We start from the raw sequence: 56174 nt of genomic DNA, 5'->3' as shown, positions 1-56174 counted from the left end.
GGCTGGGGTTGCTAAGGAAAATGAGGTGGTTTTAATCACTTCTTTATTTGAAAAGCGAAGTGCGGGACTTTACCATAATACGGCTATTGTGTTTGAAAAAAATGGAAGTATAGCTGGGAAATACCGCAAAATGCACATACCAGATGACCCTTGCTTTTATGAAAAATTTTATTTTACGCCTGGGGATTTGGGTTTTGAGCCTATTAATACAAGCGTAGGAAGACTTGGGGTGTTAATTTGCTGGGACCAGTGGTATCCTGAGGCGGCTAGGATTATGGCTTTAAAAGGAGCGGAAATTCTCATTTACCCTACGGCGATAGGGTGGTTTGATAAGGATACAAACGAGGAAAAAGAGAGACAACTTCACGCTTGGCTAGGAATTCAAAAAGCCCACGCCATAGCAAATGGACTTTATGTGGCGGCGATTAACCGCGTAGGTTTTGAAAAGGACAAAAGTGGAGTGCAAGATGGCATTAGATTTTGGGGGAATTCTTTTATTTATGGACCACAGGGCGAAGAAATTTTTAAAGCAGATAGTCAAAGTGAACTTTGTATTTGTGTGGAGTTAGATTTAAAAAGAAGCGAAAATGTGCGTAGGTGGTGGCCATTTTTAAGAGATAGAAGGATAGAATTTTTTGGCGATTTGCAAAAAAGATATATTGATTAGTTTAAGTTGGAACGATATTTGCTTATATTTTTAAAAATTGTAGAAAGGTGTAAAGATGATTAATCCATTTAAATCAAAAGAGCTTGTAACCAGTGCTTTAGCGGGTAGAAATTTGAGAAATCAGCTTATTAATTCAAACCTTGCAAATGTCGATACTCCTTTTTATAAAGCAAGAGATGTAGAATTTGAAACGGCTTTGGTGCGTAGAGCAAATGAGATTTTCAAAAAAGATAAAGGGCAAGAGCTTGAATTAGCCAAAACAAGTGATAATCATCAAGAGCCTTGGAAATTCCCAGATCCTAGTAAATCTACCATTTATCTAAGAGACGGACATTTGGCGAGAAATGATGCTAATACTGTGGATTTAGATGTCGAAACGACCGAAATGAGTAAAAATACGGTAATGATTACCGCTCTTGATGGGGTTTTAAGAAGACAAAGTAATATTTTTAGCTCCATTGTTGATGCGAGTTCTAAATTAAGTTAAAGGTAAATTATGGCATACTTGAGTGATTTTGATATTAGCGGTTATGGCTTAAGCGCTCAACGCTTTAGAATGAATGTTATAAGTTCAAACATTGCGAACGCTCAAACAACACGCACGGCAGAGGGTGGACCTTACCGCAGAAGAGAAGTTATTTTTAAAGCAAATGATTTTGATGCGCTTTTAAATAAGCAAATCAATGAAAATAACAATTTCTTAAAATATGAAAATCCTCTAAATGACCCAAGCTCACCTGAAGAAGCTAAGCCGGCAATTATGAGCGTGGTTGTAGATAAGGTTGTGCGTGATGATAAGGACTTTCGTATGAAATACGACCCAAGCCACCCTGATGCGAATGCTGAGGGTTATGTGGCTTTTCCAAATGTAAATCCTGTCATTGAAATGGCGGATTTGATAGAAGCTACGAGGGCTTATCAGGCAAATGTGAGTGCTTTTACGAGTGCTAAAACCATAGCGCAAAGTGCGATCGATATTTTAAAAGGATAATAAAAGATGAATAGTATAAACGAGCTTAGATTTAACACTTTAGCAGGAAATAAAACAAACAATACCCAAGATAAAGGCATAGGCGATGAATTTGCTAAAATGCTTAAAAATGAAATTGAGGATTTAAATACCGCTCAAGAAAAAGGCGAGGCAGCGATGACAGACATTGCCACAGGGCAGGTGAAAGACCTACACCAAGCTGCGATTGCCATTACTAAGGCGGAAAGTAGTATGAAATTTATGCTTGAAGTAAGAAATAAGGCTATTAGTGCTTATAAAGAAATTACAAGAACTCAAATTTGAGTCTTAATGCAAGAATATAAAAAAAATAGAGTTTCAAAAGTCGCCTTTGCTTATTGTATGGCACTTTTGTTTATGATTATTTTTTTAAGCTCGACCTTTTTTTTAACCTCTAAACGCTATATCCCCAATACAGAAAAAGATCAATACAGCCTCGCTTTGCGAGGCTCTATCATCACAAAAGATCATTTTACCATAGCAAGTTCGCGTGAGATTTATAGGGCGGAGATTGATTTAAGAAGTCTTAAGAAAGATAGAACCGGGCTTTTTTTAAAACTTTTTCAAATTTATAGCGGTTTTGATGATAAGCAAATTGCAGAGATTAAAAAGCGTATGCAAACACAAAAAAAACGAAATTACAATTTTGTCTTAGCTTCAAATTTGGATTCTAAACAGGCAAGTTATCTTAAAGATTTAGCTAAAAAGCTCTATATACAAGGTTTTTTTAAGGCTTTTACAAATAATAATGGGCGTGTGGAAACAAGGGGACTTAGTATTATTGAGCATAGAGAAGATAGAAATTATATATCTATCAATGCTCTAACTCCTGTTATAGGTTACACGCGCACACTTTTAGATAAGGAAAATAATATTTTAAAAAATGTGGGCATTAAGGGTTTGGAAAAATATTATGAGCGATGCTTAATGCCCTTGCAAGATGAGAAAATTCAGGGGCTTAAAGATGTGGGTGGAAATATTATTTTAAATTTAAATTCTATCCAGCAAAGAAAAATTAATGGTTGCGATTTGTATCTTAATGTTTCTTTAAAGCTTCAAAAAAATATAGAAAAAGCCATAGACCAAAGAAATGTTGACTTAAAGGCGAATGAAATTATAGTTGGGGTTATGGAGAGTAAAACGGGTAAAATTTTAGCTTTGGCTAGTTCAAGACGCTATGACCCGCAAAATAGAGGAAAGGATTTATCCGTGCTTAATGCAAGTGCCATTGAGTATGGGTATGAGGCTGGTTCTGTGATAAAGCCTTTTATTTTTGTAACGGCTTTAAGACTTGGCAAACTTAAAATTGATGAAATCATTAAAACCTACGGCGGACAATATAAACTTGGGCGTTTTACCATTAGCGATGACCATAAAAAAGATAAGATGAGTATGGAGGAGGTGATTACCCTTTCATCAAATGTTGGTATGATACAAATTGCTAAAAGAATGAGTAATTTGGAAATTATTACTGGGCTTAAAATCTTTAAATTTGGTGAGAAAAGCGGGATAGATTTGCCTTATGAGCAAAAGGGCGACCTGCCTAATCCTAATCGTTTGAGGGAGATAGAAAAGTCTGTTTTAAGCTATGGTTATGGGCTGAAAACGACCTTTATGCAGCTTCTTGCTGCTTATAATGTCTTTAATAATGATGGCATTTATATTACGCCGCGTTTAGCGGAAAAATTTTATCAAAACGCTAAATGGACTATGCTTGATGATGAGATTAAGCAGGAGAAAATTCTTTCAAGCAAAGCAGCAGCTGAAATGAAACAAATTCTCATTAATGTCATAGAAAAAGGCATAGGAAGAAGAGCGAGAACGGAGGGGATTATCATAGGGGGTAAAACGGGCACGGCGAGGATAGCTGAGCGTAAAGGCTACACGAGTAATCGTTACAATTCGTCATTTTTTGGCTTTGCAAATGATGCGACAAATTCCTATACCATAGGCGTTTTAGTGAGAAATCCAACTAAGCCTTATAGCTATTATGCTGCACAAAGTGCTTTGCCAATGTTTAAGGATATAGTAGATATTTTAATCAATGAAAATTTTTTAAGCCCTATGGAGATTAAAGAATGAATTTTAAAAATTTAAAAGAAGTGCCTTTTAGCCCTTCGATTTATATTAAACCTAAGCGTTTCACATATGAAAGTAGGGGTAAGAATTATACTTGGGATTTTATTGAGGCAAAAGATAGCGTTTCGGTGCTTTTGTATCATAAAAGTTTAGAGAGTTTTATTTTTGTAAGACAATTTAGAATCCCACTTTGGTATCATCAAAATAATGATGAAACTTATAAAGAAAATGCAAATATGGGCTATACCATAGAGCTTTGCTCTGGACTTGTGGATAAAAATTTAAGCCTAGAAGAAATAGCAAGAGAAGAATGCGTGGAGGAGCTTGGCTTTTTACCTAAAAGGCTTGAAAAAATAGGCGATTATTATACGGGTTTTGGCTCTGGGGTAAGTAAGCAAAGCTTTTATTATGCTGAGATTGATGAGGAGGATAAAATCGCACAGGGTGGGGGCGTTGATGGGGAGCAAATTGAAGCTGTTTATGTGAAAGTTTGTGAGTATGAAAGCTTTATAAAAGAGCAGATAAGAACGCCTTTGCTAGACTTTGCTTATCTTTGGTTTATGAAGCATCATTTTAAAATGCGTTGAAGTTCAAGCAAATTTGCGAGTAGAAATTCCTTTTTACTAAGCTTAGAATTTGTTTTGATTTCATATTCGCTTTTAAGAAGAAGGTTAAAAATGGCTTTATATTGTTTTAAATTGAGCTTAAAAGCTTGTTCGCTTAAAGCTTGTCCCACTTGAGGAGGAGGCGTGTAGCCTAAAAGGTCTTTAAAGTCTATTTTTCCATAAATTTTAGCGTAAATGGTTATTTTAAAAAGCCTATAAAAGGCACTTGAGAGTGAGTTAATGAGGGCGATTTCGTTAAAATTTTCTAAAATTTTTTCAAGCTCTTCTTTGATATTTCGCGTTTTTAAAAGCTTGTCAAAAAAATCATCAAATCCCACTAAAGCAAGGCTATAACAATACTGCTTAATAATATTTTCATCGACTTTTAAATTTACAAATTTGTTTAGCTCACTTGCCGCTAGGTAAAGGTTTTCATCAAAGCTGACAAAAAGCGTTATGAGGGCATTGTGCGTGATTTCTACATTTAATTCTTTAGCCTTCATAGCTAAAAGCTCTATGCCCTCTTTGGAATTGGAAATTTTAAAAAATCTTGCAAAATGATTTTCAAAAATTTTTTCCAATTCACTTTGCTTTGCATTTTCATCATAAAGCTCAAGCAAGAAAAAATTATCCGCATTATTTTTGCATAGAGAAATTAGGGCTTTTAAATCTTTACTGCTAGGCTTTTTTAAGCATTTTATCTCCAAGAGTTTTTTAGAGCTAAAAAGTGAGCCAAGTGCTAGAAAATCGCACGCCCTAGCAAAATCGTATTCTTCAAAATAAAGCTTTAAATTTTCTTCTGCGTTGTATTTTTGTTTAATAAAATTTCCATAAAGCTCGGTTTGAAAATTATCTGCACCATAAAGCAAGAAAAAATTAGAAAAGCTCTTATTTTCTAAAGCTTTTTGCAAGTCTCTTCTATACATCAAAGCTCCTCGACAACACGCCCAAAAATTTTCGCAGCGATGATGTCCGCTTCTACAATTTGCACTTTCACTTTTTGCAAAAGATTGCTTTTATTATGCTCTAAAATAATTTCTGCTCCTTTAATTTCATCATCAAGTTTGGCTATGCTAAGGGTATCATTTTCACTAATAAAGGCGTTAAAAACCCCGCCTATATTACGCTTTGCCCATCTTGCAAATTTTCTATCCATAAAGTCATAAGCGACCTTGTCCGCCTCTCTTTCTAAAAGGCTTAAATTTTCGCAAGTGCTTTGTATATTTAAAAGCAAATATTCATAAAGTTTCAAATCTCCTCTTTGTTTTGCCTTTAAAAGTCTGTGTAAAATCAAATCCGAATAGCGTCTAATCGGGCTTGTAAAATGCGTATATTTATCAAAACCAAGTCCAAAATGTCCCCCATTTTCACTTGCATAACAAGCCTTTTTTTGTGCTTTTATGATGAGTTTATCAACTTCAGCCCTTATGTCAAGCTCATCGGCTAAGGCTTGGACATCGCGTATAAGTTCGCTAAGATTATTTTTATAATTAACATCTATGCCAAGCATACCAAGCTCTTCTAAAAGTTTTGTAATTTTCTTATCATCGGCTGGGGCGTGATTTCTAAAAATGCCAATTTCACCTAGCATTTTAGCCGCTGCCTTATTTGCCAAAAGCATACAATCTTCAATCAAGCCGTGCGAAGGTGTATCTTTTTCATAAAAAGTGCTTTTAAGGCTTAAATTTTCATCTAAAAACATTCTTAATTCTTCCGTTTTAAATTCAAAAGCGTTTTTAAGACGAGCCTTTCTTAAAATTTGTGTTAAATTAAAAAGCTTATAAATCCAAGAAAGCTCACCTAAATTGCTTTTTTTCTCCAAAAGTTCATCGACTTCATCATAATGAAAACGCCTTTTAGAATTGATAATGGCTTCAAAAAGCTCTTCTTTGCAAATTTCATTATTTTGATTAAAAGTAATTTTAAAGCAGTAAGTAAGGCGATCTAAATTCGGCTTTAAAGAGCAGATATTTTCACTTAAAGGACGCGGTAACATAGGGATAGAAATGTGAGGAAAATAGATAGAAAAGCCCCTATGTCTCGCCTCTTTATCCGTAGCACAATAAGCAAAAACATACTCACTCACATCAGCAATTGCCACATAAAGTTCTTTCTTTTTTTCATCATAATAAATCGCATCATCAAAATCTTTCGCGTGAATAGGATCAATCGTGCAAAAGCTTAAATGCCTCAAATCTACGCGATTAGGATACATACTCGCATCGACATAATCACCATTAGCTAAGGCTTCTTCTATGCAGGTTTGGGAAAATTCGCTATTTTTATTAAAAAGAGCGAGTGAAATTTTTTCATCAACCGCTTCATCGTCAATATGCCCTAAAACTTCTAAAATTTCGTTATTTGAATTTTCTATTTTTAAGACACTTCCAAGCGGAAGAGCTTTTAAAGACTTTTGTGAGGCTTTAAGGGCGGTGGAAAGTCCTGTTTTAATATTAAGCCCTAGCACTGCTTCGCCGTATTTTTTTGTAACGACTATGGAAGTTTCATTTGCCTTTTTAAGCACTAAAATCACCTTAGCGCTCGCTCTTTTTTTCTTAAGTGGCAACAATTTAGCCGCAACGATATCTTTATAATTTGCCCCTTTTAAATGTTTATTTTCTATTAATAAATCTCTAGTAAAACTTTCATCATACACACTTAAAAAGCCTGTGCCTTTACTTGAGATGTCAAGCTCTCCAAAAACATAGCCATTGTTAAGATAATATTTATTTTTATATTCTTTTAAGACATTTGAGGCTAAAAGCTCTCTTAAAATTTGCTTAAATTCATTGCCGACTTGATTTTCCCTAACGCCATAACTTAAACTTTTTAAAAATTCTTTCACTTTACTTCACTTTATATGAATTTTTATACAATTTTACTTAAACTTTATAAATGCAAATTTAAGGCTCTTTTGCTATAATTTCGCTTTTGTAAAAAAGGGGGAGTAAATGGCTCTTAAGGTGTATTATGATAAAGATTGCGATCTTAATTTAATCCAGTCAAAAAAGGTCGCCATTATAGGCTTTGGCTCGCAAGGACACGCTCACGCACTGAATTTAAGAGATAGCGGCGTGGAAGTTTTTATCGGCTTAAGAAAGGGAAAAAGCTATGAAAAGGCACAAAATGAAGGCTTTGAAGTTTTAAGCGTAGCACAGGCTTGTAAGAAGGCAGATTTGATTATGATTTTAACGCCTGATGAAAGTCAAGCAGAAATTTATGAAGAAGATATTAAGCCTCATTTAAAACAGGGGCAAATTCTAGCTTTTGCACACGGCTTTAATATCCACTACGGACAAATTATACCGCCTGAATTTGTTGATGTGATTATGATAGCTCCAAAAGGACCAGGACATACTTTAAGAAATGAATTTGTGCAAGGTGGAGGCTTGGCTTGTCTTATTGCCATTTATCAAGAAGCAAGTGACGATGCTAAAAATTTGGCTCTTTCGTATGCAAGTGCGATAGGAGCTGGAAAGGTTGGCATTATGCAGACAAGCTTTAAGCACGAAACTGAAACGGACCTTTTTGGAGAACAAGCCGTGCTTTGCGGAGGACTTGTGAATTTGATAGAGGCTGGTTTTGAAACTTTAGTTGAGGCAGGGTATGAGCCTGAAATGGCGTATTTTGAGTGCTTACACGAGGTGAAGCTCATTGTCGATTTGTTATATCAAGGAGGCATTGGCGATATGCGTTATTCTATCTCAAACACAGCTGAATATGGAGGCTATGTGAGTGGGGCTAAGATTATCACGCCACATACGAAAAAAGCGATGAAAAATATCTTAAAAGATATACAAAATGGCGTTTTTGCAAGGGATTTTATCTTAGAAAAAAAGGCAGGTTTTGCCAAAATGCACGCTATGCGTCAAAATACTAAGCAATCTTTAATTGAAAAAACAGGGCAAAATTTACGCAAAATAATGCCTTGGATTAGCAAAAATAAGCTTGTAGATAAGGATAAAAATTAAATTGTCAAAAAAAAATATTAGTCTTATTCAAAAATTTTTAATTCTTATCATTTTAGTTTTAATTTGCGTGATTTTAATTTTATTGATTGTAGGTAAAACACAAACGAAAGAAGCAAAAAAGCCAAATTTAAACCCGTCAAATCATTTACTTAAAGAAAATTTTTTAGAAAATCAAGAGGCTGTTTTTAAGCCTTTTGAAGAGAATTTAAGTCAAGAAAGAGAAGATAAAGAAGAGCATTTTGAGGCAAATTTAAGTCAAAAAAATGCTTTGAATAATGAGAGTTTAGCGATAGATAAAAATTTAAGTGAAGATTTAAGGGAATTGAATTTCAGCAAAGAGCAAAATCAAAGTCTTAATTTGGAGCAAAATTTAAGTAAAAAGGAAGCAAAGCAAGAAAATTTAAAGCCGATTATAGGGCAAAAGCCAAAATTAGCCATTATTATCGATGATATGGCTAATGAGGAACAAACAAGAAGTCTTAAAGCTTTAAATTTGAAGCTTAATCCCTCATTTTTCCCCTCTCACGCTTTACATCCAAATACCCCTAAATTAGCTAAAGAATTTGAATTTTATATGGTGCATTTGCCTCTAAAGGCTCTTAGCTTTCAAAATAAAATGTCCGTTTTAAGCCCGGAGGATAGTGAAGAGGAGATTGAAAAAACGATTGCTAAGATTAAGGGTGAATTTAAAAATTTAAAATTTATCAATAATCACACAGGAAGCCTTTTTACAAGTGATGAAGAAGCGATGAGAAGGCTTTATAAAGTTTTAGATAAGTATCATTTAAGCTTTGTGGATTCTAAAACTATACACAATTCAAAAGCTCCTAAAATCGCTAAAGAAATGCAAAAAAATTACATTAAAAGAGATGTTTTTTTAGATAATGAAGATGATGTGATTTATGTTAAAAATCAGCTTTTAAGTGCGGTTAAACTCGCACAAAAAAAAGGTTATGCCATAGCCATAGGACATCCTAAAAAAAATACTTTTAAAGCCTTAAAAGAAAGCAAAGAATTATTAAAAAGTGTGGATCTTGTGTATTTGAGTGAGCTTTATGAGTAGCGAAGTTTTACCTAGCTCTTATTTGAGTCTTTTTGATGCTTTAAAAGATAAGCCTAAAAGCCTTTATTTTAAAGGGAATTTGGAGCTTTTATCTTATCCTAAGATCGCTATTATAGGCTCTAGAAAAATGAGTGTTTATACAAAAAATTGCGTTTTAGAATTAGCCACTACTCTTAAAAACGCTGGAGTTTGCGTGGTAAGTGGAGGAGCTTTGGGTGTGGATATTAATGCGGCTTTAGGCTCTTTACCCCTGCATATAGGCATTTTTGCAAATGGTTTAAGTCATATTTATCCACGCACAAATGAAAAAATCATCAAAGAAATTTACACCAAAGGCTTGGCTTTAAGTGAAAATGAGGACACTTATATGCCTCAGGGCTTTGATTTTCTGCTAAGAAACCGCCTTATTATCGCTTTAAGTGAGGCTGTTGTCATCGCACAAGCACATCTTCAAAGTGGCTCTATGCAAAGTGCTAGGCTTAGTTTGCAAATGCAAAAGCCACTTTTTGTTTTACCTCAAAGACTAGAGGAGAGTAGAGGGACAAATTTGCTTTTACAAGATAAAAAGGCAAATTTGATAGCGGACTTTAAAAGCTTTGCGGAGCGTTTTGGGACAAAAATTAAGCCAAGAGAGGAAGATGAGTTTTTGCTCTTTTGCAAACAAGGCGTAAGTGTTGAACAAGCCCTGCAAAAATACGGCGAAAAGGTTTATGAGTATGAGCTTGAGGGCAAAATCGCCATTGATGGCATTTGGATAAGGCTTTTATGATGAGGGCTTTAGCGTTAGATCTTGGCTTAAAACGCATAGGACTTGCTTTATATGTGGAAAATATCGCCGTGCCACTTAATGCCATTTTGAGAAAAAATCGCAATCAAGCTGCAAACGAAGTGCGAAAGCTTATCGAAGAACATCAAATTTCTAAGCTTATCGTAGGCTTACCAAAAGGTGGAGCAAGTGAAGTGGAAATGACTAAGAGAGTGCAGCATTTTATCTCCTTACTAGAATTTGATGGAGAGGTCATTTTTGTCGATGAGGCTTATACGAGTAAAGAGGCACAAGGCTTAGGTGTGGCGAATTCGCGTAAAAAAGATGGTAAATTAGACTCTTTGGCAGCTTTGATAATGTTAAGGGGATATTTTGGAGACTAAATTAGCGCAAATTTACACCCAAAATGAGCTTACAATTTTAAAAGAAAGCTTTAAAAGCCCTAAAAATATTTGTGTATTTTTAAATTTTTTAAAAACAAATGAAAATTTAATTAATGAATTTTTTAAGGATTTAGAATTTCAAAAGCTTAATTCTTTTTGCTATCTTTTCAAGGCAGAAGATAAAAGCATTTTAAGCAAGATGAAAGCCTTTAATGAGGGGCATTTTTATATACAAAATTATTCTTCTTATCTTTGTGCTAAAAATTTGGGCGTCAAGCCTAATGAAAATATTTTAGATATGTGTGCGGCTCCGGGTGGAAAGAGCATTAATTTAGCAAATTTTATGCAAAATAAAGCCTATTTAGCCTGTGTGGAGGCAAATAAAGAGAGGTTTTTTACCCTGCAAAAAAATTTGAAAAATTATGGGGTCAATGCTAAGATTTTTTTAAAAGATGCGAAAAATATAGGGCGTTTGTGTCCTTTGAAATTTGATAAAATTTTACTTGACGCACCTTGCTCTACCTTAGCTAAAATAGGCTTTGAAAATATAAAATCTCCAAAAGAAATCAAAGCCCTAGCTCTTTTACAAAAAAAGCTCCTTCACTCTGCTTTAAAAGCCTTAAAACACGGCGGTGAGTTAGTTTATAGCACTTGCACCTTTTTAAGAGAAGAAAATGAAGAGGTTTTAGAAAATGCTTTAAAAAGTGAATTCGAGCTTGAATTTTTAGAGCTTGATTTAGAGGGCGTGAGAGTAAGGGAGGCAAAGAGCGAATTTAAAGAGCTTAAAAAGGCTAGACGCATTATGCCTTGCGAAAATTATGATGGCTTTTTCATCGCTAAAATGCGTAAAATTTAGGACTAGCACAAAAATAAGCATTAGAAAATAAACAAGAATTCATTTTTGATAATTAATATTAATTTTATAATTTTGATATATAATATCATTATTGTTTTTAATAGGAGGATTTAAGATAATGAAAAAAATTGTATTTTTTGTGTTATTTTTATTTTTGTCTTATAGTGCATTAAAAGCGGCTGATGAGTGTAGCTACCAAGAAGATAGAGCCGTTCCCTTACTTTTAAATTATGCGATAAGATTGGGAGTAACGGGCGTTACAGTTGCAAATGCTCCTGAAGTAACTACAAAATGCCATTAGGGATTTAAGAGTGTTAGATTTTATTCTTATTCTTATTTTAGATTATACTCTTTATTTTAGTAAAGTTTTAGAGAAAGTCTTTTTAGGGCGTGTTATTTTTGTATTTCTTTTTGTTATTTTTTTCATTCTTTTTTGTGTGGAGGGCTTGTTATTTCACTTATTTTTGATTTTGGCATTATCCTTGCTTTTATATCTTTTTTTGTCAATTTTACTTATGAAATTTAGCTAAGTTACAAAGCTTTCAACTAGTCTTTGAACGAGTAAATTCCACCCATCAACTAGCACAAAAATGAGCAGTTTAAAAGGCAGAGAAATCATCACAGGTGGTAGCATCATCATACCCATAGCCATTAAAACAGAGCTTACAACCATATCAATGACTAAAAAAGGTAGGTAAATGAGAAAACCTATCTCAAAAGCCGTTTTAAGCTCTGAAATCATAAAAGCAGGCACCAAAACACTCAAAGGCACATCGTCTATGGTTTTTGGGTTAGGCAAATTTCTAATGCGGTAAAATAGGGCTAAATCCTTTTCGCGCGTGTTTTTAAGCATAAAATCTTTAAAGGGCTTCACACCCCTTACAAAGGCTTCTTCATAGCCTATTTTCTCCTCTAAGTAGGGCTTCACGCCCTCATTATAGGATTTTGTCGCCACAGGTTCCATTATGAAAAAGGTTAAAATTAAAGCTATAGTAACCAAAATGGTATTTGGAGGCATACTTTGCGTTCCCATAGCTTGTCTTAAAAAAGAAAAAACAATGATAAGCCTTAAAAAAGAAGTCATTATGAAAATAATGCTAGGGGCAAGGGCAAGTATGGTTAAAACGATGATGATATTTAGCGTTGTTACGAGCTGGTTGGGTGTGTCTGGTGCGCTAAGACTTAAATTTACGGTGGGTATGATCGCCTCCGCTCCAAAGACACTTAAAGCAAACAAAATGAGCAAAAAAACGCTTTTCAATCCAAAAATCCTAACTTAAAATAAAGGCTGAATTCTACCTTTAAGCACTTTAACTTTTGCTTTAATTTTAACTTTTTGTTGCTAAAATAAAGAAATAATTATAAAAAGGGAAATGATGAAAAGCTCTATTGTTATTTTAGCAGCAGGTCTTGGCACAAGAATGAAATCAAGCACGCCTAAAGTTTTGCAAAAAATTTGTGCTAAAAGTATGATTTTGCATATTTTAGAAAAGGCTTTTGCCTTAAGTGATGATGTGAGTGTTGTTTTATCACATCAAAAAGAAAGGGTGGAGAAAGAAATTTGTGAGTTTTTTCCACAAACTAAGTTTATAGAGCAAGATTTAGTCCGTTTCCCAGGCACCGCAGGGGCTTTAAAGGATTATAAGGCACAAAATGAAAGAGTTTTAATACTTTGCGGAGATATGCCCTTAATAGAGCTTCAAAGTCTCAAGGCTTTGCTTGAATTAAAAAGCGACCTAGCTTTAGCCGTTTTTGAAGCAAAAGATGCAAAAAGCTATGGTAGGGTCGTGCTTGAAAATAATGAAGTGCAAAAAATAGTCGAGCTAAAAGACGCAGATGAAAAAGAAAAGATGATTAAAACTTGTAATGCGGGCGTTTATATGGTAAATACGAAGCTTTTAAGTGAGCTTTTACCCCTAATCGACAATGAAAACAAGGCTAAGGAATATTATTTAACAGACATCATTAAACTTGCAAGAGCTAAAAACACGCACATTAAGCCACTTTTTGTGGGTGAAGAGGAATTTATGGGGGTTAATGATAAATTTGAACTTAGTGTAGCAGAAAATTTAATGCAAGATAAAATTAAAAAATTTTGGCAAAAAGAGGGTGTGATCTTACATAATCCAAGCTCCATTTTTATAGGCTTAGATGTCAAATTTATAGGCGAGTGTGAGCTGTATGAAAATGTAAGAATTGAGGGTAAAAGTGTGATAGAAAGCTCCATTATTAAAAGCTCAAGTGTGATAGAGGATAGTAAAATAAGCTTTTCAAGTATAGGACCTTTGGCACATTTGCGTCCTAAATGCGAGCTTAAAAATACGCATATAGGCAATTTTGTCGAGTGTAAAAATGCTAAATTAAACGGCGTGAAAGCGGGGCATTTAAGCTATTTGGGTGATTGTGAGATAGAAGAGGGGACTAATATAGGCTGCGGCACTATCACTTGTAATTATGACGGAGTTAAAAAACATAAAACCATTATCGGTAAAAATGTCTTTGTCGGCTCTGATACGCAGTTTATCGCACCTGTTTGCATAGAAGATGAGGTTATCATCGCAGCGGGAAGTTCTGTTAGTGAAAATGTCCCTAAAGGTTCGCTTTTTATTAATAGAGCGCAAAGCAAGATTTTAAAAGATTATTTTTATAAAAAATTTCAATGAAAACCATACTTTTAGCTGTAAGTGGCAGTATAGCGTTTTATAAGTCGTATGAGTTGATTTCTTTGTTTAAAAAAGAGGGCTTTAGAGTTAAGGTTTTATTAAGTAGGGGGCTTTTGAAATTTGCTTCTAGGCTTAGTTTTGAGGCTTTAGCGGACGAGCTTTTGTGTGAGGCAAATGAATCGTGGCAAAATTATAATAATCATATCGCCTTTAGCAAAGATGCGGACCTTGTGCTTTTTGCTCCAGCAAGTGCGAATTCTATCAATAAATTAGCAAATGGCATAGCAGATACGCTTTTTATCCAAACTTTAATGGCGACAAAAGCTCCCATTATCATCGCTCCAGCGGCAAATTCGGCGATGTATTTACATTTTAGCACGCAAAACTCTCTTCAAATTTTAAAGCAAAATGGAGCTAAAATCATTGAGCCTATTGTTAAAAAACTAGCTTGTAAAGATGAGGGAATCGGTGCTTTAGCGGAGCTTGAGGATATTTTTCATCTTTGTAAAAGAGAGCTTCTAAAAGAAAGCTTTTTTACCGGTAAAAGTGTGATTATAAGCGGAGGCGGCACAAGGGAAAAAATCGATGATGTGCGTTGCATTAGTAATTTTTCAAGCGGAAAAATGGCTAAAGAACTTGCCTTTGCCTTTTATTATTTGGGTGCTGATGTCGTGCTACTTAGTTCAGTGGAATTTAAAACGCCCTTTCAGCTTCTTACCTTTGAAAGCTCAAAGGATTTAAAGGCACTTTTAAAGCGTTTTGAGGGGGGCGATTTTTTGATAATGTGTGCGGCGGTGAGTGATTTTGTCCCCAATTATCAAAAAGGCAAGATTAAAAAGAGTGAGGCGGGACTAAATTTAAGCTTAAGTTTAAATGAAGATCTTCTTCAAATTTGCAAATTTGAGGGTAAAAAAATAGGCTTTAAAATGGAGCTTGACCCTCAAAACGCCCTCAAAAACGCACAAAATGCCCTTGAAAAAAAGGGGCTTGATATGATTTGCCTGAATATTTTAGGTAAGGAAAATCATTTTGGAGCAGATTTTAACGAGCTTATTTTCATCACGCAAAAAGAAAGCGTTAAAAGTGGCTTAAAAAGCAAAAAAGAGCTTGCATACGAGCTTGCCTTAAGGTGTCAAGATTTATGAATTTGATTAATTCTACTCTTCCCATAGCTATGAAAGTCCTAGCAAAATCAGGCTACGCACACTACACCCTAGAGCTTAATAAAAAGCAAATTCAAACAAAAAGTATGATTGAGCTTGAAGTAGGGGCGTATTATTTAGCGGAGCTTTATATGAGTGAGGGCGTGATACAATTTAGACATCTTTGCAAACGCCCAAATTTCACTCCTTACGAACAGGGAATTGAGCTGATTTTAAAATTGTTAGGAGAGGATTTTGATTTTAAGCATTTTATTATAGAGAATTTAAGCGTGGCTAAGGACGCACAAAGTTTTAGTGTGTTTAAAGAAATGCTTTTTGCTAGTTTTGAAAATGTTTATCATATCCCTTTCATTTTTGAAAATAAACCTTGCTTGTTTCAATTAAGAAAGAGGGGGGATACAATAGAGCTTTATTTATATTTTAGTGTTTTTGGAGCGTTGAAAATCGTTAAAGATGAAGTGGGAATTTCGATTTTCACTCCCTTTTTTAAGGTGCAAAAATTTCTAAACGAGCATTTAGAATATAGGGTTTTCCAAGATAAAAATTTAAAAGCCTTTTTTGAATATAAAAAATTGCTAGATTTTAAGGGATAATTTATGGAAAGAATAGACATTATAGAGCGTATCGGTAAAAAATATTTAGTTTCTAATATAGAAAATGGCGAGTATAGCTATATAAAAGTTTCTGGAAGCAAAGAAAATCTAGAAAAATCCCTAAACAAAAAAGTCGAGCATTTTAAGCTTGATATGCGTTTTTGTAAAGATGATGTTGTCATTTTAGTCGAAACCAAGCCAAAATTCACGCAAAAAGACGAAAAGCAACTTAAAGCCTATGTAGAAGCAGAAAAAGCAATGTATCATAGCCAAAAAATCATCGCCATACTAGCAAATACTACTGATGATAAAATCAAGGTTTGGAAAAATCATATAAACGACGAGTGCTTACTAAAAAATGAAGTCGTGCTTGATACTATGGAGCATTATATGTCTTTATTTGAGATAAATAAGCAAAACGATAGAGAAAAGGTTCTCAAAAACACCTATGATTTAAACGAGCTTTTGCATAAAAAAGACATCGATGAGAAGCTCCGCTCTCAATTTGTCGGCACGACTCTTTTATATATCAAAAATGAAGTGAAAAAACGAGGCGTTAATCACATCAATGATAAATTAGTTAAAGATTTAAAAGAATTTTGGGAAAATTCAAACGAAGACGCTATCCGCGTAAGCATAGAAAGAACCTTAAGCGATTTACTTGACGGCTCAAATAACAAAGCGAAAAAAATAGAACTTTTACAAAAAAATGTCCTAAACGATCAAAAAATTAAAAAGCTAAAATTAAAAGACTGGATAGAGATTTTAACAACTATCCTCGTAGATATTTATAAATACATCGATACCGAGAGCGAAGAGGGGCAAGACATCTTAAATCTTTTCTTCATCGCTTTTAATAAATACACAGGCAAAGCTGATAAAAACCAAGCTTTCACACCCGACCATATTACTGATTTTATGTGCCGCGTTGTGGGTGTGGATAGGACAAAAAGAGTGCTTGACATCACTTGCGGAAGCGGGTCATTTCTCGTTCAAGCTATGGTAAAAGAATTAAGTGATTGTAAAAGAGGCAAGAGCGAAAAAGAAGCTAAAGAGCTAATGGAAAAGGTCAAAAAAGAAAATATCTACGGCATAGAAGTGGAGGAAAAGGCTTACGGACTAGCCACGACAAATATGCTAATCCACGGCGATGGTAATAGCAATATAGAATTTGGTTCTTGCTTTGAAAAAAAAGAATTTATCAAAAAGGCAAAACCTGATATTATTTTAATGAATCCTCCCTATAACGCCAAGCCCATAAGCATACCTGAATATTACAAAAACAAATGGAGCAAAGGTGCGAAAGAGGGCAAGGAAGACCCCACAAAAGGGCTTGTGTTTATACAATATCTAAGCGATATTATCAAAGAGATAAATGAAGAAAGAGAGAGCAAAAACGAGGCGAGAAAGGAAGTAAAATTAGCCGTCTTACTACCTATGAGTGCTGCCATAGGCTCTAAAAGCGATATTAAAAATATCAAAGAAGCTATGCTAGAAAATAACACCCTAGAAGCTGTTTTCACACTCCCAGCCGAAGTGTTTTACCCGGGGGCTTCAGTGAGTGCTTGTTGTATGGTCTTTACCTTAGGTAAGCCCCATACAAACGCCGATGGCACGGTAAATGAAACATTTTTTGGTTATTTTAAAGAAGACGGCTTTAAGAAAAAGAAAAATTTAGGCAGAGTGGAGCAGTTTGACGAGGGGGGCGAGTCCAAATGGAAAAAGATAGAGGAGCAATGGCTAGATGTCTTTAGAAATAAAAAGGTCGTTGATGGTTTAAGTGCTATGGCAAAGGTAAGCGGCGAAGATGAGTGGCTATGCGAAGCCTATATGAAAACGGATTATTCTAAACTTTCACAGGCGGATTTTCAACAAACATTAAATAATTTTTTAGCTCATCTTGTTCAAAAAGGCGATATTTATGAATCTTGATGTGGAAAATTGGAAAAGATTTAAATTGAAATATCTTTTTGATATTAAAAAGGGCAAGAGATTAACCGCAGATGAGCAGACAGAGGGCAATAATATTTATATTGGGGCGATTGATGCAAATAATGGAATAGCAAATTTTATAGGACAAGCACCTATCCACAAAGGCAACACAATATCATTAAGCTATAACGGCTCTGTGGGCGAAGCTTTTTACCAAGAAAATGATTATTGGGCTACTGATGATGTTAATGCCTTATATTCTCGCTATGATGATTTTAATAAATATATTGGCTTTTTTATCGTATCTATGTTGAGACAAGAAAAATACAAATTTTCTTATGGTAGAAAATGGAAATTAGAAAGTATGAAAGATACTGAAATTTCATTACCTATAAAACATAATCCCAACGGCTCAATTTTTAGAGATAAAAGCAAAACATATTCTAAATGTGGCTATGTCCCCGATTTTGAATTTATGGAAAATTATATTAAATCCCTGCACTACAAGCCTTTAACGACTAAAAATCGCCCTGAAAATGCCCTACCATTAAATATTGAAAAATGGGGCGAGTTTTCTTTAAATTCTTTATTTGAAGTTGTGTTATCAAAAGGCGATATAAAAATAGATGAAGTTGAAAGTGGGTTGATACCCCTTGTCTCATCGGGCGAAACAAATAATGGCGTGGTTGGTTACATAGATAGTCGTGGGGACGGAAAGGCTGAAATTTTTAAGGGTAACACAATAACGATTGATATGTTTTGTAACGCTTTTTATCAAAAAGATGATTTTTATGCAGTAAGTCACGGCAGAGTTAATATCTTAAAGCCGAAATTTATATTAAATCAATACATAGCTATTTTTATCATAACCTTAATACATCAAAATAAATACAGATATTCTTATGGTAGAGCCTTATATAGTGATGAAGCTAAAAAAATGACTATCAAACTCCCCATAAATCACAAGGGCGAACTAGATTTTGACTTTATGGAAAATTACATCAAATCCCTGCCTTATGGAGATAGAGTATAATGAATGAATTAAAACATTTAGCCGTGGTAATGGACGGAAATAGGCGTTGGGCGAAAGCTAAGGGCTTTTTAGCGAAATTTGGCTATACAAGAGGAGTAAAAACTCTACAAAAACTTATGAGCGTATGTATAGAGGAGCAAATTTCTCAACTTACACTTTTTGCCTTTAGCACGGAAAATTGGAATCGTCCAGCTGATGAAGTGGAATTTATCTTTAAACTTTTGGAGCGTTGTTTAGATGATGCCTTAAAAGAATTTGAAAAAAATGGTGTGCGTTTAAAGGCGATAGGAGATTTATCGCGTTTAGATGAAAAACTAAAAGAAAAAATAGCTTTAGTTGAGGAAAAAACGAAGCATTGTGAGCGTTTGTGTGTCAATTTAGCTATTAGCTATGGCTCAAGAGATGAGATAGTAAGAGCGGCTAAAAGAGTGGTAGAAAAGGGCTTAGAGCTTAGTGAGGAAAATTTAAGTGCGAATTTAGACCTGCCTTTAGATGTGGATTTAATGCTTCGCGTGGGAAATGCTAAAAGACTTTCAAATTTTTTACTTTGGCAAAGCTCTTATGCTGAAATTTGCTTTAGTGAGACCTTATTTCCGTCCTTAACTATAAGGGAATTTAAAAAAATTATTAAAGAATATAGAAAAAGAGAACGCACCTTTGGAAAATAATGCTTTATTTTGGGGAATTTTGGGGGCGGTTTTGGGCTCATTTTGTGCGAGTTTTGTAAGCCGAATTTGTGAAAAAAAGCCCCTTTTTGCTATGCGTTCTTTTTGCTTTTCTTGTGAAAAAAAGCTTACGATTTTAGAACTTGTGCCTATTTTTTCTTATCTTTTTTTAAAGGGGCGTTGTAAAAATTGCGGTGTAAAAATTCCTCTTATGTGCTTTTTAAGTGAAATTTTTGGCATTTTTTTGGTTTATCTTGCCTCATTTTGTGCGAAATCTTTTAAAGAATTTCTTGCTTTAACGCTTTTTCTTTTTGTGTGCTTTAGCCTTTCTTTGATTGATTTAAGATTAAAAGCTGTGCCAAATTTTTTACTTTGGATCGGCTTTTTTAGTGCTTGTTTGCTAAAAATTTTAGAAAGTCATCTCAATGCTTTTGATATGAATATTTTTCATTTTTTTATAGACGCTTTTATGTTTGCTGGTTTTATTTTTTTACTTAAAAGTTTTATTTCTTTTATAAAAAATTTTAAAAATAAAGAAGTTGAAGAGAGCTTAGGCGATGCGGACATTATATTATTAGCGGCTTTTGCTGGGTTGTTTGGCTTTATGGGGGCGTTTTATATCCTTTTCATCGCTGCGTTTTTATCCTTGCCCTTTTTTTATTTTGCTTTTAAAAAGGGAGAAAAAGAACTTGCTTTTTTGCCTTTTATAAGTCTTGCTATGTGTGTATATTTAGTCGTTGGGAGAGTATTTTGAAGCTTATATTTAAGTATATTTTAAATCAATTTTTAGGGACACATCTTTCTATTTTCTTGGTGCTTTTTGGCATTGTTTCTATGGTATTTTTTATCCAAATTGCGAATCTTACCTCAAGCATTGAGATTAGTTTTTTAGACCTTTTTAAGCTTTACGGCTTTATGCTGCCACGCATTTTGATTTTTACCTTGCCACTTGCCTTTTTTGTGGCACTGACCTTAGCTCTTTATAGGCTTTCTAAAGAAAATGAAAGCGTTGTCTTTTTCACACTTGGTTTTACGCCTTTAAAAATGGCACAATTTTTCCTTAAAATCGCCACATTTTTAAGTGTTTTAATGCTAGGAGTAGCTTTAGTGATGATACCTATTGTATATCAATTACAAAAAAATTTTGTTGATTATAAAAAAACGCAAATTAAATTTAATTATAAAACAGGTGAATTTGGGCAAAAATTTTTAGACTGGATGATTTTCATACAAGATGAAAAGGAGGGGGGGTATGAAAATATCATTATGTATCATCCAAAAAGCAATGATAATTTAAAAGAGCAACTCATCATCGCTAAGGAGGCGAATTTAGAGCGTTCAAACGAGGGCTTTGCTTTTAGATTAAATGAAGGTAAAATGTATAATTTTGACGGTGGGGAGGCTCTATTTATCGGTGAGTTTGAAAATTTGGTTGTTAATACAAAATTTAATGATAATTTAGGGCAAACTAAGGCATTTTACGAATACTGGGACGACATTAACACAAATGCCGATAAGGCTAGGGAATTTGTAATGTATGTTTGCATAAGCTTATTTCCTTTAGCTAGCACACTTTTTGCCCTTAGTTTTGGAATTGTAACTTACCGCTATGAAAAAGGTTTTATTTATCTTGGTATGTTTGGGGTGATCGCCGTTTATTTTGGGCTTTTATCGAGTTTATACAAGCCTCCTTTATTGATGAGCTTTTTGATTTTTAGCTTTGCTTTTGCGGCTTCTATTATATGCTTTAAAAAGATGATAATGAGTCGTTATTAATGCGTCTTAAGCTCGTTTTCTCCTATGATGGCTCGGCTTTTTTAGGCTCTGCTTGTCAGCCTCATTTAAATTCCGTCCAAGATGCCTTAGCGGCGGCTCTTGCTCATCTTGGCATTTTTTCTCCTGTGCTATTTGCTTCACGCACAGATAAGGGTGTGCATGCCCTTCGTGCGGTAGCTTGTGTGGAGTGTGGGGAGCATTTTAAAGACTTAGTCTATCTTAAAAGGCAAATTAACCGCTTTGCTCACCCTTTCATACACATTAAAAGCTTAGAGAGGGTGAGCGAAAATTATGCTGTGCGTTTTGATGTGAGGGCTAGGGAGTATCGCTACATCTTTCATCACGGAGAATTTAACCCCTTTTTAAGCCCTTATGTGTGCTTTAGTGAGCGTTTTGACATCAAAAGAGCAAATGAGCTTTTAGGACATTTTGTAGGAGAAAAGGACTTTAAATTTTTTCAAAAAGCAGGTGGAAGTGCGAAAACTAGCGTTAGGACTATGTTTATGGCTAAGGCTTACACGCATAAAAATTTAAGCGTATTTCAATTTAGGGCTAATGGCTTTTTAAGAGCGCAAATAAGACTAAGTGTGGCTAGCGTTATGGCGGTGCTAAGGGGAGAATTAAGCGAAGATAAATTAAAAGAGCAAATCGAAGCTAAAAAATGCCATTACCGCCTTTTAGCCCCAGCAAATGGGCTTTATTTAAGCCGTATTATTTATTAAAAATTTCACATAAAAAACCCTCTTTTGTATCTTTAAAGCGGTAAATTTTTTCCTTACAAGGATAGCTTATCTCATTATATGAGGGAATTTCTTGTGTTTGATTTTGCATTTTTTCTAAAATAATGGGCAATTCTTTTTTAACCATCGCCTTATCGCTCATTCTTAAGCCGTGATCTAGGCTTTTAAGAAGTCGTCCGTCAAGCTCACTTTCATCTTTTATCAAATGCAAAGTCGCATCAAATCCTAAATGTTTGTAAATTTCGTAAAGATTTTGCTTGTCTTTGGAGGGATTAAGCTCATCAATAAGACTATGATAACTTACAAAAATGGTGCGAGGATTTGCCCTTTTTTGAATTTCTAAATGCGTAGGATTTAAAATAGACCTTATAAGATAGCAATCATCGCTAAAATAGTATTTTGAGTTAAGGTTTCTCGTCCAAAGAGTTTTGGTGTAGTATTGATTTTGATTATGTGGGTAGCTATCTATGGCATCGCAGGTTTTGCTTTCGCGTCCTAGTATGAATTTAACCTGCGGTAAAGCCGAGCCTGAATTATCCAAGACAGCATCAACATACCAAGGAGCAATTTTGCTAATGAGTAGAGCCAAATAGCCTCCATAACTTCCCCCAGCGTAAATTTTAGGCAGCTTTAAAATGCTACCCCCCCCCCCCCCCCCGATAATTTGGTCTAAATGCTTAAGAGCATTGATATAATCAATAGCCGACATTATCCCTGCATTTTCATACTCATCTCGTGCTGGCACAGTGCCTAGTGTAAATTCTAGTTGAAAATCTTTTGCCATTATGCCTTGACTTTTAAGCTCTGCTACCCTTTGGATTAATTTTTGTGCGGCAAAGGGTGCGTTTTGCTCATTAATATTTTTTGAGTCCCAAGCTATACTTTCAAAATAGCTCTTAATCCTCTCTACATCTTCTTTTTCAAACACATTTTTAGCACTATATTTAGATTCTGTGGATATTCTTCTATGTATGGCGTGATGATAGACTTGTACGCAGATGACATTGAAATTTTTGGCTATATTTTCTCTTTCAAAATCATAAAATTTGATATTTTTAGTCGCTCCCCAGCCTCCCACCATAAAAACAAGGGCTTTGGGGCTTTTGCTTGTATCGTAACTTATGCGGTATTCAAGTTTGGCTTTTCTTTTAAGATCTAATTCTACATCATCACAAGAGTGGATTAAAAATTTTTGACTTTTTAGCATTATAAGCCTTTCTAAATTTTAGTTAAATAAACGCCACTTTCTAAATGAGGCGTGAGAGCAAACTGATCAAAAAGGGCGAAATTTGTAATAGTGTGCGTTTTTGTGAGTTTGATTAAATTTTCTTTAAGGCTTACAGGATTACAAGAAATGTAAATGATGTGATGATAATTTTGAGCTAATTTTATCACGCTTTCTTCAAGTCCAGCCCTTGGAGGGTCAAGGAGAATATGGGAAAAATGAAAGCTATCTAAATCAATGTCCTTAAGTCTAAAAAACTCCCTCTCTTTTTTTAAAGCTTTGCTTAATTCCTCACTCGAAAGCCTTGCAAAATGGATATTTGTAGCATTATTTAAAGTGCAGTTTTTAAGGGCGTAGGCTATGTTTTTTTTGCTAAGTTCTGTGGCTAAAATTTGCTTAAAAGAAGAGGCTAGGGCGAGGGTAAAATTTCCATACCCGCAATAAAGCTCCAAAAGGTCGTTTTTTTCCTCAGTTGAAATTTGCTTTAAAACCCACTCTATCATCTTTTCATTAATGTAAGTATTAGGCTGTATGAAGCAGTCATTGTCAAATTCATAATGAATCGCCCCTCCTTTAATGTCTAAAATCTGCCTTAAGTTTTCTTTACCAAAAACAAGCTTTTTATCTTTGCTTCTTGCGATGAGATTAAGATTTAAATTTCGAGCTAAATTCGCTAAATTTTCTTTAAGGGTGCTAATGTCTTTATGGTAAAGTAAGGTTACACTAAGTTCTTTTTTACTCGCTAAAAATTCCACTCCAAAAAGCTTATTTTTAAGCGTATTATCATCATTTAGTGCTTTTAAGAGCTTTGGCATTAAAAGACAAATTTTTTCATCAACAAAGTCTAAATTTTCTACGATGTATTTTTTTCTTCCATTAAACATCGCATAAAAAATCACACCATTTTCATCGTGAAAAAAGCTTAATTCAACTCTCGTTCTAAAATGAGAAGTAGGGGAACTAAAAAGCTCAAATTCCCCCTTATAAAAGGGAGCAAAAAATTCTCTTGCAAAATGAGCTTTTTCTTTAAAATTTGTGGGAAAATTCATCAAGTCTTTTTACCGAAAATACGCAATAAAATAAAAATAAGAATTAAGTCCAAAGGTAAAACTATCCATACACTCAAACCCAAAGTTACCGGTAAATAACCCGCAAATAAAGATATAAAACATATGAAAATGGCATAAGGCATTTGCGTTTTAACATGGGCTAAAAGCTCACATTTGCTTGCCATAGATGAAAGTATCGTGGTATCCGAAATGGGTGAGCAGTGATCTCCAAAAATAGCTCCTGTTAATACAGCAGAAATATTGATAACCATATAATGATGTAGTTGAGCATCCATCAATTCATTATGCACCCCCAAGCCTATGGCAAGTGGCACGGTAAGTGGCATTAAAATACCCATTGTTCCATAACTAGTGCCTGTTGATAGAGATACAACGGAAGAAAGTAAAAATACAATCAAAGGCAAAAGATAAAGCGGCAAAGTGTCAGAAAGTAAATCAACTAGATAAATAGAAGTGCCTAAATCTTTAATGACGGAAGATAGGGGCCAAGCACACATTAAAATAATGACCGTAATAATCATCATTCTCCAGCCATAAGTCCAAGTCATTATTCCCTCTTTTAGTGTGAAAATTTTTCTATAAACCCCCATAATGATAGCGACAATACTTGCAAGAAATGCTGCTTGAAATAAGGCTGTAGCTGTATCTGCCGATGAAAAAGTCTCTCTTAAAGCAAGGAGGCTTAGAGGTGCAAGTTCGATTTGAGCTTTTAAATTAGTATCTTCAATATTAGCATAACCGCTAAAATAAAAGCCTACAAAGGAAAAAACGATTAAAATACCAAGAGGAATCGTAGCGTTTGAAGCTTTTAAATCAATGCCTTCTTTAGGTTCTAAAAGCTTGTCTTCAAGATTTTCACTCGCATTTTGTATCGTGCTAAAATCGATGTTTTTAGCGTGTCTTTGAGCTTGTAGCATAGGACCAAATTCTCTTTCTTGTAGTATGGTAAAAAGTACAAAAGCAAGCATAAGAATATTATAAAAGCGATAAGGTAAAGTTTGTATAAAAACTTCAAAGGCGTTAATTTGCTCTCTACTTTGATTAAGAGCGAGAAAGAGCTTATCGTCTATCAAATCATAGCCTTGCTTAATGACAGAAAGTTCAAAGCCTATCCAAGTGGAGATAATGGCAAGCCCAGCAATGGGTGCTGCCGTAGAATCCATAATGAAAGCAAGTTTTTCGCGAGAAATTTTAAATTTATCCGTTAATGGACGCATAATAGGACCAACAATAAAAGAATTAGCATAATCATCAAAAAAGATAAAGCAACCCATAAACCAAGTGGCAAGTTGAGAGCTTTTAGCTTTTTTAGCTTTTTTAGCAAACCAAGTGGCAACAGCCTTTGTTCCACCCATTTTAGTGATTAAAGCTACCATACCACCTATGGTAAGCATTTGTAAGATAATACCAGCATTAGAAGTGTTAGCCAAAGATTCTACTGTTTTTTTGACAAAAATCACAAAGCTATTAACGAGAGCGTAAAAAATATTTTGCTCCACCAAGGCGAGCATAAAGCCACCGCTTAAAGCTCCTATAAATAAAGATAAAATTACATCTTTCGTTATAAAAGCTAAAGTAATAGCAATAATGGGCGGCAAAAGACTAAAAATACCAAAAAACTGAGCATTAAAAGTCGCATCACCAAATAAAAATAAGGGGGTAAAACATAATAACAATATTTTCATTGTATCCTTTCAGTGTGAGTTCCTGCCCAAGTTTGTGTTATAGGCATAAGTTCAATTTTATTTACATTAATATGGGGCGGAAGATGAATAATGGACATTACCACCCTAGCAATATCTTCTGCCGTGATAAATTTAGTATCTTCATAAACGGCATTTGCTTGAGCCTTATCTCCTCTAAAACGCACTTCGCTAAATTCAGTTTTGCAAAGTCCGGGCGCTATGTTTGTAACCTTAATATTTGTTCCTCTTAAATCATTTCTTAACGCCCTAGAAAACTGCCCCACAAAGGCTTTCGTTCCGCAATAAACATTACCGCCAAAATACGCCACATTTTCAGCTATGGAGCCAAGATTAAAAATATAAGCATTTTCTTGCCTTCTTAAAAGCGGTATAACAGCTCTTGCTACATATAAAAAGCCCTTGACATTAGTATCGACCATAGCGTCAATGTCATCAAGGCTTAATTTATCAAATTCCTCAAGTCCTAAGGCTAGTCCGGCATTATTAAAAAGCACGGAAATGTTTTGAAATTCGCTAGGTAGAGTAGCCACAGCTTCAAAAAGTTCTTTTTTCTTTCTTACATCAAGATTAAGCGTGTAAATTTGTTCTTTATAAAGCTCTTTAAGCTTGTCTAATCTTTCCTTGCGTCTTGCTAGAGCAACGACCTTAAAGTCCTCATTGATAAAGGCTTTCACACAAGCCTCTCCAAAACCAGAACTCGCACCCGTGATAAAAGCGACTTTTTTCATTCTAATCTTTCTCCATAAAATAAATTTTCATTTTCCTTAAGCCCTAAGCTTCTAAGGTAAATGGCGTTTTCTTCTTTATCTGCCATTAAAGCAAAATCAAGCGCATTAAAGCCTAAATCATCAACAGTAAAAATGTCCGCCTTTTTTTCTACCAAAAGCTTTAACATAGCGACATTAGAAAAACTAGCCGCGTGCATAAAGACATTTTTAGAAGTATGCTCTAAGGCACAAAGCGTGATGAAATAGGGCGTTGTATTGTTAGCATTAAGGGCTAATTTTTCGTTATTATTGATATATTTGGCATTGACATTTGCACCCTTTTCTATGAGAAGTTTAGCGACTTCATCTTGATGAAATTCTAAGGCGTAAAAGAGTGAAGTTTTGCCAAAAGCGTTGGCGTGATTGACATTTGCACCCTTTTGGATTAAAAATTCTACATTTTGCTTATTTTCTAAAGCGTAAAAAATGGCACTTTCATAGCCTTCATTTAAATCAAGTCCAAATTTTAAAAGCATATTAATAATTTTAACATCTCTAGCATTTAAGAGGGCTGACCTTAAGGCGAGATTAAGCTCGGCAAGAGAAGGGCTATTTGCCATAATATATTGCTCTAAATGCACTTCGTCATAATTTTTATTTGCCATCATTTTAGCAAGAGTGCTGATATCTTTATGAATTTTACTCTCTCCAACAGCCCAGTTTAAAAACTCATTTAAGGCATTGCTTGTGAAATAAATATTACTTCCTTTATCAAATTTAAAATTTCTTTCAAAATAAGCTTCCAAAGGTGCGATAGCTGCGTTATATTCTTTCCAAAATTCTCTATAAAGTCTAAAATTTCCTATACTTTGATACGCCCAGTAGCGAAAATATGCCTTTAAAGCATTATTCCTCTCTTCCGTATCCTTTGCGTCTGCGAGTTTTTTTTGGTAGGTTTGGGGACTTAGGGCGATTTCTAAAAGCAAATATTGAAATTCTTTCAATTTATCAAAATAGCTAAGTCCTGAGCAAATGCTATTGTTTCCACGAATTTGATTAGAAAGCTCATAAAGCTTTTGTGTTATAGCTTGATTTTTAAGAGAAAATTCACAAGTTTGAAGATTGTCAAGCAATTCTTTTTGATTTAAATCAATTTTTTGATTAAAAATTTTTGCCTTATTTTCTATAACAAATTCGCAATTTGCCAAGCCAAAACTTAGCAAAATTACACTTAAAAAAATTAAAATTCTCATTTTAACCCTTACAAAAGCTAGAGTTTTAGTCCTCTAGCTTGAAATTTTGTATCTCATTAAAATTAAGATATTTGTAAATATTTGCCTTATTTGCGTCATTGAGTTTATCTTTGACGATTTGCAAATATTCTTCTTTACTAGGAATTTTACCTAAAATTGCACACACAGCTGCAAGTTCCGCACTACCAAGATACACCTTAGCACCCATTCCCATTCTATTGTCAAAATTTCTTGTTGAAGTGGAGAAAACGACAGCACCATCATTAACCCTAGCTTGATTTCCCATACATAAGGAACAGCCCGGCACCTCTATCCTAGCACCTGCCGCACCAAAGATACTATAATAACCCTCGTTAATTAGTTGAGCCTTATCCATTTTAGTCGGTGGCACAACCCAAAGGCGTGTTTTAAGCATACCCTTATCTTTTAAAATTTCACCCAAAGCTCTATAATGCCCTATATTTGTCATACAAGAGCCAACAAAAACTTCATCGATATTTTGTGGGCGTTTAGGATCTTGCAAAATTTCGCTCAAGGTCGCTACATCATCAGGGTCATTAGGACACGCCAAAATAGGCTCTTTAATCTCATTTAAATCGATTTCAAGCACATAGGCGTATTTGGCATTTTTATCAGCTCTTAAGAGGGTAGGATTTTCTAGCCACTCTTTCATTTTTTCCGCTCTTCTTTTAAGTGTGGCTTGATTTTCATATCCAGCTTTAATCATTGCTTCTATAAGGCTTATGTTAGATTTTATATATTCGCTCACGCTTGCTTCATTTAAATCCACACAGCAAGCCGCCGCACTTCTTTCAGCTGAAGCGTCGCTTAATTCAAAGGCTTGCTCGACTTTTAAATCTGGTAAGCCTTCAATTTCTAAAATTTTACCGGCAAAAATGTTCTTTTTATTTTGCTTTTCTACGCTTAATTTTCCGTCCTTAATCGCATAATAGGGGATAGCATTAACTAAATCTCTTAGGGTAACTCCTGGTTGTAACTCTCCACGAAAGCGCACCAAAACACTTTCAGGCACATTTAAAGGCATAGCGCCCGTTACCGCTGCAAAGGCTACAAGCCCACTTCCAGCTGGGAAAGAAATGCCAATAGGAAAACGCGTATGCGAGTCTCCGCCTGTTCCCACGCTATCAGGTAAAACAAAGCGGTTAAGCCACGAGTGAATGACGCCGTCTCCAGGCTTTAAGCTCACACCTCCACGACTTGTGATGAAATTTGGTAGGGTTTTGTGGAGCTTAGAATCGCTTATTTTAGGATAAGCTGCTGTATGGCAAAAGCTTTGCATTACAAAATCCGCATTAAAGCCAAGACTAGCAAGCTCTTTTATCTCATCTCTTGTCATCGGTCCTGTGGTATCTTGAGAGCCAACTGTGAGTGTGCTAGGCTCGATATACATCCCCGGACGCACACCCTCAACTCCACAAGCGCGTCCTAGCATTTTTTGTGCTAGGGTATAACCGCCCTCACTCGCTTTTGGTTGCTCTGGCTTTGTAAAGATATTTTCATTTTCAAGCTTTAAAAATTCTCTCGCCTTAGCACAAAGCCCACGCCCTATGATAAGAGGGATTCTTCCACCTGCTCTTACTTCATCGATGATGGTATTTGGGCTTAGTTTAAATTCACTAATTGTAGTGCCATTTTTAATAATTTTACCCTCGTAAGTGTGAATTTCAAACTCATCTCCCATTTCAAGCCCACTTACATCGCAAACGATAGGTAAAGCCCCGCTATCTTGAGCGGTATTAAAGAAAATCGGTGCTATGGTCGAACCTATAACGATACTTCCGCTATGTTTATTTGGCACTCCTTTAATCTCTTTTCCCAAGTGCCATTGTATGGAATTTATGGCAGATTTTCTGCTTGAGCCTGTGCCGACAACATCGCCGACATAAACGACTTCGCGTCCGCTTTTTTTCAATTCTTTAATTTTTTCTAGTGAGCCAGCTTGACGCACCTTAAGCATAGCATTAGCGTGGAGTGGGATATCGCTTCTTGTAAAAGCATCGCCAGCAGGGCTTAAGTCATCCGTATTAGTTTCGCCCGGCACTTTAAAAACGATACATTTTATCACTTCAGGTAGCTTTTCTTTTTTGACAAACCACTCAGCATTTGCCCAGCTTTGTAAAATTTCTTTTGCATAAACATTTGTTTTGCTAAGTTCTGCTATGGTATAAAAATCATCGTGTATAAAAATGATATTTTTAAGCACATCAGCGGCGTCTTTGGCTAGGCTTTCATCTTTTAAAGTTTCGATTAAAACTTTGACATTATAGCCTCCAAGCATAGTTTCAAGCATTTTTAAAGCGCGTTTTTTATCTATTTTGGGTGGATTAATTTGCCCTTTTAAAATTTGGTCTAAAAATTCACATTTAACTAAAGCCGCGTCATCAACGCCCGGATTAACCCTTTCTTCTAAAAGTGTTGCTAATACTTCATCATCGCTTGTTTTAAGTAGCTCACAAAGTGCCTTAGTTTGCTCCACGCTCAAAGCTAGAGGCGGAATGCCCAAAGCCGCTCTTTCTTTAACCAACTCATTGTATTCTTCTATGAAAGACATCGTTTCTCCTTATAATTTTGGTTATAATTTTAGCCTTTGTAAGGATAAAAGATGTTTAAATTTTATTATAAATCGCCTTTTTGTTACTTATTGATACAAAGCGAAGGGGAATTTTTACAAAGTGTAAAATTTTGTCAGCAAAAAGGAAGCGAAGAAGATATGTGTGCCTTATTAAGAGAGGTCAAAAGGGAGTTGGATTTTTACTTTTCTGGGCGTTTAAGGAATTTTAGTGTCCCTTTAAAATTTAGTGCTGGTGCATTTGAAACTAAGGTCTATGAAGCCTTAAGGCAAATTCCTTATGGCACGACAAAAACTTACAAAGAGGTAGCCGAGCTTATAGCGCACCCAAAAGCCTTTCGTGCAGTGGGTAATGCTAATGCTAAAAATGTTCTTCCCATTTTTATCCCTTGTCATAGAGTGGTCGCAAGTTGTGGGCTAGGCGGATATAGCGGAGGACTTGAGATGAAAAAATTTTTACTAAAGAGCGAGGGGGTAAAACTATAAACTTAAATCCAAACGCAAGTTGCCATAATTTGACGGCGTAGTATTTGCTTCTTTAAAGGTAGAAACTATGTCTTTTATGACTGAGCTTAGTTTGTTAAAATCTAAATTGAGTTCTCCGTTTTGATAATCCTCTTTGGAAAGCCCTAGAAAATTAAGACTTTTATCTACAAATTGCTCTTTTAAGCTTTCGTAATATTTTTGAAATTTTTCTTTATCAAATTCATTATTTTCATTAAAAAATTCTTTAAAATCTTGCTTTAGCATTTTAAGTTCTTCTTCGCTTAGACTTTCGATGTCAAAATCATTTGCAGCTAATTTTCCAAAGACTTTCAAAGCCTCTTCATCTCTTATTATTAAGTCAAGCAGAGTTAAAGCTCCCTCAGTAGGGTCAAAAGTCCCTCCTCCTATCACATAAGAAGCCAAATCCATAGCTTGTTGCCTCATTTCATTTTTATTTAAAATTTCTTTGTAAATAATCAAACCATCGGTATCTTTATCATTTTTTATAGTTTTATCTAGCTCTAGAGCTAGAGTGGGGGCTGCAAATTTACCTTCATTATAAAGACTTACTTGCGCCTTTTTAAAATCTTCAGGCACTCCATCAGGAGCGGTTGCTATGCCATTTAATTTAATATAAGATTCCACATAACTTAAATTACTTGCTATAATTTTATCTTTACGAAGATGAAAATAGCCGTGAGGGGTAAAACCGCTTCTTGTTTCATCAAGCTCATTTTTATTTAAATAGCCATCCTTATTAGCATCAGCTGCTAAATAGCCCCTTTGATACGCTATATCCCCATACCAAGATGAAACGAATTTTTCCACATCGCCACCTAGTATATAAGAGCCATCTTTTCTTTGGTAGAAATCAGCACCGCCAAATGTATTTTTAAGCTTTTCTATGCTTTGGGTGCTTAAGGCACTATTTGTGATATTTTGCGTGATAGGGTCTCTAAAATAGACATTTATCATATCACTTTGTGCATTTTTTACCTTTTCATCGAGCTCTAAAGGCTTTAAATTTTCATCTATAGCCTTTAAACTTTCCTTGCTTTGTTCTTCTAAGTCGGCTTTTAAGCCCTTATAGACCATAGAATTAAGCGGAAAATAAAATTTAGTCGATGAAAAATCTAAAGCCATAATTCACTCCTTAACCTTCTGGGTAGGTATCAATACCATAATAAGTCAAGCAAGCCCACTGGGCGATGATTTTTTGACTTTCTGTCCCGTTGGCTTTAGTGTTTAAGCAAAGTCTGTAATTTTGCAAATTTTGAGCCGGAGTAAGATAAGGATTCCCCCAGGCAAACGCTGAACTAGCACCGAAAATAGCTAAGGTTACTAATGTGAGAGTGATTTTTCTCATTGGCAAACCCTTTTAATTCAAATTTTAACCCTAGAGTTAAGATTCATATCGGCTAAAGATAAAAAAACTTTATAGTTTAAAATATTTTAAAACAGACTTGGATTTTGATTTTCTTTATTTTGAAATTCTTGCTCAAAATTATCGTAATTTTCAAAAATCAAGCAGTATTTAAAATCTTTCATTTTTTTTAAATCTTTTAGTTCGTTATAAGAAAAGTCGCAAAAAAGCGAATTTTGCAAGGCGGTTTTAAAGCCTTTAACGCCTTGTAATTTTTCTTGCCAAAAGTTAAAATTCGTCTCATCAAAAGCGATGATAAAGGCTTTCCTCGCCTTTCCAAATTCGACGATTTCAAAATTATCATTGATAAAATAAATTTGGTAGCACTCGAGCTTTTTTAAATCAAATGTTATTTTTCGCTCATTTTTTTCTAAAAAATTTAACCACTTTACTAAAAAATTAACATAAAATGGGGCAAGGGGTAGATTTTTATATAATTTTTCTTTATAAATGAAAGTGCTAAAAAATAAAGAAGCATTTTCTTTAAGCTCAAAAGAATCCTCGCAAAGTTTTTCATAACTCGCACAAAATTTCAAAAGATAAGCCTCATCATCAAAGCAAAAAAAGCTATCATTTTTAGCGTTTTGGATAAGCTCAAAATCCAAAAAAGCGTTTGCGTTTAGATGATTGATATTAAAAATTTTGGCAAATTCTAGTTCTATTTTGTCGCAAAGGATAAATTTTAAATTTTTTTCCTCGCTTAGAAATCGCGATAATCTCAAAAGTGCTTTTTGTAAGTCATCAGACAAAAGATAGAAAACATCTTTATCCTCGACTTTGATTTCCTTTTCGCTTACAACGACAAAAGCCCCTTTTTTTACCGCCTCTTTTAATTCATCTTTATCGTTTGAAAAAAAAGCATATGAGGGCTTGAGAGCTTTTAAGCTGAGTGCAAACCCCCCAACGCTTAACATACTGCCTTCATTTAGCACTTTAGCGTTTAAAAGCTCACTTAAATTTGAAATTTTCATCAGCCTATTAAAGAGCCGTTTTCTACGAGGCTTTGTGGGCTGATTAGCACGAGTTTATCTCCACTTTTCGCTGAAAGTATCATCCCATCACTTTCATAACCAAAAATTTTTGCTTTTTTAAGATTGCTTATGAGGCAAACTTGTTTGCCTATTAGCTCTTTTGGTTGATAGAATTTGGCTATCCCTGAAAGCACTTGCCTTGTTTCGCCATTTTCAAGCTCAAGTATGAATTTTAAAAGTTTTTCACTTCCTTCAATTTTTTCGCATTCTTTTACTAAGGCTACCTTAAGCTCGATTTTAGCAAAATCTTCTATCTTAATTTTAGGCATTACTTGCTTTTCCTCTTCTTTTTTTGGAGAAGTTAAAAGCGCTTTTTCTACCTTTGGAAATAACGCCTCACAAGCACTTGCTTTAAAATTTAAAAGCTCGTTTTGCTGGATAAGCTTTTGATAAATTTGTGGATTAATCTCGTAATTTAAAGCTTTAGCAACCTTTTGTGTGCTTTTTGGTAGGGTAGGGTGTAAAAGCACACTCACCTTAGCTAAAATATTAGCACATAAGGAAACTAGGGCATTTGCCTTGCTTGTTTCATTGTTTTTTATCAAATTCCAAGGCTCATATTTGCTTATGCTTAAATTTGCTACACTCAAAGCCTTAAAAAGCTCTTCTAAATAGCGATTGAATTGAAAATTTTCTATGAATTCTAGGGCATTTTGAAGATGTAAATTTGCTTCCTTTAACTCTGCTTTATAAAAATTTAAAACTTCATCTTGCAAAATATTGCCATTTGAGTATTTAAGACTCATTCCTATAATGCGGTTTAATAAATTTCCAAATTCATTACTAAGCTCGGCATTAATGCGGTTTATAAGCATTGTTTCGCTAAAGTCCCCATCATTTCCAAAAGGCACTTCTCTTAATAAAAAATAACGAAAAGCCTCCAAACCATAGGCATCGGCGATGATTTTTGGATAGAGGGCATTACCTTTTGACTTGCTCATTTTTTCTCCGTCCCTAGTCCACCAGCCGTGTGCGGCGATGTGTTTTGGTAAAGGTAAATCAGCGCTCATTAAAAAAGCAGGAAAATAAATCGCGTGAAAACGCAAGATATCTTTACCCACTAAATGCACAAAAGCGGGTAAAAAGCCTAAATTTTCGCTTTTTTCATCAAGTTCTAGTGAGCTAATGTAAATAAACAAAGCATCAAGCCATACATAAATGATATGCTTATCATCGTTTAAATTTGACGGAATTTTAATCCCCCACTCAAAGCTTGTGCGTGTAATGGAGAGGTCTTTAAGCCCATTTTCTATAAAATTGACAAGTTCTGCCTTTTTATTTTTAGGCACTATGGGTTCGCTTTCATACCATTTTAAAATATTTTTTTCATATTTTGAAAGCCTGAAGAAATAGCTTTCTTCCTTCAAAAGTTTCGTTTCTTTTCCGCAATCAGGACAACCGCATTGCGAGATGAGTTGAGACTGCGTAAAAAAACTTTCGCAAGAAACGCAGTAATATCCTTCATATTCACCCTTATAAATGTCGCCTTTTTCCCACATTTTCAAAAAAATTTGTTTGACAAATTTAATATGCCTTTCATCTGTGGTGCGTGCGTAAATATCATAGCTTATCTCAAATTCGTCCCAGAGTTTTTTAAAATCAAGACTGATTTTATCGGCGTATTCTTTAGGGCTGTGATTTTTATTTTTAGCGGCTTGTTCGATTTTTTGTCCGTGTTCATCGGTGCCTGTTAAAAAAAGCGTTTTATGTCCGCTAAGTCTATAAAAGCGTGCTAAAGTATCGGCAATAATGGTCGTATAAGCGTGTCCTAAATGAGGGACATCATTGACATAATAAATCGGTGTGGTAATATAACGCATTTTACTCCTTTAAAATTCAAATCCGCCTTCGGTTTTACCCTTAGACATACTATTATAAACGGCATCTACATAGTTTTTTCGCGTAGTGCAACTAAAAATTTCTTCACACTTATAGCAGGAATTTAGTCCTCTATCATTTTGACATTTTTGCAAAATGTCTTTTTTGAACCTCATATCTTCTTCAAATTGATCAGCCATTGTATGCCTTTAAAAGCTTATTGATTTCATACTCGCTACCGAAAAAACAAGGGCTAGTAGCGTGAATTTGATGAAATTCAAGCTCAAGCAAAGAGGCGTTTTGTCCGTTTGTAGTCGCTCCTCCAGCTTTTTCTATGATGAAAGCAAGGGGGAAAATTTCAAAGAAGGCTCTTAATTTTCCATTTGGAGCATCTTTTGTGGCAGGGTAGCTAAAAAGCCCTCCGCCTTTTAATAAAATTTGATGAATATCACTTACCATAGCCCCACTATATCTTAGTCTATAACCCTCTTCAAAAAGGCTTTTAATAAAAGCAGCGTGTTTTTCTTCCCAAAATTTTTGTGTGCCACCTGTGGCGTTTATCTTACCTTTTTCAGCCATTTTAAGCTCTTTGACAAAGTCAAATTTACCCCCCTCATTTAAACGATACAATTTGACTTCCTCACCCTCGCAGCAAACAAGCTCAAGTCTCGCTCCATAAACGCTATAAAGTGCCACTTTTAAATTTTTAGCCGAAACTTTTTCTTCGTAAATGGCAAAAATAGAACCTATGGCAAAATTAACATCCATTAAAGAAGAGCCATCAAGTGGGTCGTAAGCAACGATAAATTTGCCATTTTCATTGAGGTGAAGTGTTTCTTCTTTTTCTTCGCTAATGAGCGCCTTTAAGCTTTTGCTTGTGCTTAAGCGTTTTGTGATGATTTCATCGCTTAAAACATCAAATTTAAGCTGAGTGTCGCCGCTTGAGTTTTTTTCCTCGCTATATGTGGTGTCTGGAAATTTAAGCTCGTTTGAAATTTCTATCACGGCTTCTTGTATGAGTTTAACGAGTTCTTGCATCAAATTCTCCTTTTAAGGCATTATTAAGTATGAAGGAAGCGATTTGCTCTAGGTCATTTAAATCAAGCCATACAAGATTTTCATACGAAATTTTTTCATAGCTTGCTATGGCGTTTGAAAAGCTAAAATAGCTCGTATCAATCTCTTTACAAAAAACGCTAATTCTAGGTAAATCAAGCTCTTTAAGTCCCTCAATGAGACACAAATCAAATTCCACAAGCTTTAAGGCTTCGAAAATATCCCTTTTTTTGTGAGAGAAAAGGATCGTTTTTGTTGGGCTTAAGATGATGGTCTCAGCACCACTTTGAAAGAATTTAAAGCTATCTTTGCCCTCTTTATCAAAATTTGTTTTATCGGCTGGATCGTGCTTAATAACAAGAACCTTTAAGCCTTTTTGCATAAAGTGCCGTGTTAATTTTTCTATAAGCGTAGTTTTACCAGAATTTGACGGACCACTAAAAGCCATAATGAGTTGCTTCATACATACTTCTTTAAAAATTTTACAAAATTATATCTTTTTAAAGCAAAAAATTTATAATAATGAGATTTTTTTAAAGGATAAATTGATGAAAAATATAATTTTAATTTTTGCTTTGTTTTTAACTTCTTGCGTAAGTAAAAATGAGGTGCAAAAAGATGTCGATTTAAAAACGCAAACATTAATGTTCGCACAAAAACATAAAATTAGCATTGATGAATTAAATATTGTAGCGACCTTGAGTTATCTTAATCCCACCTTAGATGAGGAGAGCGAAAGGGATATTTTTATTTTGTCTTTCACGCCCCATTTGTTAGAATTTCATAGTTTAAAAGTTTTTATTAATCATAGAGAGGCACAAGTTGAGGCACTTAAAACAAATGATGAGCTTTTGAAATATCTTATTAATAATAGCTATACGAAATATTTTAAGGTTTATTTACCTAGCTTTAAAAAAGAAAATTTTCTTAAAGCTAGGGTTTGTTCGCTAGAGTTTGCGTGTTTTGAATTAGATTTTCAAAGATATCCGAAATCTTTATATTATCGTTCAGAAGATGTCGATACGCAATATAATTAGCCAAAACTTTTTTCCCATAAATTCGCGTTTCTTGGTAAGGCACAAGCTCCATCGATAAAAAAGGCTCAAATTTCCCTTCTTTAAACATATCGTTTCTTTTTAAAAGTCTGCTTGTGAAACCTATGCCTGCATTATAGGCGTAAAAAACATAAAGCGGTGAATTAAGATGTTTTTCCAAATAATTAAGATGATGATTGGCAAATAAATAAGCAATTTCTGGCTTAAACATAAAATCTTGGTCAAAATTTGCAATTTTAAGCTCCTTATGACCGATGTGATTTGCTAAAAATGGCATAAATTGCATAACGCCGAGTGCGTAAGAAGTCGAAATCGCCGTAGGGATAAAGCGACTTTCTTGTCTGGCTATGGCTAAAATAAGGGCTTGTCTTTTTGCTTCATAATCTTTTATGTATTCATAATAAGGCATAATAAAATAGTTTTTTTTGTCGCTTTTTTCTTTGATTAAAGCGTAAATAGGCAAGGTGCTTTCTGTTTTAAAATGCTTTTCTAGCTTTTTTAGCTCATTTGAGTTGGCATCTCTTATCTTTCTAGCAAGATTTTGCCAAGCAAAAGGATCGCTCATATCAAAATCGCTTTTTTTCTTAGGAGCTTTCAATACTTTAAGCTCGATAAAAGGTGCGTTAGTAAGCTCTCTGGCATAAAGGCTATAAATGTTTAAAGATTGACTTTTGGCTAGTTCTTTTAGATGCTTTTCATCTTTTTTAATAAGCCACAGCCAAAAAAGAGCATTGTCTTTATTTGCCTTCACTTTAAAGCTTTCGTAAGCATTTTTAAAAAATTCATAAGCCAAATCTTCTTCTTCAAAAATAAGCGCATTAACTCCTAGATAAAAAGCACTATCTTCACTTACAAGGGTAGCATTGACATCTAAAAGCGACTCGGCGAATTTGTCATTTTCTTTTTTGATGATGATATTTTGTGCGAAATTTTTAAAATTTTCGTGCGTGGCAAGTTTATTAACAAATTTTTCATTGAGATTCAAATCCGCTTTTTTAGAATAATTAAAATATTTAAAAAAGGCATTTGTGTCTTCATTTTTAATAATATAACTCATAGGATTTTTTTCATTAAAGGCAAGAAGTAATGTGTTAAAATTTGGTAAATTTTTTGCAAGGATTTGCCTTGTATCTGGCGTAAGAGAGGCGATGAAAGCAAGGGAATTTAAACGCACACTTTGACAGCTAGTATTTGCATCTAGTATATTTTCTTTTGTGTAGGTGTAGCATTTTGCATATTTTGAATTAACATAAGGTTTTATAGGAGCGAGTTTATCAAGCTCCTTTTTTAAAGAACCGACATAGCGAAAAATGTGAGTATGCAAATTTTTCGCCTCTTTTTTATCTAGAGCATCATTTTGCAAAAGTCTATAAATATAATAATCTTTAGCTATGGAATTTTCATATTTTTTAAGGGTTTCTAGCTCGTAGGGAGCAGCCTTTAAAAAACACAATGTGAAGATGAGTAAAATAAGCTTTTTCATCACATAAATCCTACAATTAAATTGCCTAAAAGACTATTAGCAAACCGTAATGCTAAAATAATAATTAAAGGTGCGAGGTCTATACTTCCTATACGCGTTGGAATTTTGCTTACTAAACGATAGGCAGGAGCGCTAAGTTTGTATAAAATTTGCACGATGGGATTATAAGGGTCTGGGTTGACCCAGCCAAGTAAAGCACTAATCACAATCACCCAAGTGTAAATATTAATTAAAAATTGCAAAAGTTGTATGAAACTAATGATTAAAAAATCCATTTTAAGTCTTTCTAGCAAGTTCTTTTATGAAGGGTTTAAGATGAGGATAAAGCTCATTAAGCTCGGGTCCGTGTGTGCTACCCGTTAGCACTATCCTTAAAGGCATAAAAAAATTTTTGCCTTTTAAATCACTTAGTTTTATTAATTCTTGTTTAAATTCCTCATAGCTCTCTTTTAGCTCACATTTTTCTAAAGCTTCTTTTAAAATAAGGCTTTCTTTCTCAAATTCCTTATAATCTTTTGGACCAAAAATAGCATTTAATTTTTCCTTAAGCTCGACTAAGGTGCTAGCCTCTTGAGTATAAAATTTCGCCAAAGGGGCTAAATTTTTATCCGTTTTTAAAAGAGCATTTAAGCTTGTATCGTCAAGTTTTTTAATATGTTCTCTATTAAGTTGCAAGAGCTTTTTTAAATCAAATCTCGCTGGAGCTTTAGAAAGCTTAGTTAAATCAAACCACAAAATCGCCTCATCAAGAGTAAAAATTTCACAAGGCGTTTTATTGCCAAGTAATAATAAATAATTTGCCACCGCACTCGGTAAAATTCCGCTTTCTAAAAGCCATTTTACGCTAGAGTGTGCTTCTCTTTTACTCATTTTTTGTCCCTCTTCATTAAGGATAATGGGCAAATGCGCGTAAGTCATAGGCTTTTCATAATTTAAACTCGCACGGATATGCTCTTGTTTGGGAGTGTTAGAAACATGGTCTTCGCCTCTTATAATGCAAGAAACCCCCTCAAGCATATCATCAACCGCACAAGCAAAATTATAAGTGGGAGTTTTATCCGCTCTCATAATGACAAAACTATCGATATTTTCAGGCTCAAAGCAAAGCTCCCCTTTGATAAAATCTTTAAATTTCATCGCTTTTTCTGGCTTTTTAAGGCGTATAACAAAGGGCTTTTCGTTTTCTAAAACATCGCTATCTTGCAAATTTTCACAAGTTCCATCATAGCGGTAAGGTTTATTTTGTGCCTTAGCAGCTTCTTTTTTAGCGTTTAATTCTTCTTCCGTGCAAAAACAAGCAAAAGCCCTTTTTTCACTCACTAGTTTTAAAGCCATTTGTCTGTGAAATTTCAAATTTTCACTTTGCACATAATAATGCTGCCACGAAATGCCAAAAAGTTTTAAAATTTCCTTAATTTCCTCTTCTTTCCCTGCGATATTTCTAGCCTTATCTGTATCTTCTATGCGTAAGATAAAGTCCGTTTTCTCTTGCTTAGAGCAAATGTAATTAATCAAAGCCGCCCTTAAATTCCCTATGTGCATATCTCCAGTAGGAGAGGGTGCGAAACGATACATTTTATAACCTTATTGTGTATTTTGAGTGGGGATTATAGCAAAAAAGTTTATATGGATATTTAATTTTAGCTTGTTATAATTCGCATTTTATTTTGGAGGGCTTAATGATATTTTTGATTTTTTCTTTTGGTGTAACTTTAATCTTTGGCTTGGCAAATATTTATATTTACAAAAGATTAGTGCTAAAATTCATCACGCTTAAATATTTAAGGCGACTTTTTGCCTTGATACTTTTCGCTCTTTTTTTAGCGCAAGGCTTTTTTATGGTTTTTCGCTCAAGCGAGTATTTAAATGACGCTTGGTATAGCTTTTTTGCTTCTTTGTATGCGCCGACTTATTGCTTTTTCTTTGTAACTTTACTTTTGGATTTTTTAAGATTTATGTTGGCACTTTTGGGTAAAAGTTTTATGAAAATTGCCTCTTTTCTTAAAGTGAGTTTTGAAATTTTTGTGCTTTTATTTGGAGCTTTCATAACTTATTTTAGCATTTATAGTGCGATTAAGGTGCCTGAATTTAGTGAGGTTGATATTAAAATTTCTCATTTAGAAAAAGAACTTAAAATTGCTATGCTAACAGATATCCATTTAGGAAAAAATTTGCACGAAAAATTCCTAAGTGAGATTATAGAAAAGGTTAATAGTAAAAATGTCGATATGGTCGTTATTGTGGGTGATTTAGTCGATGCAAAGCCTGAAACTTTAAAGCCCTACATCTCAAAACTTAACGATTTAAAATCGACCTATGGCACTTTTTATGCTTTGGGAAATCACGAATATTATCACGGGATTAACGAAGTTTTAGAGCTTTTAAAAGGTCAAACTAATATGAAAATTTTAGTTAATGAGGGACTTGATTTGGGTTTTATGAATATTGCTGGAGTAGGGGACTTAGCTGGACTTAGAAAGGGCATTTTAGCACCTGATTTAGCAAGAGCTAAGGTGGATTTAAATTTAAGCAAACCAAGTATTTTGCTCGCTCATCAGCCTAAAACCACACAGCTTTATGATGTGAGTGATTTTGATTTGATTTTAAGCGGGCATACGCACGGAGGGCAAATTTTTCCTTTCGCACTTTTGGTAAAGCTTCAACAAGGCTTTGTTTCGGGTCTTTATCCTTTGAGTGAAAAGACGCAGCTTTTTGTAAGTCGTGGGGCAGGCTTTTGGGGACCTAGTCTTAGAACCTTTTCTCAAAGTGAGCTTGTCATTTTAAATTTAAGGGGCAATAAATGAGTTTTGATAGAGATAGTTCGAGGATTTTTGGGGTTATAGCGGGTTTTAAATTTTTTAAAGCTTTACAAAAATTTATCAATGAACGCTATGTGAAATATTTTAGCATTGATATGAGCGAATTTAAACAACCAAGCGAATATGAAAGCCTAAACGCACTTTTCACAAGAAAGCTAGAAAAGCCAAGAAATTTAGAAGATGATTTTATCTCACCTAGCGATGGAAGCATTTTGCAAAGTGGAGAGACTTTTTTGGCTGAAAATGAGCTTTTTGCTTTTAGTATTAAGGGACGAACTTATAGCGTGGAGGAGCTTTTAAGAGATAATTATGAAAAAGAGGAGTTAGAAAATGGACTTAATTATACAAATATCTACCTTTCTCCAAAAGATTATCATCGCTATCACGCACCTTGCGATATGCAAATTTTAAGTCTTAGTTATACAGGTGGTGCCCTTTTTAGCGTCAATGAAAAACATTTGTTAAAAATAGCAAATCTTTACACCCAAAATGAAAGGGTGAGTTTAAAATGTAAAAATGTGGAAAAAAATTTCATCTTTTGGCTTGTTTTTGTTGGAGCACAAAATGTCGGCAAAATGCGTTTTAAATTTGATAAAAGTGTGCAAACAAATATGAAATTCGCACATAATTTCACGCGAAAATATGATAATTTAAGTATCAAAAAAGGCGAAGAGCTTGGGAATTTTGAGTTAGGTTCCACCATAGTCGTTTTGTCGCAAAAAGGATATTTAAATTTTGAGTCAAAAGTAAAGATTAAATTTGGAGAAAAGCTTGCAACTTTTCTTTGAAGAAAAGTTGCCTTTTTCTCTATTAATAAAACTAAAAAAAAGTTTAAACTTGCTCTTGCATTTTTTCGAAATTTTATTATACTTTGAAGAAATATTAGGAAAAAGGATAAAAGATGCATATTACCTATACTCTAACAGATGAATCGCCAGCCCTTGCAACTTACTCGTTTTTACCTATAGTCAAAGCTTTTTTAAGTAAGGCTAATATAAGAGTAGTAAGCTCTGATATTTCTTTATCTGGTAGGATTATAGCCGAATTTAGCGAAAGCTTAAAGGAAGAGCAAAAGTGTGAAAATGCTCTAGCAAATTTGGGCGAATTAGTCAAAAAAGTGGACGCAAATCTTATTAAAACTCCAAACATTTCCGCTTCTATCCCCCAGCTTAAAGCGGCGATTGAAGAATTGCAAAAAAAGGGGTATATGTTACCAAATTACCCAGATGAGCCAAAAAATGATGAAGAATTTCAAATTAAGTCAAAATACCAAAAAATTCTTGGCTCTGCTGTAAATCCTGTTTTGCGTCAGGGTAATTCAGACCGCCGCTGCACTAAGGCTGTGAAAGATTATGCAAAGCATAATCCTTACCGTGTTATCCCATTTGATCCAAAGTCAAAAAGTAGAGTTTCTTATATGAAAGATGGTGATTTTTTCTCCAATGAAAAAGCGATTTTAATCAAAGATGATTGTTTGGCTCATATTGAATTTATTAGCGAAAATGGCACAAAAACGATTTTAAAAGAAAATTTAAAGCTTGAGAAAAACGAGCTTTTGGACGCAACTTTCATGAGTGTAGAAAAATTAATGCGTTTTTATGAAGAGCAAATTAAGCTTTGCAAAGATGAAAATCTGCTTTTTTCTTTACACTTAAAAGCTACGATGATGAAGGTAAGTGATCCTATTATTTTTGGTTATGCTGTGAGGGCTTATTTTAAAGAGCTTTTTGAGGAATTTGGCGAGGAATTTGAAAAATTAAGTATCAATGCAAACAATGGCTTAAATGAGCTTTTAAACAAAGTGGAAAATTCAAGTCAAAAGGATGCTATTCTTAAGAAATATCACGAAATTTTAGATAAAAGTGCGGATATTTCTATGGTAAATTCAGACAAGGGCATTACAAATTTACATATCCCAAGTGATGTTATAGTCGATGCTTCTATGCCTGCTATGCTTAAAAATGGTGCAAAGCTTTGGGATAAAGAGGGTAAAGAAAGAGATGCTAATGCCTTAATCCCCGATAAGACTTATGCGACTATTTATGAAGCGGTGATTGAAGATTTGCATAAAAATGGCACTTTAAATCCTGCAAAACTTGGTAGCGTTTCAAATGTCGGTTTAATGGCTAAAAAAGCGCAAGAATATGGCTCACACGATAAAACTTTCATCGCACCAGAAAATGGCACGATGAGAATTATTGCAAATAGAGAAGTTTTACTTGAACATAAGCTTAATAAAAATGATATTTATAGGGCAAATCAAGCTAAATTTGACGCGATATTAAACTGGATTGACTTAGGAATTCAAAGACAGGAATTAAGTGGCGATGAGGCTATTTTTTGGCTTGATGAAAAGAGGGCTAACGATAAGATAATGATAGAGCTAGTTAAAAATCGTCTCAAAGAAAAGGGTAAAAATATTGAAATTTTGGCACCTTATGAGGCTTGTTTAAAAAATTTAGAGCTTATTCGAGCGGGAAAAAATGCTATTGCCATTACGGGTAATGTTTTAAGAGATTATTTGACTGATTTGTTCCCTATTTTAGAGCTTGGAACAAGTGCTAAAATGCTCTCAATTGTGCCTATGTTAAATGGTGGAGCAATGTTTGAAACAGGAGCAGGGGGGTCAGCACCCAAACAAGTGGAGCAACTTGTCGAGGAAAATCACTTGCGTTGGGATAGTTTGGGAGAATTTTTAGCCTTGCAAGCGAGTTTGGAATTTTATGCACAAAAATGCAAGTCAAACAAGGCTGAAGTTTTAGCTAATTGTTTAGATGAAGCCATTGGTGAGTGGCTTGAAAATAACAAAACGCCTTCGCGTAAGGTCGGTGAGGACGATAATAGAACGAGCCATTTTTATTTGGCGATGTATTGGGCTAATCATCTATCAAGACAAGCCCAAGATGTGGAATTGCAAAGCTTTTTTAAGGATATAGCTTTGGAATTTAGTTCTAATGAAGAGGAAATTAGGGGGCAATTTAATAATGCTCAGGGCGTCAAAGTCGATTTGGGAGGCTATTATAAATTTGACGATACAAAAGCTGAGGCAATTATGCGTCCTAGTGCTTTATTTAACAATATTATTGCAAAGATAGGGCAAAGATGAAAATTACCATCATAGGTGCTGGAAATGTCGGCACAAGCGTTGCTTATGCTTTGATTATGAGAGAATTTGCAAAAGAAATTGTCTTAATCGACATCAATGATGACTTACTTTTAGCAAAGGAACTTGAGCTTTCTCAAAGTATAGCGGCTTTAAATTTGGATATAGAATTAATTTGCACTAAAGAATATTCTCATACGCAAAATTCTCAAATTATTCTTTTTACGGCAGGTTTGGCTAGAAAGGATGGGCAAAGTAGAGATGAGCTTTTGCAAATTAATGCAAATATTATGCTCGATTGCGCTAAAAGAGTTAAGAGGTTTAATGAAGAACCACTTTTTATCATTTTGACAAATCCTGTAGATTTTCTTCTTAATACCCTTTATGAAAGTGGGATTTTTAATGCTAAGAAAATTGTCGCTATGGCTGGAGTTTTGGATAATGCGCGTTTTAAATATGAACTTGCCAAAAAACTTAAAGTAAAAACTTCAAGTGTGGATACAAGACTTATGGGCTTTCATAATGATGATATGGTTTTGTTAAAATCGCATTCAAGCGTAGGTAATCGCAAATTAACAGAACTTTTAAGCGAAGAAGAATTTGAAGATGTGGAAAATGAAGTAAAAACGGGTGGGGCAAAAGTTATCAAACATCTTAAAAATTCGGCTTACTTAGCTCCTGCTAGTGCTTGTCTTAGAATGCTTGAAGCTATGCGTTCTGGGGAATTTTTACCTATGAGTGTGATTTTAAATGGAGAATTTGGGATTAAAAATAAGGCTTTTGGGGTAATGGCTAGACTAGGACTTGAGGGCGTAAGGGAGATTATGTGTCTAACTTTAGCTCAAGAAGAGCAAGAAAAATTAGAAAAATCGCTAATTAAATATCAATACAAAGGAGAATAAATGAATATACATGAGTATCAAGCAAAAGCAATTTTTGTGGAAAATGGCGTTGCTACGCTGAAGGGCAAAGTGGCTTTTAGTGTCGATGAGGCTGTGGCTAATGCCAAAGAATTAGGCGGTAGCGTATGGGCTGTTAAAGCTCAAATTCACGCTGGTGGTCGTGGGCTTGGCGGTGGTGTTAAAATCGCTAAAAGTCTTGATGAGGTGAAAAGCTATGCCGAGCAAATTTTAGGTATGACTTTGGTTACACATCAAACTGGACCTGAGGGGAAACTCGTTCAAAAACTCTATATTGAAAGTGGAGCAAATATTGTTAAGGAATATTATTTGGCGATACTTTTTAACAGAATGGCGGAGCAAATTACCATTATCGCTTCAAGTGAAGGCGGTATGGATATAGAAAAAGTGGCTAAAGAAAGCCCAGAAAAAATCGCTAAAGTTGGTATAGACCCACAAATAGGCTTTAAGCTTTTTCACGCCTTAGAGGTGGCGAAAGTTTTAGGACTTGATAAAGATGAGAGTAAAAAACTTGCCGTAATGATAGAAAAGCTTTATAAGCTTTATATGGATAAAGATATGAATATGCTTGAGATTAATCCTCTCATTAAAACAGCTGAGGGTGATTTTTACGCACTAGATGCAAAATGTAGTTTTGATGATAGTTCTTTATATAGACATAGTGATATAGCGGCACTTAGAGATATTACGGAGGAAAATGACGCTGAGCGTGAGGCGGGAGAATTTGGACTTAGCTATGTCAAGCTTGATGGAGATGTTGCTTGTATGGTTAATGGTGCTGGTCTTGCTATGGCGACTATGGATATTATTAATTATAGCGGTGCAAAGCCTGCAAATTTCTTAGATGTGGGTGGTGGTGCTTCGCCTGAAACCGTGGCTAAAGCTTTTGAGATTATTTTAAGAGATAAAAATGTCAAGGTTATTTTCATTAATATCTTTGGTGGAATTGTGCGTTGTGATAGAATAGCAAATGGAATTTTAGAGGCGACTAAAAATGTCGAAGTTAATGTTCCTATCGTGGTGCGACTCGATGGCACGAATGCGGCAGAGGCAAAAAGTATTTTAGATAATTCAAATCTTAAAAATATTAAAGCAGCGACTAGTCTTAAGGAAGGCGCTGAACTTGTAAAAAGTCTAGTAGGATAAGGAAGAAAAATGAGCATTTTAGTTAATAAAAATACAAAGGTTATCGTTCAAGGTTTCACAGGTAAAGAAGCAACTTTTCACGCCGAGCAGTGTATGACTTATGGCACACAAATAGTCGGCGGAGTAACACCTTTTAAGGGTGGCACAGAGCATTTAGGAAAGCCTGTTTTCAACACTGTCGCGGAGGCTGTTAAGGCTACTGGAGCTGATGTGAGCCTTATTTTCGTGCCAGCTTTTGCAGTGGGAGATAGTGTGATTGAAGCTGCGGATGCGGGCATTAAACTTGCTGTTGTGATTACTGAGCATACGCCCGTTAAAGATATGATGTTTGCTAAACAATATGCAAATAAAAAAGGTATGAAAATCATAGGACCAAATTGTCCGGGCATTATCACTTCGCAGGAGTGCAAATTGGGCATTATGCCGGGCTTTATTTTTAAGAAGGGTTGTGTGGGTTTAATTTCAAAGTCAGGCACACTTACTTACGAAGCTGCTAATCAAGTCGCACAAAGTGGTTATGGAATTTCAACTGCTGTAGGTATAGGCGGAGACCCTATTATAGGACTTGCTTATAAAGAATTACTAAGTGAATTTGAAAAAGATGCTGAAACTAAGGCTATTGTAATGATAGGTGAAATCGGTGGAAGTTTAGAAGTGGAAGCGGCAAAATTTATTAAAGAAAGTATCACTAAACCTGTGGTAGCTTTCATCGCAGGAGCAACTGCTCCTAAGGGTAAAAGAATGGGACACGCAGGTGCTATCGTAGGAAGTAGCGATGAGAGTGCAGCAGCAAAAAAAGAAGCTTTAAAAAGCTATGGAATTCATGTTGTCGATTCTCCAGCTTTAATCGGCGAAGAGATTAAAAAAATACTAGCTTAAAGGATATTTATGAGTATAATCGCTCCAAAAGATACGCCCGTTTGGGTTGATGAGCATAGATGTAAAGCGTGTAATATTTGCGTTAGTTACTGCCCTGCTGGGGTTTTGGCTATGCGTGATGATATTCACGCTGTTTTAGGACAGATGATAGAAGTTGTGCATCCTGAATCCTGTATAGGATGCACAGAATGCGAGACGCATTGTCCTGATTTTGCAATTATGGTAGCAAAAAGAGATGAATTTAAATTTGCTAAGCTTAGCCCAGAAGCCAAAGAAAGAGCTTTAGCGGTGAAAAATAACAAATACAAAAAATTAGCATAGGAAAAGATATGAGAGAAGTTATAGCAACGGGAAATGTTTTAATCGCAAAGGCTGCGATTGATTGCGGGTGTAAATTTTTTGGAGGTTACCCTATTACTCCAAGCTCAGAAATTGCCCACGAGTTAAGTCATATGCTTCCTGCTAATGATGGCACTTTTATCCAAATGGAAGATGAAATTTCGGGCGTGAGTGTTGCCATAGGCGCAGCTATGAGTGGAGTAAAATCAATGACAGCGAGTTCAGGTCCGGGAATTTCCTTAAAGGCTGAGCAAATAGGACTTGCTTTTATCGCGGAAATTCCTTTAGTGATTGTTAATGTTATGAGGGGAGGTCCATCGACAGGTTTGCCAACGCGTGTGGCTCAAGGCGATTTATTTCAAGCTAAAGCCCCTACGCACGGAGACTTTGCAAGTATAGCCATAGCTCCAGCCTCTTTGGAAGAAGCCTACACAGAAACCATTAAAGCTTTCAATTTAGCTGAAAAATATATGACTCCCGTGTTTTTGCTTATGGACGAAACTGTGGGACATATGAACGGAAAAGCGATTTTACCTGACTTAAAAGATATTAAAATCATTAACCGCAAAAAATTTAGCGGTGAGAAAAAGGATTATAAGCCTTATGCGGCAGGGGAAAATGAAGCGGCGGTTTTAAATCCTTTCTTTGAAGGTTATCGTTATCACATTACAGGACTTCATCACGGAGATATAGGCTTTCCTACTGAAGATGGTGCTATTGTGAAGAAGAATATAGAAAGATTGATAGGCAAGATTAAAAATAATAAAGATGATATTTGTGCTTATGAGGAATATATGCTAGATGATGCTGAATTTTTAATTATAGCCTATGGAAGTGTGAGCCGCTCGGCTAAAGAGGCGATTAACCGCTTGAGAGAAGAGGGTATCAAAGTAGGGCTTTTCCGTCCTATTACACTTTATCCTGTGGCGGAGGAGAAAATCGCTGGGGTTGTAGCTCGATTTAAAAAAGTTATGGTAAGTGAGCTAAATATGGGGCAATACCTTGAAGAAATTGAGAGAGTTAGCTCGAGAAAAGACTTCATCTCGCTTCATAGAGCTAATGGACGCCCTATCACACCGAGTGAAATCATCGCTAAAGTAAAGGAGAATTTGTAAAATGGCATTTGATTATGATGAATATCTAAGAGTAGATAAACTCCCAACTCAGTGGTGCTGGGGCTGTGGCGATGGAGTTGTGCTAAAATGCATTATTAGAGCGATTCAAAAATTAGGCTGGAATATGGACGATGTATGTTTGGTTTCAGGTATAGGGTGTAGTGGAAGAATGAGCTCTTATGTAAATTGCAATACTGTGCATACTACACACGGCAGGGCAATCGCTTATGCTACAGGCATAAAACTTGCTAATCCTAGCAAACATGTTATCGTAGTCAGTGGAGATGGCGATACTTTAGCTATCGGTGGAAATCATACTATACACGGTTGCCGTAGAAATATTGATTTAACGCATATTGTGATTAACAATTTTATTTATGGTCTTACAAATTCACAAACCTCCCCTACGACACCAAAAGGCTTTTACACTGTTACCGCACAATTTGGAAATATTGATCCAAATTTTGATGCCTGTGAATTAACTAAGGCAGCAGGAGCTTCCTTTGTAGCAAGAGGCAATGTAATCGAAGCAGCGAAACTTGAAAATTTAATTTATAAGGCTTTAGCACATAAGGGTTATAGCTTTGTCGATGTGTTTTCAAACTGCCATATTAATTTAGGTCGTAAAAATAAAATGGGCGAAGCGGTGGCTATGCTTGATTGGATTAAAAATCGTGTCGTTGATAAATCTAAATTTGAGGCAATGGATTTTGAAGAAAGAAGAGATAAATTTCCAACAGGCGTTTTGCACGAGGATAATACCCAGCCTGAATACTGCCACGCTTATGAAGAAGTGCGTAAAGCAGCAAAAGAAAAAAGAATGGTGGATTTAGGAGCTTTAAAATGAAGTATCAATTAAGATTTGGAGGTGAGGGCGGACAGGGCGTTATCACTGCTGGTGAAATTTTAGCTGAGGCGGCGATTAAAGAAGGGCGTCAAGCTTTTAAGGCTTCTACTTATACTTCTCAAGTGCGCGGAGGTCCTACTAAGGTCGATATTATCATCGATGAAAAGGAAATTTTATTTCCTTACGCTGTTGAGGGGGAAGTTGATTTTATGCTTTCAACAGCAGATAAGGGCTATAAGGGCTTTAGGGGTGGAGTAAAGGAGGGAGGCATTATAGTTATTGAGCCGAATTTAGTGCATCCTGAGGAAGAGGATTATAAAAAATGGCAAATTTTTGAAATCCCTATTATCACCATAGCTAAAGAAGAAGTGGGTAATGTCGCTACACAATCAGTCGTTGCCTTAGCTATAGCTGCCTATATGAGCCGTTGCATTGATCTTGATGTTTTAAAAGAAACTATGCTTCATATGGTTCCACCTAAGACTCGTGATGCGAATTCTAAGGCTTTTGATTTGGGTATTCAATACGCTAAACAAACAAAGCCTCACGCTTAAAAAAGGGCTTTACGCCCTTAAACGCACATAAACTCTTTTTGGTGCTTCGTAGCCTTCGCAAGTTAAATTTTCATTTTCAGGATCAAGAAAATTTTCTAAAGAATAAGAATCTATCCAAGCTGTTTTTCTTTGCTCTTCTTTGTCTGTTTTTTTAGTCGCTAAAACTTCAAAATTTTTAAAGCCAGCCCTTAAACACCAATTTTTCAAAGCTTTAATGGAAGGAACAAAATAAATATTTGGAATTTTAGAATAGGTATTTTGCGGAACAAGTGCTATTTCCTCATCGCTTTCTATATACATCGTATCTAAAAAAACAATGCCTCCTAATTTAAGAGCTTTTTTTAAATCCTTAAGCATTTTGATAGGGTCGCTTCTATGATAAATCACACCAAGACAGAAAATCACATCAAATTTTACTGCATAATTAGGTAAATCCTCCACCCCCAAAAGCTCAAATTTAATGTTGGTTTTTGCTAGAGCATTGATAAGCTTAAATTGTAGATGATATTTTAAGGATGGGTCAAAGCCTATGATTTGTTTGGGAGAAAATTCGAGCATTTTAAACATATAATAGCCATTATTACATCCCACATCGGCGACTATTTTATCTTTAATATTACACATAAAAGGTTTTAAAATGTCAAATTTGATAAAGCTTTGCCACTCTGTATCGATGAAAAGATCATCTATTTTAAAAGGACCTTTACGCCAAGGTTTAAGGGCTATGGCAAGTTCTTTTATTAGGTTTGTTTGACTTTTATCGGTGGTAATTTCTACGCTTTGAGTTAGCTTAAATTTACAAGATAATTTTTCTAAAGAAGCGATTTTTGTTTCAAGTGTTTGTATATCCATTTGTAATGAGGATAAAGCCTTAAATAAGGCTTTTACTTATCTCTAAGTTTTAATTCTGTGATAATTTTGATGTAAGATTGATAATCTTTTCTTTTAAGATAGTTTAGCAATCTTTTTCTTTGACCAACAAGCTTTAAAAGTCCCAAGCGTGAAGAAAAATCTTTTTTGTAAATTTTAAGATGTTCTGTAAGCTCGGTAATCCTAGCTGTTAAAAGTGCCACTTGCACTTCCGTAGAGCCTGTATCTCCTGCCTTTTTGGCGAATTTCGCAACAATTTCTGCTTTTTTAGCCGAATCCAAAGCCATTTTGACCTCCTGATTGGTAGAATTAAAGTGGGAATTATACTTTAAAAAGCAAAAAATAAGCTTAATTTTACCTCTTAACACTATGGAAACTTTTTTTTATTATAATACCTAAATTTATTTTAAGGAGAATTTGTGCTTTTAACTAAGGCTAGTGAGTATGCTTTGCTTTCTTTGATTTATATCTCTTCTAAATCTACCCCTTGTGATGTCGATACTATGGCGACTGAGCTTGAAATCCCTAAAAGTTTTTTGGCGAAAATTTTGCAAAATTTAGCAAGAGACGGTTTGCTTCACTCTTATAAGGGTGCAAAGGGGGGCTTTAGTCTTGTTAGAGAGCCAAAAGCCTACACGCTTAAAGAAATTTTAGCAAGTGCTGAAAAAAAGGAAGTTAGCGTTTTTGAGTGTAGTGGTGGAGTTTGCCCTAGCCAGAAGGAAAATTGTCATCTTTTATCTGTGCTTATGAATTTACAGCAAAAAATTGATAATTTTTTAGATTCCATTACTCTAGAGGATATTATTAAAAATAATGGCTAAAAAGAAAACTCTAGATTTTGTTTTTCCTTTTTTGGGTCCTTTAATTGCGCCCATTATTAAAGCAAAAAGCATAACGATTGTTATATTTATCGTTTGTATTTTAGCCATTATCATCGTTCCTTTACCTGGACCTATTTTAGACTTTTTTTTGGCTTTAAGTATAGCTCTTTCTGTTTTAATCATACTTATTTCAATTTATATACCAAAGCCCACAGACCTTACGACCTTTCCTACGCTAATTCTTATTATCACGCTTTTTAGATTAGCCTTAAATATTGCTACAACAAGAATGATTTTAAGTGAAGGGCAAAATGGAGCTGATGCTGTTAGTGAAATTATCGCTGCTTTTGGGGAATTTGTCGTTGGGGGGAATTATGTCATCGGTGTAGTTGTTTTTTCTATTTTAGTTTTGATTAATTTTATGGTTGTAACTAAAGGTAGCACGAGAGTTTCGGAGGTCCAAGCGCGTTTTACTTTGGATGCTATGCCGGGTAAGCAAATGGCTATCGATGCGGATTTAAATGCAGGCTTGATAGATGAGCAAACAGCTAGAGCAAGACGCCAAGAAATTATAGCTGAGGCGAATTTTTACGGAGCTATGGATGGTTCTTCTAAATTCATTAAAGGCGATGCTGTTGCTGGGATTATTATCACAATCATTAATCTCATAGGCGGTTTTCTTATTGGCTCTTTTCAGCACGATATGAGCTTAAATGACGCTGCGGCGACCTTTACCATACTTACCATAGGCGATGGGCTTGTCTCTCAAATTCCAGGACTCATCACTTCTACTGCCACCGCTATCATTATCACGCGCGCAAGTAAAGATGAAGAGAATTTTGCAGAAGGCTCACTCACTCAACTTTTAAGTGAGTATCGCACGCTTTTGATTGTGGGTTTTATTTTATTTATCTTTGCTTTGGTGCCAGGTCTTCCTACACTTTCGCTTGGTTTTATGGCTTTAATTTTTTTGAGTCTTGGCTATTTAACTAAACAAGTAAGAGAGGGTAAAATCGACATTGTTAATGTCAAAAAAACTAAGCCAGCCGCCGCAAGTGCTATGGGAGGAGTTGGTGGAACAGCTACTGCTATGCCTGTGGCAAAGAAAAGTGAAGAGGAAATTTTAAGGGAAGAGGAAGCGAAGATCAATGACATCTTAAAGGTTGAAATTTTAGAACTTGAGCTTGGCTATGCACTCATTAAACTTGCTGAAACAGAGCTAACCGAGCGAATTCGTTCTATGCGTAGAAATATCGCTCAAAGTCTTGGCTTTTTAATGCCTAAAATTCGCATTAGAGATAATTTAAAATTGCAATCTAATAAATATAATTTCAAACTTAAAGGCGTGTCTTTAGCGACTTTTGAAATTTACCCTGATAAAGTCTTAGCCGTTGATGCAGGCTTTGTAACGGAAGAAATGGAAGGTATAGCGACAAAAGAACCAGCCTTTAATTCTAATGCCGTTTGGATTGATCCAAGTAATAAAGATGAGGCAAATTTAAATGGCTATGTTGTGGTTGATCCTGCTAGTGTGATTGTAACGCATATGACAGAACTTATCAAAAAGCACGCTAGTGAGCTTTTAACACGTCAAGAAGTGCAAAATATGCTCGATAAAGTGCAACAGGACTACCCTATGATAGTTGAGGAGTCTAATATCTCTGTGGGCTTAGTGCAAAAGGTGCTTAAGGACTTGTTAAAATACCGCATACCGATTAAAGATATGCTTACCATTCTTGAAACGATGAGTGATGTGGCTGAAGTGAGTAAGAGTCCTGATATGATTATAGAGCATGTTCGCTCCGCTCTTGCGAGGGTTATTACAAATATGTATATGGACGAAAAGGGGATTGTAGATTTTTTCATCTTAGACTCTGCGACTTCGGCGTTTTTGTGTGATTTGGTGCAGTTTAGAGATGGGAGCTATCATGTGCCTTTAAGTGTGGCACAAACAGCGGTTTTAATCGACACTTTAAAGGCAGAATATGACGCCGTTTCAAACGGTCGTATTAAGCCTTTTTTACTCTGTGTGGAGTCTAAGCTTCGCAAATTTTTAGCCGAGCTTTGTCATAATTTTAATATTAACATTGTCGTTATAAGTTTTGCTGAAATCACAGAAAATACAAATTTAAACACAGAAGGCATCATTAAGGTCGAATTTTAAGGATAAAAAATGAAAATTTATCATCTCTCACACACGGATTTAGATGGATATGCGTGTCAATATATTGTCAATTTTTATTTTAAAGATGTGAAATTTTATAATTCTAATTATGGCAAAGAGATTAATGAAAATTTTACAAGCATTTTAAACGATATTGAAAAAGATGAAGAAAACGAAGCTTTGCTTCTCATTAGTGATTTAAATTTAACCCTTACACAATGTGAGGAATTTGAGAAAACTTGCAAAGAAAAAGGCATTAAACTTTTGCTTTTAGATCATCATCAAAGTGGCTTTGAGTGTATGCAAAAATATGATTGGTATTTTTTGGATAGTTCGCGTTGTGCGGCTAAGATTGTTTATGACTTTTTTTCTAAAATTTGCTTTAAAGATGAGAATTTAGAGCGTTTTGTAAGGGTTGTTAATGCGGTGGATATTTGGCTTAAAGATGATGAGTATTTTGAGCTTGGGAAAGTTTTTTTAGGGCTTATTGCTAATGCAAAAGAGATTAATCGCGTCATGTTTCAAAAAGAAAATGTGCTTTATATGTTTTTTTTGCTTGAGAGAGCGAGAAAATTTATAGAAAAAGAAAATGCTCACATTTTGCTTGATAATGCTGTGCATTTTATCAAAAAGGATTATTTTTTGATAAAAAAGCCTGATGATACTTTGGCAAATTTACTTTCTTATTTCATAGTGGAAAAATTAAGCTTGATGAAGGAAGAATTTGTGATTTATTATGAAAATTGTAAGGGAATTTTAACTTCAAATATCGGCAATACCTCCATAATAGGCAATGATTTTTTAGTGCAAAATCCTGATTTTGACTTTTTCATCGATGTAAGCTCGAGAAAAACTTTAAGTTTTAGAGCAAATGGCAAAATTGATGTGAGCTTAATGGCTAAAAGATTAGTCGGCGGAGGAGGGCATAAAAATGCTAGTGGAGGGCTTTTTGTAGGCTTTAAAGAAAGTGCAAATTATAAATTCATCAAAGCGCAAATAATAGATTTGATTAGGGCGAAAGAATTGAAAAGGGAGGCGGAAAATGTCTAAGGAACTTGAAGATTTAAGATATGAGTTAAGCATCGTTTTGGAGGCTATGCTTTTATATGCTGGGGTTAAAAAAGATAAGCTTGAAAAGGCTATTGGGCTTTATATTGATAATATCGACTCTGTGCTTGAAAACTCACAAAGCGAGGGCGTAGAGGAGGTTTTAGAAGTAGTGGAATATCTAAGAAAACATCACGGGGAGTGTTTTGAGTGAAATTTTTTTTAAGTCTATGTTTACCCTTAATGCTTTTGGCAAATATCTATGAGGAATTTAGCGATTTTGCTTATGAAAAAAGGGCAGGGCAGGGCTTTAAAATCAGCGATGTAAAGCTTGTTGATTTCTATCAAAATGAAAAATTTTGCCTACAAATTCTTATAGATTCTAAAGAAGTAAGAGTGATAAAAAATTCTATAAAATGCGAAAATTTGGCTAAGGATAAGAGCTTTTTAGATTTTTTAAATAATGATTTCCTAAGCCTTTATCATCAAGATGACACCGCACTTCAAAAAGAGCTTCTATCTTTAAAAAAAGTGATGAGAGACATTATGGTGTATTATAAGCTTAGATTAAAACTTGATAAAGCTATGACAAAAGATCCAAATATAAGCATTTTAAAGCTTGATGAAAATGGTGGAACCTTACTTTATAAGATTAACAACCAAGCTTGTGTTGGCATAGAGCT

At 34.9% G+C, this 56174-nt stretch carries 60 protein-coding genes (2 of these 60 only partly in view); 39 read left to right on the top strand and 21 right to left on the bottom strand.

Annotation, left to right across the window (positions count from 1 at the left end):
* The 6 genes in view from NYG92_RS02830 to NYG92_RS02805 are tightly spaced (at most 55 nt apart) and all read left to right on the top strand, a layout consistent with a single transcriptional unit that may run on beyond the window.
* A protein-coding gene (locus tag NYG92_RS02830) for an N-carbamoylputrescine amidohydrolase (protein ID WP_289233475.1) crosses the window boundary here: on the top strand, positions 1-667 show its 3' portion. It extends 206 nt beyond the left edge of the window; only the last 667 of its 873 coding nucleotides appear in the window; its start codon lies off the left edge, out of view; the stop codon is at positions 665-667.
* A 55-nt stretch (positions 668-722) separates the two neighbouring features.
* Positions 723-1154 (top strand): flagellar basal body rod protein FlgB, encoded by a 432-nt coding sequence (gene flgB / locus NYG92_RS02825; RefSeq protein WP_270976478.1) that lies wholly within the window; start codon positions 723-725, stop codon positions 1152-1154.
* A 9-nt stretch (positions 1155-1163) separates the two neighbouring features.
* Positions 1164-1658, top strand: coding sequence for a flagellar basal body rod protein FlgC (flgC, locus tag NYG92_RS02820; RefSeq protein WP_131936523.1), 495 nt, complete (start codon positions 1164-1166; stop codon positions 1656-1658).
* A 6-nt stretch (positions 1659-1664) separates the two neighbouring features.
* Positions 1665-1961 carry a flagellar hook-basal body complex protein FliE gene (gene fliE, locus NYG92_RS02815; protein ID WP_004275127.1) on the top strand — a complete coding sequence of 99 codons (297 nt, stop codon included), beginning with the start codon at positions 1665-1667 and terminating at the stop codon, positions 1959-1961.
* Between the two features lie 6 nt (positions 1962-1967).
* Entirely contained in the window at positions 1968-3758 is a 1791-nt protein-coding gene (locus tag NYG92_RS02810; protein ID WP_289233474.1) for a peptidoglycan D,D-transpeptidase FtsI family protein, read from the top strand.
* Positions 3755-4342, top strand: coding sequence for an NUDIX hydrolase (locus NYG92_RS02805; protein ID WP_289233473.1), 588 nt, complete (start codon positions 3755-3757; stop codon positions 4340-4342). The genes NYG92_RS02810 and NYG92_RS02805 overlap by 4 nt, the downstream gene beginning before the upstream one ends.
* On the opposite strand, the gene holA is transcribed toward NYG92_RS02805, so the two are convergent.
* Together holA and NYG92_RS02795 are read right to left on the bottom strand one after the other, a co-directional pair.
* Positions 4324-5286 carry a DNA polymerase III subunit delta gene (holA, locus tag NYG92_RS02800; RefSeq protein WP_289233472.1) on the bottom strand — a complete coding sequence of 321 codons (963 nt, stop codon included), beginning with the start codon at positions 5284-5286 and terminating at the stop codon, positions 4324-4326. The two genes, NYG92_RS02805 and holA, sit on opposite strands and share 19 nt — an antisense overlap.
* On the bottom strand, positions 5286-7205 hold the full coding sequence (locus tag NYG92_RS02795) for an RNB domain-containing ribonuclease (protein ID WP_289233471.1): 1920 nt from the start codon (positions 7203-7205) through the stop codon (positions 5286-5288). Before NYG92_RS02795 ends, holA begins: the two co-directional genes overlap by 1 nt.
* A gap of 106 nt (positions 7206-7311) precedes the next feature.
* Between NYG92_RS02795 and ilvC the strand changes: the two genes are divergently transcribed.
* The 7 genes from ilvC to NYG92_RS02760 all read left to right on the top strand — a co-directional run bounded on the left by ilvC (position 7312) and on the right by NYG92_RS02760 (position 11929).
* Positions 7312-8331 (top strand): ketol-acid reductoisomerase, encoded by a 1020-nt coding sequence (gene ilvC, locus NYG92_RS02790; RefSeq protein WP_270966398.1) that lies wholly within the window; start codon positions 7312-7314, stop codon positions 8329-8331.
* A 1-nt stretch (position 8332) separates the two neighbouring features.
* A complete protein-coding gene (locus tag NYG92_RS02785; RefSeq protein WP_270976473.1) occupies positions 8333-9394 on the top strand; it encodes a divergent polysaccharide deacetylase family protein in 1062 nt (353 codons plus the stop codon).
* Entirely contained in the window at positions 9387-10163 is a 777-nt protein-coding gene (locus tag NYG92_RS02780) for a DNA-processing protein DprA (protein ID WP_289233470.1), read from the top strand. Before NYG92_RS02785 ends, NYG92_RS02780 begins: the two co-directional genes overlap by 8 nt.
* Entirely contained in the window at positions 10163-10543 is a 381-nt protein-coding gene (gene ruvX / locus NYG92_RS02775) for a Holliday junction resolvase RuvX (RefSeq protein WP_027304002.1), read from the top strand. The genes NYG92_RS02780 and ruvX overlap by 1 nt, the downstream gene beginning before the upstream one ends.
* Positions 10533-11399 carry an SAM-dependent methyltransferase gene (locus tag NYG92_RS02770; protein WP_270976471.1) on the top strand — a complete coding sequence of 289 codons (867 nt, stop codon included), beginning with the start codon at positions 10533-10535 and terminating at the stop codon, positions 11397-11399. Before ruvX ends, NYG92_RS02770 begins: the two co-directional genes overlap by 11 nt.
* 118 nt (positions 11400-11517) lie before the next feature.
* Entirely contained in the window at positions 11518-11700 is a 183-nt protein-coding gene (locus NYG92_RS02765; RefSeq protein WP_270976470.1) for a hypothetical protein, read from the top strand.
* A gap of 10 nt (positions 11701-11710) precedes the next feature.
* Entirely contained in the window at positions 11711-11929 is a 219-nt protein-coding gene (locus tag NYG92_RS02760; protein ID WP_270976469.1) for a hypothetical protein, read from the top strand.
* Here the strand turns inward: NYG92_RS02760 and fliP are convergent.
* Entirely contained in the window at positions 11926-12660 is a 735-nt protein-coding gene (gene fliP / locus NYG92_RS02755; protein WP_289233469.1) for a flagellar type III secretion system pore protein FliP, read from the bottom strand. The two genes, NYG92_RS02760 and fliP, sit on opposite strands and share 4 nt — an antisense overlap.
* Before the next feature lie 115 nt (positions 12661-12775).
* Between fliP and glmU the strand changes: the two genes are divergently transcribed.
* The 9 genes from glmU to truA are packed head-to-tail and all read left to right on the top strand — an operon-like array spanning position 12776 to position 21946.
* Positions 12776-14062, top strand: coding sequence for a bifunctional UDP-N-acetylglucosamine diphosphorylase/glucosamine-1-phosphate N-acetyltransferase GlmU (glmU, locus tag NYG92_RS02750; RefSeq protein WP_289233508.1), 1287 nt, complete (start codon positions 12776-12778; stop codon positions 14060-14062).
* Positions 14059-15207 carry a bifunctional phosphopantothenoylcysteine decarboxylase/phosphopantothenate--cysteine ligase CoaBC gene (coaBC, locus tag NYG92_RS02745; protein WP_270976468.1) on the top strand — a complete coding sequence of 383 codons (1149 nt, stop codon included), beginning with the start codon at positions 14059-14061 and terminating at the stop codon, positions 15205-15207. Before glmU ends, coaBC begins: the two co-directional genes overlap by 4 nt.
* Positions 15204-15818, top strand: a complete 615-nt coding sequence (locus NYG92_RS02740; protein WP_027304007.1) for a hypothetical protein — start codon at positions 15204-15206, stop codon at positions 15816-15818. Before coaBC ends, NYG92_RS02740 begins: the two co-directional genes overlap by 4 nt.
* 3 nt (positions 15819-15821) lie before the next feature.
* The gene (locus NYG92_RS02735) at positions 15822-17750 is read left to right on the top strand and encodes an HsdM family class I SAM-dependent methyltransferase (RefSeq protein ID WP_289233468.1); all 1929 of its coding nucleotides are present in this window, start codon (positions 15822-15824) and stop codon (positions 17748-17750) included.
* A complete protein-coding gene (locus tag NYG92_RS02730; RefSeq protein WP_289233467.1) occupies positions 17740-18783 on the top strand; it encodes a restriction endonuclease subunit S in 1044 nt (347 codons plus the stop codon). The genes NYG92_RS02735 and NYG92_RS02730 overlap by 11 nt, the downstream gene beginning before the upstream one ends.
* Positions 18783-19451: a polyprenyl diphosphate synthase gene (uppS, locus tag NYG92_RS02725; protein WP_004277232.1), complete on the top strand. Its 669-nt coding sequence runs from the start codon at positions 18783-18785 to the stop codon at positions 19449-19451. The genes NYG92_RS02730 and uppS overlap by 1 nt, the downstream gene beginning before the upstream one ends.
* Complete coding sequence (locus NYG92_RS02720) at positions 19441-20202, top strand: prepilin peptidase (RefSeq protein WP_289233466.1); 762 nt, start codon at positions 19441-19443, stop codon at positions 20200-20202. Before uppS ends, NYG92_RS02720 begins: the two co-directional genes overlap by 11 nt.
* Positions 20199-21224: an LptF/LptG family permease gene (locus NYG92_RS02715; protein ID WP_270991063.1), complete on the top strand. Its 1026-nt coding sequence runs from the start codon at positions 20199-20201 to the stop codon at positions 21222-21224. Before NYG92_RS02720 ends, NYG92_RS02715 begins: the two co-directional genes overlap by 4 nt.
* The gene (gene truA, locus NYG92_RS02710; RefSeq protein ID WP_289233465.1) at positions 21224-21946 is read left to right on the top strand and encodes a tRNA pseudouridine(38-40) synthase TruA; all 723 of its coding nucleotides are present in this window, start codon (positions 21224-21226) and stop codon (positions 21944-21946) included. Before NYG92_RS02715 ends, truA begins: the two co-directional genes overlap by 1 nt.
* On the opposite strand, the gene NYG92_RS02705 is transcribed toward truA, so the two are convergent.
* The 6 genes from NYG92_RS02705 to NYG92_RS02680 are packed head-to-tail and all read right to left on the bottom strand — an operon-like array spanning position 21936 to position 30497.
* Entirely contained in the window at positions 21936-23171 is a 1236-nt protein-coding gene (locus NYG92_RS02705) for a DUF2920 family protein (RefSeq protein ID WP_289233464.1), read from the bottom strand. The genes truA and NYG92_RS02705 overlap by 11 nt on opposite strands.
* A gap of 11 nt (positions 23172-23182) precedes the next feature.
* Positions 23183-24238, bottom strand: coding sequence for a tRNA (uridine(54)-C5)-methyltransferase TrmA (gene trmA, locus NYG92_RS02700; RefSeq protein WP_289233463.1), 1056 nt, complete (start codon positions 24236-24238; stop codon positions 23183-23185).
* Positions 24238-25944, bottom strand: coding sequence for a Na+/H+ antiporter NhaC family protein (locus tag NYG92_RS02695; RefSeq protein WP_289233462.1), 1707 nt, complete (start codon positions 25942-25944; stop codon positions 24238-24240). Before NYG92_RS02695 ends, trmA begins: the two co-directional genes overlap by 1 nt.
* A complete protein-coding gene (locus NYG92_RS02690; RefSeq protein WP_270982245.1) occupies positions 25941-26693 on the bottom strand; it encodes an SDR family NAD(P)-dependent oxidoreductase in 753 nt (250 codons plus the stop codon). The genes NYG92_RS02695 and NYG92_RS02690 overlap by 4 nt, the downstream gene beginning before the upstream one ends.
* Positions 26690-27925, bottom strand: coding sequence for an ankyrin repeat domain-containing protein (locus tag NYG92_RS02685; RefSeq protein WP_270966380.1), 1236 nt, complete (start codon positions 27923-27925; stop codon positions 26690-26692). The genes NYG92_RS02690 and NYG92_RS02685 overlap by 4 nt, the downstream gene beginning before the upstream one ends.
* Positions 27926-27950: 25 nt before the next feature.
* Positions 27951-30497, bottom strand: coding sequence for a bifunctional aconitate hydratase 2/2-methylisocitrate dehydratase (locus NYG92_RS02680; protein ID WP_289233461.1), 2547 nt, complete (start codon positions 30495-30497; stop codon positions 27951-27953).
* A gap of 51 nt (positions 30498-30548) precedes the next feature.
* Here NYG92_RS02680 and NYG92_RS02675 point away from each other — a divergent pair, with 51 nt between their 5' ends.
* Positions 30549-31001 (top strand): methylated-DNA--[protein]-cysteine S-methyltransferase, encoded by a 453-nt coding sequence (locus NYG92_RS02675; protein ID WP_289233460.1) that lies wholly within the window; start codon positions 30549-30551, stop codon positions 30999-31001.
* Here NYG92_RS02675 and NYG92_RS02670 read toward each other — a convergent pair.
* The 7 genes from NYG92_RS02670 to mobB all read right to left on the bottom strand — a co-directional run bounded on the left by NYG92_RS02670 (position 30996) and on the right by mobB (position 36792).
* Complete coding sequence (locus NYG92_RS02670) at positions 30996-32144, bottom strand: hypothetical protein (protein WP_289233459.1); 1149 nt, start codon at positions 32142-32144, stop codon at positions 30996-30998. The two genes, NYG92_RS02675 and NYG92_RS02670, sit on opposite strands and share 6 nt — an antisense overlap.
* Before the next feature lie 10 nt (positions 32145-32154).
* On the bottom strand, positions 32155-32367 hold the full coding sequence (locus NYG92_RS02665; protein WP_082199767.1) for a hypothetical protein: 213 nt from the start codon (positions 32365-32367) through the stop codon (positions 32155-32157).
* 86 nt (positions 32368-32453) lie between these two features.
* Positions 32454-33395 (bottom strand): hypothetical protein, encoded by a 942-nt coding sequence (locus tag NYG92_RS02660; RefSeq protein WP_289233458.1) that lies wholly within the window; start codon positions 33393-33395, stop codon positions 32454-32456.
* Positions 33395-35275 (bottom strand): methionine--tRNA ligase, encoded by a 1881-nt coding sequence (gene metG, locus NYG92_RS02655; protein ID WP_289233457.1) that lies wholly within the window; start codon positions 35273-35275, stop codon positions 33395-33397. Before metG ends, NYG92_RS02660 begins: the two co-directional genes overlap by 1 nt.
* Positions 35276-35284: 9 nt before the next feature.
* Positions 35285-35473 carry a hypothetical protein gene (locus NYG92_RS02650; protein WP_270988374.1) on the bottom strand — a complete coding sequence of 63 codons (189 nt, stop codon included), beginning with the start codon at positions 35471-35473 and terminating at the stop codon, positions 35285-35287.
* On the bottom strand, positions 35466-36311 hold the full coding sequence (locus tag NYG92_RS02645) for a class 1 fructose-bisphosphatase (protein WP_289233456.1): 846 nt from the start codon (positions 36309-36311) through the stop codon (positions 35466-35468). The genes NYG92_RS02650 and NYG92_RS02645 overlap by 8 nt, the downstream gene beginning before the upstream one ends.
* Entirely contained in the window at positions 36295-36792 is a 498-nt protein-coding gene (gene mobB, locus NYG92_RS02640; protein ID WP_289233455.1) for a molybdopterin-guanine dinucleotide biosynthesis protein B, read from the bottom strand. Before mobB ends, NYG92_RS02645 begins: the two co-directional genes overlap by 17 nt.
* Before the next feature lie 85 nt (positions 36793-36877).
* On the opposite strand from mobB, the gene NYG92_RS02635 reads away from it, so the two are divergent.
* Positions 36878-37366, top strand: coding sequence for a hypothetical protein (locus NYG92_RS02635; protein ID WP_027304024.1), 489 nt, complete (start codon positions 36878-36880; stop codon positions 37364-37366).
* Here NYG92_RS02635 and NYG92_RS02630 read toward each other — a convergent pair.
* The 3 genes from NYG92_RS02630 to gltX are packed head-to-tail and all read right to left on the bottom strand — an operon-like array spanning position 37263 to position 40442.
* Positions 37263-38870, bottom strand: coding sequence for a lytic transglycosylase domain-containing protein (locus NYG92_RS02630; protein ID WP_289233454.1), 1608 nt, complete (start codon positions 38868-38870; stop codon positions 37263-37265). The two genes, NYG92_RS02635 and NYG92_RS02630, sit on opposite strands and share 104 nt — an antisense overlap.
* The gene (locus tag NYG92_RS02625) at positions 38867-39142 is read right to left on the bottom strand and encodes a YggT family protein (RefSeq protein ID WP_289233453.1); all 276 of its coding nucleotides are present in this window, start codon (positions 39140-39142) and stop codon (positions 38867-38869) included. Before NYG92_RS02625 ends, NYG92_RS02630 begins: the two co-directional genes overlap by 4 nt.
* Before the next feature lies 1 nt (position 39143).
* Positions 39144-40442: a glutamate--tRNA ligase gene (gene gltX / locus NYG92_RS02620; protein WP_289233452.1), complete on the bottom strand. Its 1299-nt coding sequence runs from the start codon at positions 40440-40442 to the stop codon at positions 39144-39146.
* A gap of 104 nt (positions 40443-40546) precedes the next feature.
* Between gltX and NYG92_RS02615 the strand changes: the two genes are divergently transcribed.
* The 10 genes from NYG92_RS02615 (at position 40547) to NYG92_RS02570 (ending at position 50589) form a co-directional block, all read left to right on the top strand.
* A complete protein-coding gene (locus NYG92_RS02615) occupies positions 40547-41671 on the top strand; it encodes a metallophosphoesterase (RefSeq protein ID WP_214140965.1) in 1125 nt (374 codons plus the stop codon).
* Positions 41668-42474 carry a phosphatidylserine decarboxylase gene (locus NYG92_RS02610; RefSeq protein WP_289233451.1) on the top strand — a complete coding sequence of 269 codons (807 nt, stop codon included), beginning with the start codon at positions 41668-41670 and terminating at the stop codon, positions 42472-42474. Before NYG92_RS02615 ends, NYG92_RS02610 begins: the two co-directional genes overlap by 4 nt.
* Before the next feature lie 113 nt (positions 42475-42587).
* Positions 42588-44792, top strand: a complete 2205-nt coding sequence (locus NYG92_RS02605; protein ID WP_289233450.1) for an NADP-dependent isocitrate dehydrogenase — start codon at positions 42588-42590, stop codon at positions 44790-44792.
* Positions 44789-45691, top strand: a complete 903-nt coding sequence (locus NYG92_RS02600; RefSeq protein ID WP_115632824.1) for a malate dehydrogenase — start codon at positions 44789-44791, stop codon at positions 45689-45691. The genes NYG92_RS02605 and NYG92_RS02600 overlap by 4 nt, the downstream gene beginning before the upstream one ends.
* Complete coding sequence (gene sucC, locus NYG92_RS02595) at positions 45692-46855, top strand: ADP-forming succinate--CoA ligase subunit beta (protein ID WP_270976441.1); 1164 nt, start codon at positions 45692-45694, stop codon at positions 46853-46855. It abuts the gene before it with no gap.
* 9 nt (positions 46856-46864) lie between these two features.
* Positions 46865-47734, top strand: coding sequence for a succinate--CoA ligase subunit alpha (sucD, locus tag NYG92_RS02590; RefSeq protein WP_289233449.1), 870 nt, complete (start codon positions 46865-46867; stop codon positions 47732-47734).
* Positions 47735-47743: 9 nt separating this feature from the next.
* Positions 47744-48055 (top strand): 4Fe-4S binding protein, encoded by a 312-nt coding sequence (locus tag NYG92_RS02585; protein WP_004275437.1) that lies wholly within the window; start codon positions 47744-47746, stop codon positions 48053-48055.
* An 8-nt stretch (positions 48056-48063) separates the two neighbouring features.
* Entirely contained in the window at positions 48064-49188 is a 1125-nt protein-coding gene (locus NYG92_RS02580; protein ID WP_289233448.1) for a 2-oxoglutarate synthase subunit alpha, read from the top strand.
* Position 49189: 1 nt separating this feature from the next.
* Positions 49190-50035, top strand: a complete 846-nt coding sequence (locus tag NYG92_RS02575; RefSeq protein WP_004277258.1) for a 2-oxoglutarate ferredoxin oxidoreductase subunit beta — start codon at positions 49190-49192, stop codon at positions 50033-50035.
* Positions 50032-50589: a 2-oxoglutarate:acceptor oxidoreductase subunit OorC gene (locus NYG92_RS02570; protein WP_270960295.1), complete on the top strand. Its 558-nt coding sequence runs from the start codon at positions 50032-50034 to the stop codon at positions 50587-50589. The genes NYG92_RS02575 and NYG92_RS02570 overlap by 4 nt, the downstream gene beginning before the upstream one ends.
* A 9-nt stretch (positions 50590-50598) precedes the next feature.
* Here NYG92_RS02570 and cmoB read toward each other — a convergent pair whose 3' ends face one another.
* Together cmoB and rpsO are read right to left on the bottom strand one after the other, a co-directional pair.
* On the bottom strand, positions 50599-51441 hold the full coding sequence (gene cmoB, locus NYG92_RS02565) for a tRNA 5-methoxyuridine(34)/uridine 5-oxyacetic acid(34) synthase CmoB (protein WP_270987945.1): 843 nt from the start codon (positions 51439-51441) through the stop codon (positions 50599-50601).
* Between the two features lie 32 nt (positions 51442-51473).
* On the bottom strand, positions 51474-51746 hold the full coding sequence (gene rpsO, locus NYG92_RS02560) for a 30S ribosomal protein S15 (protein ID WP_004275432.1): 273 nt from the start codon (positions 51744-51746) through the stop codon (positions 51474-51476).
* A 132-nt stretch (positions 51747-51878) separates the two neighbouring features.
* Here rpsO and NYG92_RS02555 point away from each other — a divergent pair, with 132 nt between their 5' ends.
* The 5 genes in view from NYG92_RS02555 to NYG92_RS02535 are tightly spaced (at most 29 nt apart) and all read left to right on the top strand, a layout consistent with a single transcriptional unit that may run on beyond the window.
* Positions 51879-52280, top strand: a complete 402-nt coding sequence (locus NYG92_RS02555) for an Rrf2 family transcriptional regulator (RefSeq protein ID WP_289233447.1) — start codon at positions 51879-51881, stop codon at positions 52278-52280.
* Positions 52273-54444 carry a flagellar biosynthesis protein FlhA gene (gene flhA, locus NYG92_RS02550; RefSeq protein WP_289233446.1) on the top strand — a complete coding sequence of 724 codons (2172 nt, stop codon included), beginning with the start codon at positions 52273-52275 and terminating at the stop codon, positions 54442-54444. Before NYG92_RS02555 ends, flhA begins: the two co-directional genes overlap by 8 nt.
* A gap of 9 nt (positions 54445-54453) precedes the next feature.
* Complete coding sequence (locus NYG92_RS02545; protein WP_289233445.1) at positions 54454-55494, top strand: DHH family phosphoesterase; 1041 nt, start codon at positions 54454-54456, stop codon at positions 55492-55494.
* The gene (locus NYG92_RS02540; RefSeq protein WP_270982258.1) at positions 55487-55705 is read left to right on the top strand and encodes a hypothetical protein; all 219 of its coding nucleotides are present in this window, start codon (positions 55487-55489) and stop codon (positions 55703-55705) included. Before NYG92_RS02545 ends, NYG92_RS02540 begins: the two co-directional genes overlap by 8 nt.
* 29 nt (positions 55706-55734) lie before the next feature.
* On the top strand, positions 55735-56174 hold the 5' portion of the coding sequence (locus tag NYG92_RS02535) for a hypothetical protein (RefSeq protein ID WP_270976512.1). 139 nt of this gene lie beyond the right edge of the window; the window shows 440 of its 579 coding nt (coding positions 1-440); it begins with the start codon at positions 55735-55737; its stop codon lies off the right edge, out of view.

Origin of the sequence: Campylobacter felis (genome assembly GCF_030250085.1) — a bacterium.
GTDB classification, from domain to species: Bacteria; Campylobacterota; Campylobacteria; order Campylobacterales; family Campylobacteraceae; genus Campylobacter_D; species Campylobacter_D upsaliensis.
The sequence above is the reverse complement of the archived record's forward strand: the minus strand, read 5'-3'. Positions and strand labels throughout refer to the sequence as shown.

What these genes read in the sequence shown, in the direction of transcription:
- NYG92_RS02705 (WP_289233464.1), bottom strand. Translation starts at nt 23,171, where the DNA reads ATGCTAAAAAGTCAAAAATTTTTAATCCACTCTTGTGATGATGTAGAA.
- NYG92_RS02685 (WP_270966380.1), bottom strand. Translation starts at nt 27,925, where the DNA reads ATGAGAATTTTAATTTTTTTAAGTGTAATTTTGCTAAGTTTTGGCTTG.
- NYG92_RS02600 (WP_115632824.1), top strand. Translation starts at nt 44,789, where the DNA reads ATGAAAATTACCATCATAGGTGCTGGAAATGTCGGCACAAGCGTTGCT.
- sucD (WP_289233449.1), top strand. Translation starts at nt 46,865, where the DNA reads ATGAGCATTTTAGTTAATAAAAATACAAAGGTTATCGTTCAAGGTTTC.
- NYG92_RS02585 (WP_004275437.1), top strand. Translation starts at nt 47,744, where the DNA reads ATGAGTATAATCGCTCCAAAAGATACGCCCGTTTGGGTTGATGAGCAT.
- NYG92_RS02540 (WP_270982258.1), top strand. Translation starts at nt 55,487, where the DNA reads ATGTCTAAGGAACTTGAAGATTTAAGATATGAGTTAAGCATCGTTTTG.
- ilvC (WP_270966398.1), top strand. Translation starts at nt 7,312, where the DNA reads ATGGCTCTTAAGGTGTATTATGATAAAGATTGCGATCTTAATTTAATC.
- NYG92_RS02765 (WP_270976470.1), top strand. Translation starts at nt 11,518, where the DNA reads ATGAAAAAAATTGTATTTTTTGTGTTATTTTTATTTTTGTCTTATAGT.
- uppS (WP_004277232.1), top strand. Translation starts at nt 18,783, where the DNA reads ATGAATGAATTAAAACATTTAGCCGTGGTAATGGACGGAAATAGGCGT.
- NYG92_RS02615 (WP_214140965.1), top strand. Translation starts at nt 40,547, where the DNA reads ATGATATTTTTGATTTTTTCTTTTGGTGTAACTTTAATCTTTGGCTTG.
- mobB (WP_289233455.1), bottom strand. Translation starts at nt 36,792, where the DNA reads ATGAAGCAACTCATTATGGCTTTTAGTGGTCCGTCAAATTCTGGTAAA.
- glmU (WP_289233508.1), top strand. Translation starts at nt 12,776, where the DNA reads ATGAAAAGCTCTATTGTTATTTTAGCAGCAGGTCTTGGCACAAGAATG.
- NYG92_RS02695 (WP_289233462.1), bottom strand. Translation starts at nt 25,944, where the DNA reads ATGAAAATATTGTTATTATGTTTTACCCCCTTATTTTTATTTGGTGAT.
- holA (WP_289233472.1), bottom strand. Translation starts at nt 5,286, where the DNA reads ATGTATAGAAGAGACTTGCAAAAAGCTTTAGAAAATAAGAGCTTTTCT.
- NYG92_RS02580 (WP_289233448.1), top strand. Translation starts at nt 48,064, where the DNA reads ATGAGAGAAGTTATAGCAACGGGAAATGTTTTAATCGCAAAGGCTGCG.
- NYG92_RS02650 (WP_270988374.1), bottom strand. Translation starts at nt 35,473, where the DNA reads ATGGCTGATCAATTTGAAGAAGATATGAGGTTCAAAAAAGACATTTTG.
- ruvX (WP_027304002.1), top strand. Translation starts at nt 10,163, where the DNA reads ATGAGGGCTTTAGCGTTAGATCTTGGCTTAAAACGCATAGGACTTGCT.
- NYG92_RS02730 (WP_289233467.1), top strand. Translation starts at nt 17,740, where the DNA reads ATGAATCTTGATGTGGAAAATTGGAAAAGATTTAAATTGAAATATCTT.
- fliE (WP_004275127.1), top strand. Translation starts at nt 1,665, where the DNA reads ATGAATAGTATAAACGAGCTTAGATTTAACACTTTAGCAGGAAATAAA.
- NYG92_RS02635 (WP_027304024.1), top strand. Translation starts at nt 36,878, where the DNA reads ATGAAAAATATAATTTTAATTTTTGCTTTGTTTTTAACTTCTTGCGTA.
- NYG92_RS02605 (WP_289233450.1), top strand. Translation starts at nt 42,588, where the DNA reads ATGCATATTACCTATACTCTAACAGATGAATCGCCAGCCCTTGCAACT.
- NYG92_RS02645 (WP_289233456.1), bottom strand. Translation starts at nt 36,311, where the DNA reads ATGCAAGAACTCGTTAAACTCATACAAGAAGCCGTGATAGAAATTTCA.
- NYG92_RS02690 (WP_270982245.1), bottom strand. Translation starts at nt 26,693, where the DNA reads ATGAAAAAAGTCGCTTTTATCACGGGTGCGAGTTCTGGTTTTGGAGAG.
- NYG92_RS02740 (WP_027304007.1), top strand. Translation starts at nt 15,204, where the DNA reads ATGAATTTGATTAATTCTACTCTTCCCATAGCTATGAAAGTCCTAGCA.
- NYG92_RS02670 (WP_289233459.1), bottom strand. Translation starts at nt 32,144, where the DNA reads ATGGCTTTAGATTTTTCATCGACTAAATTTTATTTTCCGCTTAATTCT.
- metG (WP_289233457.1), bottom strand. Translation starts at nt 35,275, where the DNA reads ATGCGTTATATTACCACACCGATTTATTATGTCAATGATGTCCCTCAT.
- NYG92_RS02805 (WP_289233473.1), top strand. Translation starts at nt 3,755, where the DNA reads ATGAATTTTAAAAATTTAAAAGAAGTGCCTTTTAGCCCTTCGATTTAT.
- NYG92_RS02610 (WP_289233451.1), top strand. Translation starts at nt 41,668, where the DNA reads ATGAGTTTTGATAGAGATAGTTCGAGGATTTTTGGGGTTATAGCGGGT.
- NYG92_RS02665 (WP_082199767.1), bottom strand. Translation starts at nt 32,367, where the DNA reads ATGAGAAAAATCACTCTCACATTAGTAACCTTAGCTATTTTCGGTGCT.
- flgB (WP_270976478.1), top strand. Translation starts at nt 723, where the DNA reads ATGATTAATCCATTTAAATCAAAAGAGCTTGTAACCAGTGCTTTAGCG.
- flgC (WP_131936523.1), top strand. Translation starts at nt 1,164, where the DNA reads ATGGCATACTTGAGTGATTTTGATATTAGCGGTTATGGCTTAAGCGCT.
- sucC (WP_270976441.1), top strand. Translation starts at nt 45,692, where the DNA reads ATGAATATACATGAGTATCAAGCAAAAGCAATTTTTGTGGAAAATGGC.
- flhA (WP_289233446.1), top strand. Translation starts at nt 52,273, where the DNA reads ATGGCTAAAAAGAAAACTCTAGATTTTGTTTTTCCTTTTTTGGGTCCT.
- NYG92_RS02660 (WP_289233458.1), bottom strand. Translation starts at nt 33,395, where the DNA reads ATGAAAATTTCAAATTTAAGTGAGCTTTTAAACGCTAAAGTGCTAAAT.
- NYG92_RS02570 (WP_270960295.1), top strand. Translation starts at nt 50,032, where the DNA reads ATGAAGTATCAATTAAGATTTGGAGGTGAGGGCGGACAGGGCGTTATC.
- NYG92_RS02680 (WP_289233461.1), bottom strand. Translation starts at nt 30,497, where the DNA reads ATGTCTTTCATAGAAGAATACAATGAGTTGGTTAAAGAAAGAGCGGCT.
- NYG92_RS02810 (WP_289233474.1), top strand. Translation starts at nt 1,968, where the DNA reads ATGCAAGAATATAAAAAAAATAGAGTTTCAAAAGTCGCCTTTGCTTAT.
- truA (WP_289233465.1), top strand. Translation starts at nt 21,224, where the DNA reads ATGCGTCTTAAGCTCGTTTTCTCCTATGATGGCTCGGCTTTTTTAGGC.
- rpsO (WP_004275432.1), bottom strand. Translation starts at nt 51,746, where the DNA reads ATGGCTTTGGATTCGGCTAAAAAAGCAGAAATTGTTGCGAAATTCGCC.
- gltX (WP_289233452.1), bottom strand. Translation starts at nt 40,442, where the DNA reads ATGTATCGTTTCGCACCCTCTCCTACTGGAGATATGCACATAGGGAAT.
- NYG92_RS02780 (WP_289233470.1), top strand. Translation starts at nt 9,387, where the DNA reads ATGAGTAGCGAAGTTTTACCTAGCTCTTATTTGAGTCTTTTTGATGCT.
- NYG92_RS02575 (WP_004277258.1), top strand. Translation starts at nt 49,190, where the DNA reads ATGGCATTTGATTATGATGAATATCTAAGAGTAGATAAACTCCCAACT.
- NYG92_RS02625 (WP_289233453.1), bottom strand. Translation starts at nt 39,142, where the DNA reads ATGGATTTTTTAATCATTAGTTTCATACAACTTTTGCAATTTTTAATT.
- cmoB (WP_270987945.1), bottom strand. Translation starts at nt 51,441, where the DNA reads ATGGATATACAAACACTTGAAACAAAAATCGCTTCTTTAGAAAAATTA.
- NYG92_RS02545 (WP_289233445.1), top strand. Translation starts at nt 54,454, where the DNA reads ATGAAAATTTATCATCTCTCACACACGGATTTAGATGGATATGCGTGT.
- NYG92_RS02675 (WP_289233460.1), top strand. Translation starts at nt 30,549, where the DNA reads ATGTTTAAATTTTATTATAAATCGCCTTTTTGTTACTTATTGATACAA.
- coaBC (WP_270976468.1), top strand. Translation starts at nt 14,059, where the DNA reads ATGAAAACCATACTTTTAGCTGTAAGTGGCAGTATAGCGTTTTATAAG.
- trmA (WP_289233463.1), bottom strand. Translation starts at nt 24,238, where the DNA reads ATGAATTTTCCCACAAATTTTAAAGAAAAAGCTCATTTTGCAAGAGAA.
- NYG92_RS02735 (WP_289233468.1), top strand. Translation starts at nt 15,822, where the DNA reads ATGGAAAGAATAGACATTATAGAGCGTATCGGTAAAAAATATTTAGTT.